Genomic DNA, 57671 nt, shown 5'->3' with positions numbered 1-57671 from the left:
CCGTGAGCACAACCAGCATGGGCGCAACCGCATCGAGTCAAAATTACCCTGAACGCGTTAAGGATCCCGGCACCGGCGCGGCCGTTCTTATCGCCGACGACGATCCCGCCATCCGCCTCGTTTTGAGGCATCGCCTCGAAGCCGACGGCCATCGCGTCGAAGAGGCCGTCGACAGCGTGTCCGCAATCACCGCGCTGCGAAGCAATCGATTCGACGTCGCCCTGCTCGATATCATCATGCCGGGCAACGGCGGTCTCGACGTCCTGTCTGCCGCGCACAGTGAAGGCATCCGGACGCTGATCATCGTGATCACTGCGGCGAGCACGATGAACAACGCGGTCGAGGCGATGAAGCGCGGCGCTCACGATTACCTGACCAAGCCGTTTGCCAATCTCGACCTGGTCGCGGCGGCTATCAAGCGCGCAGTCGAAGTCGGCGCGCAGGCTGCGGATCTCAACCGCCTGAAGGACGAAGTTAATCGGCAACTGGTCGGCGGCGAGATAATCGGGCGCAGCCCTGCGATGCAGGAAGTTTACAAGCTGATCGGACGCGTGGTCACCAATGACGCTACCGTTTTGCTGAGCGGCGAAAGCGGTACCGGCAAGGAGCTGGTCGCGCGCGCGATTCATTTCAAGTCTGCGCGATGGCGCTCGCCGTTCGTCGCCGTCAACTGCTCCGCTATCCCGCACGGCCTGCTCGAGAGCGAGCTGTTCGGGCATGAGCGCGGCTCTTTCACCGGCGCGTCCGAGCGGCGTGCCGGCAAATTCGAGATGGCCGATACCGGCACCATCTTCCTCGACGAAATCGGCGACCTGCCGGTCGAGCTGCAGCCCAAGCTGCTGCGCGTGTTGCAGGAGCGCGAGTTTACCCGCGTCGGCAGCGTCGAGACGCTCAAGGTCAAGGCGCGCGTGATCGCGGCCACCAACCAGAACCTCGAGTCCCTGGTCGCCACGCGAAGATTCCGCGAGGACCTGTATTTTCGTCTGCGCGTGATTCCGATACAGATGCCGGCGCTACGCGAGCGGCGCGACGATATTGCGGAGCTCACCGACTACTTCGTCTCGAAAGCGGTCCAGGAGATGGGCGCGCGCGCCAACACCATCAGCCCCGAGGCGCGGATCAAGCTGGAGTCCGCGGAATGGCCCGGCAACGTGCGCGAACTCGAAAATGCGGTGATGCGCGCGGCGTTGCTCGCGCCTGGCACGACGATCCGCGGCGACGATATCGAGCTGTCGCGTCCGGGCGGAGTCGGCATCGGCGCAACCGCAGCCACCGACGGCGCCGAGCTGGGAGATATTATCTCGACCCGCATCGCGGGATGGTTCGACTCTCCCGGCGGCGAGGAACCGCGCGACCTCTACCATCGGCTGGTTGCGGAAATCGAGCGTCCTCTCGTCGAGCTCGCGCTCAAGCGCGCGGGCGGCAACCAGGTGCGCGCGGCGCGGATGCTCGGGCTCAATCGCAACACGCTGCGCAAGAAAATCACCGACCACAAGATCGTACTGACCAAATTTCCCGGCGGATGACCCGGCTCCCCTCGCACTTCTACGCGATGGTCGATCCGGCCGGTGGACACGACCCGGTCTCGCTGGCAGAAACGCTGCTCGACGCCGGCGCACGGATCATGCAGCTTCGTCTCAAAGACGCGCCGGGCCGCGACTTTCTGGCCGCCGCACGCACTATTGCCGAGATGTGCCGCAAGCGCGGCGCAATGCTCATCGTCAACGACCGAGTCGATATCGCGATCCTTGCCGAGGCGCACGGCGTGCATCTCGGGCAGACCGATCTCCCACTGGAAGCCGCGCGCCGAATCGCCGGCCCCAACGAAAACAAGATAATCGGAATCTCAACTCACAATGTCGAGCAGGCGCGCGCCGCCGAAGATGGCGGCGCAGACTACATCGGCTTCGGCCCGATGTATCCCGGCGGCCTGCGCAACAACGCTGTCGGCGTCGGCCTCGACAATCTCCGCGCAATCCGCGCCGCCGTGAAGATTCCAATCGTCGCAATCGGCGGCATCACCGAAGCCCGCATCCCCGAAGTTCTCGCCGCCGGCGCCGACGCAGTAGCAATCATCACCGACGTACTAAACGCCCCCGACATCGCCGCGAAAGTCCGCTCAATCCTGGCGCTGAGTCGTAATTGATTCCCGCTGTCGAAGGTCCGACCGGGTATTACCGCCGTCCGCGAAGCTGCACCACCACAGCGTCAGTGTCGAGTCTCTCACCGAGGTATCCAAAAACCTCGCCAACCGGATCGATGCTCGATGCTATGACCGCGATCAGTCTGCCGTTTTCTTCGCTGAACTGGAGTTCCGTTCCGGGCTCAATTCGAAGCCGATCCCGGAGCCGTTTTGGAATCGTAACCTGGCCACGCTCACTGACGCGCGATTTCATAGTTTCATACTATCTGACGGTCACATGGGGAGTCGCTGATGAATCTTCAGTCGCTCGAATTACGCCGTGGCCGGGACGGGCTGTGACGGCTGCCTTGCTTGCTCCGATTCGAACGAGCGGCATGAATATGTTACCGCTGCGCCTATCAGGCACATCACGACGAATGCTTCGAAGGCGGGGACGTAGCTGCCGGTTAGATCGTAAATCTTGCCCGCGCCGACCGGGCCGACGCATGCGCCCAGCGTGTTAAAGACGCCGGCAATGCCGCCGATCGAGCCGAAGCGTTTCAGTCCAAGCGACTCCGCTATCAGCATTGGGACCAGCACCAACGGTGCGCCCAAGGACAGTCCGAAAATCAACACGAATGGAATCAGGACGGCGGTTCGGGCCGCGCCGAATATCAACATCATTCCGATGCAGGCGGCGAAAAAATTGGACGTCAGCGCGATTCTTGCGCTCACCCTATCGGCAAATAGTCCCATCCCGAGCTTGCCGAACGCCGCACAGACAAGCACCAGGCTCATGATGCCGGCCGCAAACGATGACGAATAGCCGAGTTCAGTAAGATAGGTGATTAGATGGAGGCCCGCACCTGCTGCGACGGCCGCAAAGAAGAACTGCGCTGCGGAAATCAGCCAGAATGAGCGACAGTGGAACGCTTCTCGCACTTCGAATCCCGGCAATGCGCTGCTGGCTTGCGCGACGGTCAGGCCTTCAGCCTGCGGCGGCCGGGTTCTCACCACGAAGATGATCAGCGGGACAACGATTACGAACATCGGGATCGCCAGCGCGACGTATCCCGCGCGCCATCCGCCATGCACGATCGCGAAGTTACCGACCATCGTCATCGCCGCGCCGCCAAGCGAGGTGCCCGCGAACGCCAGGCCCATCGCAAGCCCGCGCCGCGCACCGAACCAGTTTGCGATCACCAGGGAGCACGGCAGCAACGTCGATGCGCCGATGCCGACGCCCAACAGAATGTATGCACCGAACAGCGGGCCAAACGAATCGACGCGGCTGGCGATGAGAAACGACGCGCCGGTCATAATTACGCCGGCGACCATGACGACTCGCGCCTCGACGCGATCGAGCAGCCATCCGAATAGCGGAGCGGAAAGGCCCGCAGAGATCGGCAGTGCGAAGCCCTGCATCGTGGAGAGCTTGGTGCGCGACCATCCGAAATGCTTCAGCAGATGCGGGAAGAACAGTCCGCCGGTGTTGTAGCCGGATCCGAAAACGAACACGAGCGTAACGAAGAGGCTCGCGACGATGATCCAACCCTGTCGTTCCCGATCCGTCATCAGATGCACCCTCGCTGAAACTTATAGCGACACGCCAGCGGATCGTCGAGTGCGAAAATCGGCGGGGCTATTGCAGCGCTGACATCGGGATGAAGCCTTCGAGGCCGCTCTTCATGCGGATTTGCATGTAGTCGAGCGAGAGGCCAACGACGTGAACATTGTGGCTGGCGTGAACCTCGGCGACCTTCTTGGCCCATCGATTCGGTTTGTCGAGCACGGCAGCGTCGTGCGTGAGCACGAAGACTTTGTCGACTGGCTTCACCAGCTCAACCGCGGACGGCTCGATATAGCCAGTCTGTCCACTTTTCAGATTCACGCGCAGAAAGTAGTGAGTGGAGCCCGTCACCTCGACGAATTTATCACGCGTCAGTTGCTCGATATGCTTGCTGCTCTTTGCGGGCGCGGCGTAAACGGGCGAGTCCTCGAGTACCTTCAGCCGCGCCTGCGCCGGTTCGATTTCCGGTTCGTGGACGCTGTTCTTACTCGACGCGTGGTGCACAGGCGTCATGTGCTTTGGCGGAGGCATCCATGTTCCGCCGGATGGTGACGTCGTCGATGGACTCGTCGAAGACCCGGGAGAACTCACAGGCTCGGCACTGCTTGGCGGATCCGCCGGAACAATCGAAGTCGAGGGAACGTCTTCTTCGCCGCTTCCAGCCGCGAAGGACGGCGCCCACATTGCGAGCGTTGCCACGACGACGGCCACCAGAGCCGTTATCCACGCCGATCGAGAATCACGATGAAACATCTTCCTCTTCCTCCCCTCCTCAACTGCGCATTTATTCTAGCAGGCGCCGCAAACGGTGCATCGCTCGACATCGCACGGCGGGCTCTGATGCTCATGATGCGCCTTCTTTCTTTCGGCGAGCAGAAACCATTTGTGAATGTGATGATCGATAAAGTCCCACGGCAACAGCTCGTCGTCGACATAGTGACGGGTGACGAAGAAATCAGGATCGGGCAGCGACGAATTCTCGCCGGCCTCGACCTCGCGATGAATCTTCAACAACTCGTGCCAGATTGGCCCCGAGCTTTCGCAGCCGGCGGCTTCCAGCCGTTCCAGGATTCCGCTGACGCGGCGATCGCCTCGCGAGACCATCGTCTGGAAATACGCCTCGCGCGGCGATTCGGCGTCGAGTTCGACTTGTCCCAGGCGCGCGAGGCGCTGGCGCAGCATCGCGACCTTGCGCTTGATCGACCGCGCGTCCTGCATCGGGTCCCATTGAAACGGCGTCCACGGCTTGGGCACGAACGGATTGAGCGAGACAGTCACCGAGCCGATACGAGTGCGGCGCGCGCGGGCGCGCTCGAGCACCTTGGCCACCAGGTCCGCAATCGCGAGCACGTCTTCGTCGCGCTCCTCCGGCAAACCGATCATGAAATAGAACTTCAGGTTGCCGACGCCCTCGCCCAGCATCATCTCGGCGGCGTGGAGAATTTCGGCCTCGGTGAGATTCTTGTTGATGACCTTGCGCATCCGCTCGCTACCAGCCTCGGGCGCGACCGTCACGCTCTGATTTCCGCCGCGCGCCAATGCAGATGCGAGCGCGGGCAAAATACAATCGGCCTTCAGCGACGACGGCGACAGCCGACCGCCGCGATCGACGACCGCCGACGCGATTTCCGCGACGCCGGGTACACTCGCCATCTCGGCTCCCACCAAGCCAATAACTTTGCGCTCGCCAAGCCCGCGATCGGCCTCCGCGATCAGCATTTCAGGCGCGCGATAACGAATCGGGCGGTACATGAAACCCGCCGCGCAGAACCGGCATCCCCATTGGCATCCGCGACTCGCCTCGACCAGAAACATATCGCCGAAAACGCTTTCCTCGGTAAGGATCAGCGACGACGTCGTGAAGCGGTTGAGGTCGCGAATCAGCCGGCGATTCACCAGCGCGCTGCCGGGGCCGGAGTATTTCACAGTCGCGAGACGGCCGGCGTCGTCGTAAACGGGTTCGTAATAGTCGGGAAGATACGCACCCTGAACGGATGCGAGCTCGCGCAGTTGATTCGGCGATCCGCGCGTCGCATCCCAGCGCTCGATGAATTCGGGGACCATCTCCTCGCCCTCGCCAATCAGAAACAGATCGATAAAATCGGCGATCGGTTCGGGATTGAGGAAGACGGCGGAGCCGCCGGCGATGATCAGCGGGAAATTACGGCCCGCGCGATCGGCGCGTCGAGCAGGAATGCCGGCCATCCGCATCACGCTCAGGACGTTGAGATAGTCAGTCTCGAAGGAAATCGAAAACGCGAGGATGTCGAAGTCGGAGAGCGGACGGCCGCGCTCGAACGAGACGAGGCGCTCGCCACCGTCGCGGAAATTCTCGCGCTCGTCGGCGTCGGGCAGAAACGCGCGATCCGCGGCGACCGACGGATCGGATTCGAAGATATGGAACACGGCCTGGAAGCCGAGATTCGCCATCCCGAGCCGGTACGTGTTGGGATAAATGACGCAGACGGAAATGTCGCCGCCGGGCTGGCGCGCATAGAGCACTTTTTCGCGCGCGATGCGCTCGAGTGCGCGTTTGCGCGGGTAGTTCGACGACTCCGACATGACCATACAGAGTAACGCCCGGTGGATAGCACGCTCAAGAGGATCGTCGAAGCCGTTGGGACTCAGCGCTTCCACGCCATGTACGCGAAGAACTCAGGAGGTTCACCCTTTAGAATCCCGGAAGGCTCGGCGGCAAGAATCGCGGCGCGCAAATCGCGCTCGAACGCGTCGACGCGGTCGCCGAGCACTCGCCGGCTGCAGAACGACATCGAGTAGAGATTTCCAATCATCGAGTCGACAGTCCATTCGACGTCGAAGGATTCCTCGTAGCTGATGAGATCCCTAAAACGCGAGCGCGCGATGTATGCCTCGTGACGCTCTTCGGGCGGCGGTCCCGGAGATTCCCACGCCAGTCGACGCTCCGGGAGATAGCGCGCCAGCACCGTGTTGATAGCGGCGCGCCATCGCGTTGGCGGCTGCGGAGGAATAGGAGCGCCCTCGCCCACCACCGCGATACCGCCGCCGTCTGTGACGAGATCGTAGAGTGCGTCGAGCGTGGGCGCGCGGTCCATCCAGTGAAATGAATTGCCCATCGTGACGAGGCGGAACTGTCCGAGTGCGGGCGACAAGTCCTTCGAGCCGCCGAAGCGCCATTCGATATTGTTGATGCCGCGTTCGCGTGCGATGCGCGCGCCTTCCGCACGCATCTCGTCGTCAGGATCCATCGCAACGACTTCTTCGAACAGATACGCCAGCGCAATCGCCACAGGACCGGGACCGCAGCCGAGATCCAGTAGCCTGCCTGTGCCGTCGAGTCGAAAATGCTCTTGAAGAATCCTGACCAGAGAGGGCGGATACTTCGGACGGAATCGCGAGTAGTACCAAGCGGTCCCCTCGTAAATGCTCAAGTCGTACTTTTCGATTTCGCTCACGTGCGGGAAATTCGGTCGGGGCGCGTGTAGATGTTGAAGCTGCCGTCGCGCAGGAAGCCGACCAGAGTCGTGCCGATCTCGTCGGCCAGCTCCACTGCCAGCGACGACGGCGCCGACACTGCGGCGAGAATCGGCACGCCTGCAGCAGCGGCCTTCTGCACGATCTCGAAGCTGAGGCGTCCGCTTACCATCATTATATGTCGTGTCAGCGGGACCATCGAGTTCGTCAGCGCGTATCCGATCACTTTGTCGACCGCGTTGTGCCGGCCGACGTCCTCGCGGATTGCGAGCATCGTCCCGTCGAGCGCGAAGATAGCGGCGCCGTGAAGTCCACCGGTCGCGGCAAATACGCGCTGGCCGGCGCGGAGTTTCTCGGGCAGCGAAAGCAGAATCGCTGGTGCGACGTGCGCCGAATCCGAGGGTGGTGCGACGCGGCGGCGAATCGAGTCGACGCTGGTTTTGCCGCATATACCGCAGCTCGAGCTCATCACGAAGTTGCGCTTGAGGCGTGCGCGAAGTCCGTCAGCGGGCACGTTCAGAATGACGTCGATGGCGTTGGGCTCCGGCGCGCCCTTGCGTCCACGGACGCGACGAATCTCGCCGAGTTCCGTCGCGTCGTTTATGAAACCTTCGGCAAAGAGAAACCCGGCCGCGAGTTCCTCGTCATGCCCGGGCGTGCGCATTGTGAGCGTGAAGCGGCGGCCAGCGAGGCGAATCTCCAGCGGCTCTTCGACCGCAAGTTTCTCATCGCGCTCGGCAGTCGTGCCCCCGTGCCATTTGAGAGCTCGATGCTCTCGAACTTCGTCGCGAACAGCTACATCGTCATCGGCCCGGACGTGCGCGGAATCGGTTTTCATCCCTCGCCGACTTCTTCCGAATCGGGGACCGACTCGGTCGCAATGAAGGAAACGGCAAGGCGCACGAGCGGGCTCAGCTCATCGCCGCCCTTTGCCGCGTAGTCGACAATCTCGCGGCGCATCCGAGCCTCCCAGAAATTGCGCAGATGGTTCGCGACGCCTTCCGCAGCCTCCTCGTGATCCGGAAAGCCGGCGAAGTACGCTCCAACATCATTAGCCATCATGATGAGGCGATGAAGATCAGTCGGATGAGTATCCTGAGTAGCTAATCCATTCTCAGCGTGGGGATGTCCGTTGCCGTGAGCCTGCACTGATTCCGCCTCCGGCGATACCTGGACGGCGGTGACTTTGAACTCGGGACAGTTGGTCGCCCAATCGGAATGATCGCTCATCAGATCGTTGGTGCGCGACTCCGGATGATGAAAGGTCGTGTACACGACGCCCGGCTGGACGCGCTCTGTCAGCAGCGCTCGCAAACGCGTCTCGCCACGGCGCGCTTGCACCTGGAGCCAGTCTCCGTCGCGGATGCCGCGAAGTTCGGCGTCGCTCGGATGTATCTCGAGGCGATCTTCTGCATGCATCGCGGCATTCAGCGTGCGTCGCGTCTGTGTACCAACATTATATTGACTGAGTATTCGGCCAGTAGTCAGTATCAGCGGGTATTGAGAATTGGTGCGTTCCTCAGTGGGTACATACTCGGTAATCGTAAAGCGGCCTTTGCCGCGCACAAAGTGATCGGCGTGCATGGTAGGAGTGCCGGCGGGCGCATTGTCGTTGCAGGGCCATTGCACGGAGCCGAGCCGCTCGATCTTTTCATAGCTGACGCCGGAAAAAGTGGGTGTCAGCCGCGCGATCTCGTCCATGATTTCCGACGGATGCGAATACTTCATCGGGTAGCCGAGCGCGGTCGCAAGCTCGCAGGTAATTTCCCAATCTTCCTTGCCGGCGAGCGGCGCGGCAACTTTACGGACCATCGAGATACGACGCTCGCTGTTGGTGAAGGTGCCGTTCTTTTCGAGGAACGAAGAACCGGGCAGAAAGACGTGCGCGTATTTCGCGGTCTCGTTGAAAAACAAATCCTGCACCACCACGCATTCCATCGCCCGCAGCGCCGCCGCGACGTGATGGCCGTTCGGCTCGGACTGCGCGACATCTTCGCCCTGCACATAGAGGCCCTTGAAACTGCCGTCCAGCGCCGCGTCGAACATGTTCGGAATGCGCAGGCCCGGCTCGCGATCGACAGTCACGCCCCACGCCGCATCGAAAAGCGCGCGCACATCTTCGTCGGAAATGTGGCGATAGCCGCTCAACTCATGCGGGAACGAGCCCATATCGCACGAGCCTTGCACGTTATTCTGCCCGCGCAACGGATTCACGCCGACTCCTGGCCGGCCGATGTTGCCGGTCGCCATCGCGAGATTCGCGATACCCAGCACCATCGTACTGCCCTGGCTGTGCTCGGTGACTCCCAAACCGTAGTAAATCGCGCCGTTGGGAGCGCTCGCATAGAGGCGCGCGGCCGCGCGAACCTGGTCGGCGGGCACGCCGGTGATTTTCTCCATCGACTCCGGCGAATTGCGCGAGTCCGCGACGAACCTCTTCCACGCTTCGAACTCGCTCGGATCGCATCGCGCCGCCGCGAACGCTTCGTCAGTGAGGCCTTCTGTCACGATGACATGCGCGAGCGCGTTGATGAGCGCAACGTTGGTGCCGGGTCGGATCTGCAAATGATAGGAGGCCTCCACGTGTGGCAGTCGCACAATTTCGGTGACACGAGGATCGACGACGATCAGCTTGGCACCCTGTCGTAGCCGGCGTTTCATCTGCGCCGCGAACACCGGATGTCCCTCGGTGACGTTGGCGCCGATCACCATAATCACGTCGGCTTGCATCACCGAATCGAAATCCTGCGTGGTCGCGGAGGTGCCGAACGCAGTCTTAAGTCCATAGCCAGTCGGCGAATGACAAACGCGCGCGCAGGTATCGACGTTGTTGTTGCCGAATGCGGCGCGCACCAGTTTCTGCACGAGAAAAGTTTCCTCGTTGGTGCATCGCGAGGACGTAATCGCGCCGACCGCTCCGCGCCCGTTCTTTTCCTGGATGCGCCTGAACTCCGACGCGGCGTATTCGATCGCGTCGCGCCACGAGACCTCGCGCCACGGCTGGTCGATCGATTTGCGAATCATCGGCCGCGTGACGCGATCGGGATGCGTCGTGTAGCCCCACGCAAAGCGGCCCTTGACGCACGAGTGCCCGTGATTGGCCTGCCCGTTGGGATTCGGCACCATCCGCGCGACGAGGTCGCCCTTCATCTCGGCGCGGAACGAGCATCCGACGCCGCAATATCCGCAGGTTGTAATGACGCTGTGATCCGGCTGCCCGAGTTCGACCACGGACTTTTCCGTCAGGGTCGCGGTCGGACATGCCTGCACACACGCGCCACACGAAACGCATTCGGACGCCGAGAACGGACCGTTCTGTCCCGGCGAAATCACCGACGAAAATCCGCGCCCGTCAATCGTCAGTGCGAACGTGCCCTGCACTTCCTCGCACGCGCGGACGCATCGCGAGCACACGATGCATTTCGACGGATCGAAAGTGAAATACGGATTCGATTGATCCTTCTGCGCGTGCAGATGGTTGGCGCCGTCGCCGTTGCGGTAGCGCACCTCGCGCAGGCCGACCGCGCCCGCCATGTCCTGCAGCTCGCAATTACCGTTGGCAGGACAGGTCAGGCAGTCGAGCGGATGATCGGAAATGTACAGCTCCATCACGCCGCGACGCAGACGCGCGAGCGCCGGGCTCTCGGTGCGCACCTTCATCCCGGCGCGCGCCGGAGTCGTGCACGACGCCGGGTAGCCGCGCTGTCCTTCGACTTCGACCAGACACAGCCGGCATGAGCCGAACGGCTCCAGCGAATCCGTCGCGCACAGTTTCGGGATGTGGATTCCGGCCTCCGCCGCCGCACGGATCACCGAGGTGCCTTCAGGCACTGCGACTGTGCGTCCGTCGATCTCGAGCGCGACGGTTTTCGCGCCGGGCCGAAGTGGTGTGGCGAAATCGCTATCGCTGCTCGATCGCATGAGTACTGCCAGCTCCAGTTGTCGAGATAGTCAGATCCGCGCCGATGAAATCAACATCGTTGGCTGCCAGGCCGAAGTCCTCGGGAAAATATTTTAGCGCACTCAAAACGGGCAGTGGCGTCAGGCCGCCGAGCGCACACAGCGAGCCATACTTCATCGTGTCGCACAGATCGCGGAGCACTTCGAGATTCTCGCGCGGACGGCGGCGATTGACGATGTCGTCGATAACTTCGATGCCGCGAGTCGATCCGATACGGCACGGCGTGCATTTGCCGCACGATTCGATTGCGCAGAATTCCATCGCATAGCGGGCCATCCGCGCCATATCGACCGTTTCGTCAAAGACGACGATTCCGCCATGTCCCAGAATCCCGCCGCGCGCCGCGATTGATTCAAAGTCCATCGGCACATCGAGCATAGAGTCTGCAAAGTACGCCCCGAGCGGTCCGCCCACCTGCACTGCACGGACCGGTCTGCCGCTCGCGGTGCCGCCGCCGTATTCGTGGACGATATTGCGAAGTGTCACGCCCATCGACGTTTCGATCAGACCCGGACGTTTGGCGTTGCCGGCAAGTTGAAACGGTATCGTGCCGCGCGAATTGCCGACGCCGAAATCGCGGAAAAATTCGGCGCCGCGCTCGATGATGATCGGCACCGTCGCGAACGAGACGACGTTGTTAATCACCGTCGGCTTGCCAAACAGCCCTTCAATTGCGGGGACGGGAGGTTTGAAGCGCACCATCCCGCGGCGCCCTTCGATACTTTCGAGCATCGCGGTTTCCTCGCCGCAGATGTACGCGCCCGCGCCGAGCCGAATTTCGAGTTCGAACGACTTGCCGGTGCCGAGAATGTTCGCGCCCAAATAGCCATTCGAATAGGCAGTCGCGATCGTTTCAATTAGTGCGCGACGCGCATGCGGATACTCAGATCGCAAATATATGTAGCCTTGTGTCGCGCCGACGGCGAGCGCGGCAATAGTCATTCCTTCGATCAGCACGAACGGGTCGCCTTCCATGATCATGCGATCGGAATAGGTGCCCGAGTCGCCTTCGTCGGCGTTGCAGACGACATACTTCGGCCTCGCGGGTGCGTCGGCCGCAGTCTTCCACTTGATGCCGGTAGGAAACCCCGCGCCGCCACGCCCGCGCAGACCCGACTTCGTGACCTCGGCGACTACGTTGTCAGCACCAAGTTCGATCGCGCGCTTCAGGCCTCGATATCCGCCGTGCTCAATGAAATCGTCGAGTGATCTCGGATCGGTCACGCCCACGCGCGCGAACGTCAGCCGAGTCTGCGATTTGAGCCACGGTATTTCCTCGGCAACGCCGAGACGCAGGCGATGTTCGCGGCCGTCGAGAAAGTTTGTATCGAACAGCGACGCGACATCGTTTGCCGTGACTGGTCCGTATGCAATTCGTCCGGCACTGGTCGCGACCTCGACCATCGGCTCGTGCGAAAACATCCCGCGCGATCCGTTGCGCACGATCTTCACGTCCAACTTACGCGACGCCGTTTCAGTCCGAATCGCATCTACGACAGCGTCTGCACCGAGCGATACCGCGCTCGAGTCACGTGGGACATACACGACGGTGGTCATCGCGGCTGCCTCGATGAGGTGACGTCTGAAAAAATCTGGTCGAAGCGTTTCGGATCGACGCGGCCGTAGAGGTCTTCGCCGACGAGAATTGCCGGAGAGCATGCGCAGTTGCCGAGACAATAAACGGGCTCGAGCGTGAAATCGCCGTCGGCGCCGGTTTGTCCGAACTTGATTCCAAGACGCGACTGAATATGTTCCGCGAGCGCGACCGCACCCATCGCCTGGCACGACTCGGCGCGACATACGCGGATCACTTTTCGGCCCGGCCGCTCGGTGCGGAAATCGTGATAGAAGCTGATGACGCCGTGGACTTCGGCGCGCGAAAGATTCAGGCCTCGCGCGATCGCAGGCACGGCGTCCGGCGGGATGAAACCGACGCGCTCATTTACCGCGTGCAGCACCAGCATCAGCGCGCCGGGTTTCTCAGCCAGGCCAGCGACGATTTCGTCAACCATCCGAGAGTCCCAGGCGGGGGCACCATTCCTTGGGTTAATCGAAGCCACTATTGATCGCTATACCACGAATCGAGGCTCGCGATCTTGATCCCGGCGGTTGCGTATTGCAACCTTGCAATTGCCCCTCCCTTGGAGGTTCAAAATGATCCGCAAATTCAAATTTGAAGACGAGATGCATGAGAGCCTGCAATGCGTTCCGATGGCGGTCCGGCGCAAGCTCGATCACGTCGGTTTGAAAATCGGGCTCGAGCAATGGAAGTCACTCGACCGCGGCGAGCGGCTCGCGATCTGCCATTTTCCGGTCGATTCGGCCGAGGAATGCGATGGGCTGAGCGTTTTTATCCGCGAGGCGATGAAGCGCCGGTTCGGGGTCGAACCGAAAACTCTGACCGACGCGCAAAGAGCGTCTGCCGAACCGCCATCATCGCCGCCGGGTAGAGTCGTCGCGAATGCACGCGCGGCGGGCTTCGATCTGAGTGCCGAGGTTTGGTCGCAGCTGGATCCCGACGAACGATTCGCGCTGCTCAAAATGGGCGACGCGGAGACCCCGAGCCACAACCTGGCCGCGGCGTTGAAGGAATTCAAGGTGCCGCGCGATCGCGCAAGTTAATCACGATCAACTAATCAACCGCGCGCGAAGTGATCGAGGAGCGCCCGCCCTTTCCCCAATTTGAAGCTGTGCTTGAGGGCCGTGGTCACGAAGGTCTTCGCGCCGCGGACCGCGTCCTCGAGTTTTGCGCCGCGCGCGAGATGCGCCGCGATCGCCGCCGAGAATGCGCATCCGGTGCCGTGCGCGCCGCCGCCTGCTATCCGCGGACCCTTGAGCTCCACGAAGGTGCGACCGTCGTAAAAAAAATCCGTCGCGTACTTATCGTCCGCGCGATGCCCACCTTTAATGACGACCGCTTTTGCGCCGAGTTTGATTATCTTCTTCGCCGCTTCACGAATCGCCGCGTCAGAATCCATTCGAATGCGCGTCAGTACCTCAGCCTCGGCGATGTTGGGCGTCACGATGCGCGCGATTGGAATGAGGCGTTTTCGAATCGCGCGCTCCCCTTTTGGACCAATCAACAGCGCGCCGCTGCTCGACACGATCACCGGATCGACTACGGGGGCCGGCAGTTTGAGGCGTTCGATCGCGCGTGCCACTGCCTTGACCACGCCCACATTCGCCAGCGCTCCCGTCTTAAGCGCGCGCGGCGCGAACTCCAAAGCGAGAGTGTCGAGCTGCGCCTCGACCATCTCGGACGATACGGGCTCGACCTCCCCTACTTTCCAACTGTTCTGTGCGATCACCTGAGTGATCACCGAATAGCCATACACGCCAAGCGCCGCGAACGTCTTGAGGTCGGCCTGGAGGCCTGCGCCACCGCCGGGGTCGCTGCCTGCTATCGTCAATGCTACGGGATGTTTCGAATTGCGAGAGGGCAAGAAAAGGCTCTGATGTACTGTCAATCATCATATCTGATAGCGAGGACGCGCGAAAGATTGGGGCTCAGTTGATCAGTTGGGGAACGTCGCGATACTTTGCCGATGAGATGCGACGGTTGCCGCGAGGCTTATGGCAGTAAGAGGCGAATCGGAATTTTTGAATCTTCCGTTCCAGGAAAAGCTGGAGTTCCTGTACGGCCTCCCTGCGCGCCAGAAGCGTGACCTGATCCTCTCCGCGCCCGAGGCCGAGCGCCTCGTCCAATCGTTCTCGCCGGAGACGCTCTTCTACACGCTCAAGGAAATTGGTAGTGCCGACGCCGGCGACCTGCTGAGCCTCGCGATACCCGAGCAGGTCCGGTCGCTGTTCGATCTCGATTGCTGGAATCGCGACCGTCCGAATGTGCATCGCATGCGCGAATGGATCGAGGCGATGGCCGACGGCGGCCGGCGCAAACTGGCCGACGCGCTGATGGGCCTCGACATGGAAATGATGTCGATCCTGCTGCGCGGCTACATCAAGGTGCATCGCATCGACGACGCGGCGTCCTCGCCCGACGCGACCGCGAATCGTTTCGCGCAGTTCGACGAGAACTATCTGATCGAGTTCATTCGCCACGACGCTATTTCGCAGCACATCTCGGATTTCCTCGAAGAGGCGTTCGAGCGCGACTACAACTACTTCGGCGGCCTGATGGAGGAAATCTATTGGGGCGTCGAGGCTGAGCTCGAGGAAGAAGCCTACCAGTTCCGGCGCGCGCGCCTGAGCGACCGCGGCTTCCCCGATTTCTTCGAGGCGCAAAGCGTCTTCGCGTACATCAAACCCGAGCAGTTTCTCACGATTCGCGCCGGCTACGAACCGCCAAGCCGCGCCGATCTGCCAGACGATAACGAAGTGATCGCGCCCGAGATGGCGCCTGCGATTGCCGACGGCGACGTCTCCCTGTTCAACACCGCGCTTACCGCTGGATTCGCCGCACAGGGCAAACGTCAGCTCCGCAGCGAGATGGCGATGGTCAGCAACCAGGTGCTGGTGGCGCGCGCGGTGGATTTCGGCGATCTCGAAGCAGTGCGCGTCGCGGTCGAGATGACGCATCACTATCTCAACCTGGCGCTCGAGCATCTGGCGGGCGGCGACCTGCAAAGCGCGATCGAGCATCTGCGCGACACGCCGCTGAAGCTGCTGTTCCGTCTGGGCGTGAGCTTGACGATCGATCTGCGCACCAGCACCGAGCTGACCTTAAGGAAACTCGGGCTCTCGAGCCTCAAGGTGCGCGAGATTCCCTACCTCGACTCGCCCTATCGCGAGGCGCTCTCAGGTTTCATGGCGCGGCAGCCGCGATACTACAGCGGCCTCGACGGCAACGGTGCCGTCGAGATGCGCGATTTCGCCAGCATGCGCGATTTGCATCTCAGCTACGCGATTCTCGATCAAATCGATTCGGCCGCCGAACTGTTCCGCGCATTGTTCGCAATCGATATCTCTTCGCCGAACTTCCGCGCACAGATGGCTGCGCGCGACGTTCGCCTCAGCCAGCTTGTGCTGACCGGCCTCGCGCGCCTTGCGCTGGACGACCGCCTCACGATCGATCCGATCGAAGGCAACAGGCTGAATGCGATGCGCGCCGCTATCATGACCGGGCAGCCCGGCGTCCTCAGTGACGAATTTCGCGGCAAGCTGAATCACACTCTCACTGAGAGAATGGACGATACGACCCGAAAGCGCACCGCCGGATTTTTGAACTCATGCCTGAACCTGCTCGAGGAAGAATTCGCCAACCTTGGCGGCGAGCGCGAGATCGATCCTCGCTTCATCGAAAGCGTGCTCGTGAAAATCGTATAAGAGGATCACGTGGCCCGCGATTCATCGAAACCGGAATGCAAGCAGGAGGCGGGCGGCGTTTTCGCGCCGGTGATCGACCGCATGCGATGCGAGGCCAAGGAAGATTGCGTCGAGGCTTGCCCTTACGACGTCTTCGAGGTGCACAAACTGAGCGACGACGACAAGCGCGCGATGCCGCTGATTGCGCGGGTGAAGGCATGGGTGCACGGCAATCGCCAGGCGTTCGCGGTTCGCGCCGAAGAATGCCATGCGTGCGGCCTGTGCGTGACCGCATGCCCCGAGCATGCGATTAAGCTGATGCGAGTCGCGAGCGCCTAGCGCGCACCGTCGGCAGCCAGCCTGACGGTGCGATTCGAGCCGTCGCGATTCAGAGTCAACGTCACATCGCCGTTCTTGACGTCCGCGACTTGCCGATTGAAGTCGTCGAGCGCCTTGACGTCGTTCTTCCCGACCTTGACCACGATATCGCCGCGCGCGACGCCCGCCTTCTTCGCCGACGAATCGACTTCTGACACCAAAACGCCGCGCCCGCCCGGCTCACCGAACGCGCTCGCGAGGTCGGGAGTCAGTTGCTCGACGGTCAGGCCCAATGCTCGCGCAGTGTCGGGAATTTTTCCGGCGCCGCCGAGCCCGATACCGGGCGCGGATTCGAAAAGTTTTGCATTCACATAAATCGGTGCGTTCATGTTCATCGCCAGCGCGATCGCATCGCTCGGCCTGCTATCGATGGTGTAGCGTCCGCCGTCCATATAAATCGTCGCGTAGTAAATCTCGTCGCGCATGTCGGCGATCTCGATTCGATCGACACTGTTCCCGGTCTTCCCGATAATCGACCGAATCAAATCGTGCGTGAACGGCCGCTCGGGCTTGATTCCGTGCAGCGCGAGGAGGATCGCAGTCGCCTCGTTCTCGCCAATCATGATTGGCAACACGCGCGACTCGGTATCATCGAGCAGCAGCACATAGTTCGAGCCCGTCTCGTCGTCGAAGCCGACCCGCGCGACCTGCACTCTTACTTCGTCGGGCGAAACTTTCGCGGCTGACTGATTGGGCGATCGCGTGCATGAACAGGCTGCCACGACGGCTGCCAGAAGCAGCAGGCACAGGTGACGCCCGCCAAAAGCCCTCATACTCAAAGATTACGCGCGTCCCGAATTTGAAGCCAAGCGCGCCTCCGAATCCTAACTCTCCTTGTCCGTTGTCCGAGGAACTCTTGCATAACTCGGCGCGGCGCTCTTCCCCTCTCCCGCGGGGAGAGGATTTAAGGTGAGGGACCTTGTTCAGCGCGCATTTTTCGCGCGCGATTCAGAATTCTGCTTCTGCTCCGAAAGCACACGGAGGTAACGCAAATCGGTCCTGGCAAGCAGGTTTTGCATAACGGCGAACCGGACCAGAATCTTGAATCGCGACCGAAAAAATCGTTCGCTGAGTAAGGTCCCTCACCTTAAATCCTCTCCCGTCGGGAGAGGGGAAGAAGTCCAAGCAAGGTTACTCAAAGATTTCTTGTCCGAGAAGAGGTTAGGACCTGCGGAAGTCGCGCGCGACTATATACAGCTCCGACGATCCTGGGCGGCTCGCTTTGGTCCGCCTTACCTCGACGCTTCCGAAATGCGCCTTGAAAGAATCGACGATGTCCTTGAACTGCGCGCCCATGAAGAGCTTTGCGACCATCGACGCGCCCGGCTTCAGCATCGTGGTCGCGAAAGTCAGCGCGCAATCGATCAGCTCTCGCGATCGAGCCTCGTCGCGCGCGGCAATCCCGGTCAGCTTGGGCGCTAGATCACTCGTCACCAGATCAGCGCGTCCGCCAAGCTCGCTCTGCACGCGAGCGGTCACGGCAGGATCGAGGATGTCGCCGACGATCGCGATCGCGCCGGCCGGCGCATTCTTCACCTGCGCGAGATCGACACCCACGACGCGCCCGCTCGCACCGGCCGCGACCACGAGGATCGCCAGCCATCCGCCTGGCGCGCATCCCAGGTCGACGACTCGCGCGCCTTTGCCGACTAGCCGGTTGCGCGCGATTATTTCCTCAATCTTGAACGCCGCCCGCGACGGCAACCCCATCGCGCGCGCCTTGCGATAAAATTTGTCGTGAGGTTCGTAGGTTGCCACAAATTTCATCCGCTCACTTTGCCGCGCGCGCCGGAGTCGCTATCTTGATCTACTCCGCTCCGAAGTTTTAAGGCTGCGACGGTCACTGTGAATCTCGACGAGTTGAATTCTGAACAGCGCGCCGCTGTGCTCGCGCCCGACGGCCCAATTCTCATCCTCGCAGGCGCGGGCTCGGGCAAGACCCGCGCGCTGACCTACCGTATCGCCCACATCCTGGCCGAGCGCAAGGCGTCGCCGTTCGAGATGCTGGCGGTGACGTTCACCAACAAAGCTGCCAACGAGATGCGCGAGCGCGTCGCGACTCTGGTCGGTGACGATTCGCGCCTGCCGTGGGTCAGCACGTTTCATTCCGCGTGCGCGCGAATTCTGCGGCAGGAGTGTCACGCGCTCGGCTACGATCGCAATTTCTCGATTCTCGACGAAAGCGATTCGCAGACCACGATTCGCCGCGTGCTCGAGGACGCCGCGCTGGCCGAATCTCCTCCGCTGGAACTTGCTCGCGCGCGAATCGAGCAGGCCAAGAACGAAGCAATCTCGCCCGAAGAAATGCTCGCGAGTGCACCTCCCGGGCGCGAGACCTCGACTGCGCGGATTTACCAGCTCTACCAGGAGCGGATGCGCACGATGAACGCGATGGACTTCAGCGATTTGCAATTGCAGACCTGGATTCTGTTCCAGCGCTTTCCCGAAATCCTCGAGAAGTGGCAGCGGCGCGCCGCGCATCTGCTGGTCGACGAATACCAGGACACCAATCGCGTGCAGTACCTGATTGTGAAGGCGCTCGCCGCGCGATCGGGAAATCTGTGCGTGGTTGGCGACGAAGATCAATCGATCTATCGATGGCGCGGCGCCGACATCCGCAACATCTTGGATTTCGAGCGCGACTACCCGGCCGCGCAAATCTTCAAGCTCGAGCAGAACTATCGCTCGACGAAAACTATCCTTGCGGCGGCCGGCGGTGTCATCCGCAACAACACCGAGCGCAAAATCAAAAATCTGTGGACCGAAAACGGCGCGGGCGAGCCGGTCACCTATTACACCGGCGTCACCGAGCGCGACGAGGCCGACTTTATCGCGCTCGAAATCGCGCGGCTGACAGGCTCCGGCGGATTCAGGCCTGCCGACGTCGTCGTTTTCTACCGCGTCAATGCTCAGTCGCGCGCGATTGAAGAAGCTCTCGTGCGCAGGAGAATCCCCTACTACGTCGTCGGCGGCGTACGCTTTTACGAACAGCGCGACGTCAAAGATCTGCTCGCATACCTGCGCGTGCTCGCGAATCCCGCCGACGCCGTCAGCCTCGAGCGGATGGTCGGGACGCCGCCGCGAGGAATCGGCGCGAAGTCTTTCGAAGCAATCACCGAACTGGCCGACCGCCAGCACATCACGGCGTTCGAGGCGATGGGCCGCCTCGAAACGTACTCCAAAGTGGCGCTCAGAATTGCCAAGCAGGCCGGGATGCTCTATTCGTGGATGCACGATCTCGCCGCGCGCATTCCGGAGCTGAGCGTGCGCGGGATTGTCGAGGAAGTCGTCGCGCACAGCGGTTTCGAGGCTTACCTCGGCACCCTGGAAGACGCGACCTTCCGCAAGCAGAATCTCGCCGAGATGCTCTCCGCGGCAAGCGCCTTCGACGCCGAGAAATCCGGCGGCGGCTTGCCCGAGTTCCTCGAGCGCGTCGCCCTTGTCAGTGACACCGAGCAGATCGACTCCAGCGGCGGACGCGCCGCGCTGATGACCTTGCACACATCAAAGGGCCTCGAGTACCCAATCGTGTTCATGGCCGGAATGGAAGAAGGCCTCTTCCCGCACAGCCGATCCGCCGATATCGACGAGGAAATCGAAGAGGAGCGCCGCCTCTGCTACGTCGGGATGACGCGCGCGCGCCAGTTGCTCTACCTGACCAACACGCTCTCGCGCGAAATCTACGGCGTGCGCCAGGAGTCGCGTCAGTCGCGATTCATGCGCGAGATTGATTCCAGTTTGATTCGACGTATCGCGCCTGAACGCCACACCGCGCCCGTACGCCCGTTGTCCCCGCGCGAGGCCTACGTCGACTACGGCGACAGCCAACTTCCCGACGACGAACCAGGTCCCGGCGGAGACGCGTTCTCAATCGGAGCCAAGGTAGTGCATCCAACCTTCGGCCGCGGTATCGTTCGCCGCCGCGAGGGACGTGGCGACGGGGCCAAGGCGTGGGTGAATTTCGATCGCGGCGGCATCAAATTGCTGGTACTCAAGTTCGCAAACTTGAGGTTGATTGCAGACTGATCGCATCGGTACAATTCCACCCAACGCGACGGCTCCTGCCGAACCGTTCACGCGGATTTACCGCCAACTCGCCCGGGGTTTCATGAAACGCTTCATCAATATCGCCGCTCGACTATTGCCCGCCGTGATGCTGATTGCGTTGGTCGCAATTCCAGCCGCGCACGGCGCGTGGACCGAAGACGAATTCGAGAAACGTCCGCTGTACGCCTATCCGCTTCCGCGCGGCAAGGACGACATCATCGGCAATCTCATCACGTACCAGATCCAGAAAGGAGACACTCTGCTCGATGTCGGGCGATGGTTCGGCGTGACGGCCAAGGAAATTTCCAACGCGAACGCAGGCATCGATTGGTGGGCGCCGCCTGCCGGCCGAGTGATCGTCCTGCCCGACGAGCACATCCTGCCCAACACGCCGCGCGTCGGCATCGTGATGAACATCCCCGAGATGCGCATCTACTATTATTTTCCGTCGCCGACCGGGCCGATCCACAGCAAGGCCAAAGTGACTCCCGCCAAGTTCGTGCCCGGCAAAAAGCATTCGGGAGGAGTCACGCCGTCGGTGGTCTACTCGTTCCCGGTTGGCCTCGGACGTTTCGATTGGAAAACCCCTGAGGGAGTTTTTACGGTCCGCGGCAAGACGCGCAATCCGACCTGGGTGGTGCCCGATGACATCTACCAGGAGCATCTCGAGCGTGATGGCGAAGCCGAGCACGTCGTCTCCGGCGACGATCCCGACAATCCGCTGGGAAAATATCGCATCGAGCTAACCCTGCCCGAGTACGCTTTTCACGGAACCAACGTGCCGTGGGGCGTCGGCATGGAAGTCAGCCACGGATGCATCCGGCTGTACCCGGAGGACATCGAGCGCTTCTTCAACAAGGTAAAAATCGGCACGCCCGGGATGTTCGTCTATCAGCCAGTGAAGTTCGGATGGCGCGGCGACGCACTCTACGTCGAAGTTCACGAAGATCTCTACGGCAAGTACGCCGGTCTGTGGGCCTACGCGCAGAAGGAAGCCGATCGACAGGGACTGACAGATCAGATCGACATGCAGAAGCTTGAAAAAGCCGTCGAGCAGAAGACCGGCGTCCCGACCTACATCATGCCAGGACCTGCGCCCGGCAGCGCCAGTTAGTCGGGGCGAGTCACTTTATCTTATGTGAAACCCGCCGTGGGTTTCACACTTCCTTGGGCAGGGGTGACCCCTGCACCCGGTATCAATCGCAAAGTTGCGCGCAGCGCACTACTTTGCTCTCGGTCGGGGAAGGGTTAGTTAATCATGCGAGACCCTGATTTATGAAAGGCGGAACAGCACCACCATTCGCGCACGCCGCCGAGTTACCACTCCCTGAGAGCAAAGTAGCGCGCTGCGCGCAACTTTGCTCTCTCACTGGGTGCAGGGTCACCCCTGCCGCCCGCCGCGCAGGCGATTATCTCGAATTATTTTGGGGCGGCGACCGGCTGTTTCACCAGATAAAAGTATCGATGGCCCAGGCCGAACGGGCCCGGCCACTTGAGTCGCCGCACGACCTCCATGCCGGCGATCGGTTCGCTCGCGATCGTGTATTCACCCACTTTCGGCGACGTGATCATCGGGATCCCCGCTTCGAGCTCCATTGCTTCAATTCCGTGCTTGGGATACCGATAAAGATCTTCGCCATTCAGCGCGTAACCGGCGTCGATCGCTGAGCGCGGAACTCCCTTATGCTCGAGTTCGTTGCGCGTCGCGAGCACCACCGCCATCCCACGTTGATACGCGTACGTCCCTCCAAGCGATAGCAGGCCCATCGCCAACGTCATCGCAAATCCTGCCGCCATGACGATCCTGCTACGCGGGAGCGGCGCGATCGCAAGCATTATCGCGCCGGCCGGCACCAACACCAGGTAATAGCGGTCGTTGTAGAACCACAACGGTATCGTCGCAGCCCAGTAAATTATTGCGGCTATCGCGGTCGCGGCAGCTCCGCGGCTGAGAGTCCTGAAACTTTGCGCCGACGCGACGACAAATCCCGCCGCGCCGAAGCTCGCCAGCAACATGAACACATATTGCCAGCCGCCGTCCCATGAAAAACGATTATCCTGCCCGCGCAGTATCAGCACGTTGTGCCATCCGCCGAAGCAACTGTACTCCGGCGTCACTGGCATCCGATTGTCCATCCACATCAGGACGAATGCTGATGCGAAAATTGCCGCGCCACCAATCGCCACCCGACGCCATCGCGGCGTCGCGATCTGTAAAATCGCAAGCGGCGATAACACTGTACCCAGGTAAAGCAGCGGACCGAGCACGCCCGCGCGGAGATAATTCGCAATCGGCACCATGAAAAGGTAGCGGAAATGATTTTCGTTGAGCTGCACTTCCCAAGGCCTCGGACCCAGCACCGTCAGCCAGGCCCCGATTCCCACGCAGATCGCGAGCGCCAGAGCGAACGGCGCCATCTTTTTGATCCAATCCGCTCGACTCCAACGATTCGTTCCCTGCAGCAGCCCGGTGTCGTGGAGAATCATCGCGCCGACACAGCCTGCTATCACCATCGCGGCGAACGGCCGAATCAAAAAACCGATCACCGCCGTCGCCGCCGCTATCCACAGCCACAACTGCTCGCGCCGTCCCTCTGCCTTGGCGAACGCCAGGTGCGCCGCGATCATCGCGGTCAGGAACGGAATCTCCGTCATGAACGAGAAGCTCAGGAAGGTGAAGCATGGATTGCAGATCAGCAGACCGGTCGCCGCGAGCGCCTGCCATCGCGGCGCGCCGCATTTGATCGCGAGCGCATGGAACATCACTCCGCACAGCACCGCCAGCACGACCACAGAGATTTCCAGCGACACCGAGTTGCCGCCGAACGCATGCGCCCACGTCACGCCGTACACCACCTGCGCTATCGGCATCGCCTGCGAGAAGCCGGCGAACCTGATCTCGCCAGTGCGCAGATACCGTCGCACGGCGGAACCGTAAAGCCAGCTGTCCACCACCGGCGCGTCCGTCAGCGGATGCAAAATCCAAAGCGCGAACGCGTACCATCCAACCACCACCGCTGCCGCGGCCCATCCTGCGCGCCTCATCGACTCCTGCCTTGCTCCCGTTTTAACCTATCCCTTATACTCCGAAATCAACTCGACCAACGGGACTGCACCGATTTCAATCGAATCACACACAATGCGACAAGTAGCTTTTCATCGTCCGTCCATCGGACCCGACGAGGAGCGCGAGGTACTCGACACCCTGCGCTCCGGATGGATCACCACCGGCCCCAAGGCCAAGCGTTTCGAGAGCGAATTCGCCGAATACGTCGGCGCCAAACACGCGCTCGCGCTTTCCCATTGCACCGGCGCGCTCCATCTCTCGCTATGGGCGCTCGGCATCGGCCCCGGCGACGAGGTTATCACCACGCCGTTTACCTTCACCGCGACCGCCGAAATTCTCGGCTACCTCGGCGCGCGCCCGGTGTTCGTCGACGTCGATCCCGGCACTTTCAACATCAACCCGGCGCGCATCGAGGAGGCACTCGAGAGCGGCGCTAACAAACGCGTCCGCGCGATTCTGCCGGTGCACTTCGCCGGTCATGCTTGCGACATGGATCGCATCCTCAACATCGCGCACACCTACAATTTGAAAGTCGTTGAGGACGCCGCGCACGCCGCCGGCTCTGCCCGTCACATGGACGGCCGCGGGATGGCGAAGATCGGCACCATCGGCGACCTCACCTGCTTCAGCTTTTATGCCACCAAAAATTTCACCACCGCCGAGGGCGGCATGATAACCACCTCGGACGACGCACTCGCGGAAAAAATCGCGGTCGCCAGTTTGCACGGGATGAACAAGGACGCGTGGAAGCGCTACGACAAGAGCGGCTCCTGGTATTACGAAATCCACGACATGGGCTTCAAGTACAACCTCTCCGACGTACACGCCGCCATCGGATTGGCCCAGCTCAAACGCGCCGACGACTTCATGCGCCGACGCGGCGAAATCGCTCGAGCCTATAACGACGCCTTCCGCGGCGACGACGCCCTCCAGCCCGCATACTCCGAGCCCGGCATCGAGCACGCCTGGCATCTCTACGTGCTGCGCATTCGCCCCGATCGCCTCCGACTCGGCCGCAATCAGTTCGTCGAGATACTACGCGAGCGCGGCGTCGGATGCTCCGTGCACTGCATCCCGCTGCACACGATGCATTACTATCAGCGCATGTACGGCTACCGCGACGGCGATTTCCCCGTCGCCGAAGATATTTTCAGCCGCTGCCTCTCGCTGCCCATCTATGCCGCGATGACTGACGAGGACGTCGCCTACGTGATCGATACTGTTCGCGCCATCGTGCGAGAAAACCGGCGCTGAGTGAGGAGAAACTTTTGCGAACACTGGTAACCGGCGGCGCGGGATTCCTTGGCTCTCATCTTTGCGAGCGCTTGCTCAACGACGGCCACGAAGTCATCTGCCTCGACAATTTTTTCAGCGGCAAGCGCGCCAACATCATGCATCTGCTTGGCAACCGCAATTTCGAATTCATTCGCCACGACGTGGTCGAGCCAATCCTGCTCGAAGTCGATCGCATCTTCAGCCTCGCGTGCCCCGCTTCACCCGTGCATTACCAGTACAACCCGGTGAAGACCACCAAGACCTCCGTGATGGGCACGATTAACATGCTCGGTCTCGCCAAGCGCGTGCACGCGCGCATCCTGCTTACATCCACCAGCGAAGTCTACGGCGATCCAGAGGAGCATCCGCAGACCGAATCGTATTGGGGCAACGTAAATCCGATCGGCGTGCGTTCATGCTACGACGAGGGCAAGCGCGTCGCCGAATGCCTCATGATGGACTATCACCGGCAGAACAACGTCGACACCCGCATCGTGCGCATCTTCAACACCTACGGCCCGCGGATGGCGATCAACGACGGCCGCGTAGTCTCCAACTTCTGCGTCGCCGCGTTGCGAGGTGAAGATCTCGAGATTTACGGCAACGGCAATTCAACCCGCTCATTCGCCTACGTCGACGACATCATCGACGCTCTCGTTCGCATGATGAACCAGGACACGCACCTCGGGCCGGTGAACATCGGCAACCCCGACGAATTCACCATCGCGCAACTCGCCAAGCTCGCCATCGAGCTCGCGGGCAGTTCGTCGAAAGTGGTGATCAAGGGCCCGCGCGTCGACGATCCAGTCCGTCGCAAACCAAACATCGATCTCGCGAAAAAAGTCCTCGGATGGGAGCCGCACGTCGCGCTGCGCCCCGGCCTCGAAAAAACCATCGTGCATTTCCGCGAAGTCCTCGGCATCCCGATCGAGTGACATTCTCGCTGCTTGCGATTCCTGCCAACTGGCGACAAGATAAATGTAGTCCCTTCTGCGCGAACCTGTGCCGCGTCATGAATCGGAAGACTCTAGCCCTCTCCCTGTTTTTCCCGTTCGCATTTGCCGCATGCTCCGCGACGCCCCCTCCGGCTCCCCCGCCTCAGCCGATCGTCTACATGCCGCCCGATCCCAACCCGCCGCCGCCCGACGAATGGAACCTGTTGCCCGATCCGACCACCGGCCAGGTCGACGTCTATCACCAGGGCGGCTACGTCGGCTCCGTCACCGGCGATGAACCGAAGGACGAAGACCCGCCAATACCGCATCCCGTGCAGCACGCAGACTAACTATCTTTCCGAATACTGGGTGCAGGGGTCACCCCTGCTTTCACTTTAATAAATTCCGCGCAATCACAACGCGTTGAATCTGCGATGTACCCTCGTAAATCTGCAACAACTTCGCGTCACGCATCAGCTTCTCCACCGGATACTCCTTCATGTACCCGTAGCCGCCGAAAATCTGCACCGCGTTAGTCGTGATCTCCATTGTTGCGTCGGCGCTGAAGGCCTTCGCGTACGCCGAAATCGTGTTCGCGCCCTCGCCCTTATCGACCAACCACGCCGCCTTGTAGGTCAGCAGTCGCATCGCTTCGATCTGGATTGCCATGTCCGCCATCATGAACTGGATAGCCTGAAAATTCGCAATCGGCTGTCCGAACGCACTGCGCTGCTTCGAGTACTTCAGGCATTCGTCGAGCGCGCGCTGCGCAATCCCGATCGCAATCGCACCAATCTCCGGCCGGCTGTGATCGAACGTCGCCATCGCATACTTGAAGCCCTCGCCCTCGCGCCCGACCAGCGCACTGGCCGGAACTCGCACATCCTCGTAAAAGATTTCGCCGGTGTCGGCCGCGCGCTGCCCGAGCTTGCCATGCATCCGGTTGCGCGTGATTCCCGGGACGCTCGATGGAAACACGAAACACGAGATGCCCTTGTGTTTGAGTCGTTTGTCCGACGTCGCAAACGTGACGTACCAATCTGCGCGCGACCCGTTCGAGATGAAATGCTTGGTGCCGTTGATGACGTACTCGTCGCCCTCGCGCCGATATGTCGTGCTCATGGCGGCGACGTCCGATCCCGCGCCTGGCTCTGTGATCGCGAACGCGCAGAACGTCAGCTTCTTGACCAACTGCCCGAGGTAGATCCGCTTCTGCTCGTCGTTGCCCGCGATCAGAATCGGCAGTGTCGCGAGGTCGTTGGCTCCCACTGCGTTCGAGATTCCCGCGCATCCGTAGTTCAGCTCCTCGACGATCAGGCTGGTGTCGAGCACGCCGAGTCCGGGCCCGCCCAATTCCTTCGGCACGCCGAAGTTCATCAGCCCCGCGGCGAACGCTTTCTCGCACACGTCGACCGGAAAAATTTCCTTTTCGTCGTATTCGCGAGCGCGCGGAATTATTTCCTGCTCTGCAAACTTATGCGCCAGTTGTTTCAGTTCGAGCTGTTCCTCGGTCAAATCAAAACCCAGCATCGTGATTCTCTCCCTAGTCGGTCTTCGCCATTGGTGTTAATCGACCGCACGCCCCAATGAAAGAGCTACTGTCACCCGTCGATTCGCCTTGAAAAACCGCGCGCATGTCGATACGAGGGTAGATGACGTTTGAATCTCAAGGAGACCCACGATGCCGATTACCGTGATTGCAAAACTGAAAGTACAGCCCGGCAAGGACACCGAATTCGAAGCCGCCGCCAAGCAGATGATCGCGACGGTGAAAGAGTCCGAGCCCACTACCCTCACCTCCATCCTGCACAAGAACACCAAGGACCCGACCGAGTTCGTCTACTACGAGGTCTACCAGGATCAGGCCGCGTTCGAGTCGCACGGCAAGACCGATCACATGAAAGCCTTCGGCGGAAAGATCGGCTCCCTGCTCGCAGGCCGCCCCGAGATCGCGATCCTCCAGGAAGTCGCCCGCAAGTAGCATCTGCGCGATCGTTCCCCTTCCCTCGGGTTAGGGAGACTCCAACTCCGGTTCCCCTTCCCGCTCGGGAAGGGGTTAGGGGTTGGGTTTTCCGGTACGAGCGAGCTTTCGAGACTTAAAGTAATAGTTTAGATAACGCCAATGCCCTCGACCATCGCAATCCTCGGCGGCCAGCCACTTCGCACGCGCCCCTTCCCGGCGTGGCCCGTCTTCGATGCCCGCGAACGCGCGCAGCTCGAAGACGTGCTCACCTCGCAAAGCTGGGGTGGCTACCCGAGTCCGAATCGCAAAGCCGCCGAGTTCGCCGCCGCATTCGCCGCATACCAGGGCGCACGCTTCGCCATCCCGACCACGTCCGGAACCAGCGCGCTCGAAGTCGCACTCAAAGCACTCGGCATCGGCGCCGGCGACGAGGTCATCGTCCCGCAATCACCTTCGCCGCAACCCCGTATGCCGCCGTCGCATGCATGGCGCGTCCGATTTTCGCCGACGTCAGCGTCGCCAACGGATGCGTCGATCCTGAATCCGTCAAGCGCCTCATCACGCGCCGCACCAAGGCCATCATTCCCGTCCACTACGGCGCGTCGCTCGCCGACTTCGATGCGCTCGCGGAAATTTCGCGCGCGCATTCCATTCCGATGGTCGAAGACTGCGCCCACGTACCCGGCGCTCAATTCCGCGGTCGCGGCGTCGGCACGCACGGCGCCCTCGGATGCTTCAGTTTTCAGTCCTCCAAACCGATGACCGCGGGCGAAGGCGGAATGATCACCACCAACGACCCCGAACTCGAGCAGCGATGCCAGTCGCTGATCAATTGCGGACGCCGCCGTCCCGGTGACGACTTCGAGGGTCCGCTGATGGGTGCGAACTATCGGATGACGGAATGGCAATGCGGAATTCTGCTCGCGCAGCTCGCGCGATTGCCCGAACAAATCGATCACAAGAGCCGTGCCGCCGGCCGCCTGCGCGAAGGCCTCGGCGCCATCAAAGGACTAAGCCCGATTGCGCGCGATCCACGCGTCATGCGCGAAGTCATCTACGCATTCGTTTTCCTCGTCGACGAATCCGCGCTCGGCGTGTCGCGCAATCGATTCGTCCGCGCACTTCGCGCCGAAGGCATTCCATGCGGCGTCGCCAACGATCCGGTCTATCGATCCGCACTTTTTCCGCGCGAGTCCGCCGCCTATCGCAAAGCCGTTGAACTGGCGGGCGCCAACCCCGACACCGCCACGATCGATTGCCCCGTCGCCGAGCGCCTGTTCGAGCACGCAATCGTCTCGATACCGCACGAATGCCTGCTCGGCGACGACCGCGACCTTGACGATATCATCGCCGCAGCCGTGAAAGTGGCTTCCAGAGCCACCGAGCTCGGCTCGGCCAAGCTCGAAAAGTCGAAGTAGCCATGCCTCCTCTCTACGTCGGAGCCGCCCGCGTGAAACTCGATCCGCCGGCCGGACTCGCGATGCTCGGTTACGGCAACCGTGTCGGCCGCAATACCGGTGTGCATGACGACCTCGCCGCGCAAGCGCTCGTGCTGAGCGACGGCGCTAACAAAGTCGCGATCGCCGGCGTCGACGTGCTCGCAGTCGGCGCCCGAATCGCGGACGACATTCGCGAACGCGTCGCCGCCAAGACCGGCATCCCCGCCGACTCGATCCTCGTTTGCGCGACGCACACGCATTCGGCGCCCGCCTTCAACATCTTCGCGACTCCGCGCGCCGACGCGAAGCCGGCCGAGGGCCGCAACCTCGAATGGGAGCGCGCGCTGCCCGAGAAAATCGCCTCGGCGATCATTCAAGCGAATGAAAATTTGGAGCCAGCGACGCTCCGCGCGGCAGCATCCCAATTCAACCTCGGAATCAATCGCCGCCTGATGCGCCCGCACCGGCAAATCCAACTTGCCGCGAATCGCTCCGGTCCGGCAGATGCGGAAGTCAGCGCGCTCGGTGCCTATCGCGCGAACGGAACTCCGATCGCGTTCTTGATGAACTACCCGTGCCACGGCGTCGTGCTATGCGAGGACAACCTGCTCTACTCGCGCGACTGGCCCGGCTTCGCGATGGATGAAATCGAATCCGCGGCCGCCACAGCCGGCAGCCCGCGCCCAATCTCGATTTTCATCCAGGGCGCGACCGGCAATATCGATCCGCGCAGCCGCGGCAATTTCGAAGTCGCTGAGCATCACGGCCGCGCGATGGGCCGCGGCGCATTCGACGCCCTCCGGCATGCACCATCGATTACCGACGCGCGAATTGCCGCGCGCAGAATCGCGTTGAATCTCAAGCTCAAAGATTTCAGCGCCGACCTCTCCGTCGCACGCGCTTGCGCTGATCAGACTCTGGCTTCACTCGACAACCATCGCGGCGGCGACGGCTATCAGTTGAAGCGCCTGCGCGACCATCATGCGCAATCCCAAGCGGCGCTGGCCGCTCTGGAAGCCCTCGAGGAACAAAATCGCCGCGACCGCCGCGTCGACATGACGCGCCGCGAACTCGCCACCGCGATGACGCTCGTAACCGTCGGCAATCTCGCGATCGTCGGCATCCCCGGCGAACTCTTCGTCGAGCTCGGCCTCGCGATAAGAGCAAATCCGCACTTCGCGCGCACCTTCGTCGCCGGCTACTGCAACGATCTCATCGGGTACATACCGACGCGCGCCGCGTACCCTGAAGGCGGCTACGAAATCGATGCGGCGAGAATTGCCTCCGGCAGCGGCGAGATGATCGTCGACACCGCTCTTTCAGCGCTCGCTGCAATGCGCGACTAGTCGTGCGCGAGATTCAACATCGCGAACTTCTTCGGATGCTCTCCTCCGGCGTGCAAGTCGTCGACGCCCTGCCGACCCACGAGTACGCTACCGCGCACATTCGCGGCGCGATTCACATCCCGGTCGGGCGCATCCTGCGCGACGCTCCAGCATTGCTAGACCGCACGCGCCCGGTCGTCGTCTATTGCCGCGATTCTTTGTGAGACCTCAGCGCGCGAGCTGCGGCGCAGCTCGAATTGCTCGGCTTCACCGACGTCCGCCACTACTTCCGCGGCAAGACCGATTGGATCGTCCGCGGATTGCCCACCGATCCGCCGGCTCCGCTCTCAGAGCGGATGCGCGCGCTTCGCTACTTCGTAAACAATCTCGTGCCCGGCCTGCGCTCTTTCTGGATTCACTATTTGGACCGCGTGCGCGTCGACGAGTTCATGCGCGACGACCTCGTCCGCCTCGGCCCTGAAGACTCGGTCCCGCCCACGCCTCTCGATTCGCCAAAGCCGCGCGCCGTTGTGCTGAACTCAGACGGAGTACTGCTCGGCACCATCGAACTATCAGACCCCGCGCCGCGCGCTCTCGACGCAATGAATCCGAACCCGCAAACAATCCGCCCCGACATGACCCCGAAACTCGCCACCCATCTGCTGAAATCGAATCCGTATCTGATGGTCACCACCGCGAAGGGTAGATATCTCGGACGCTACATCCCCAATGACTGAAGCTACCGCTCAATCACGCCATCGCTCGAAATGTCCAGATGGTACGCGACCTCGCGCGCAAGCTCCTCCGGCCGTCCGCGGTAGTACTCGACCTGCGGTACGCCCGCGATTGCCGCGATGACGTCATCGACGGCTATCTTCTTGAAACCGTGCCGCTCGAAGAGTTCGCCTGAATCGGTACTGAACAAATACAGATGACGCGCGCCGCGCGTATGCGCCGCCTTGCGCGCCGCCGCGATCAACGCGGCGCCGATCCCACGCTCGCGCATAGATTCATCCACGTACAGCGATCGGATCAGCGCCGCGTCGATCTTCGACTCGACGCCGATCACTCCGACCGATTCATCGCCGATGTACGCAACGATGTAACACGCGGCCGGCCATTCGATTCCGACGGTTATCATGCCGGCCCGCGTGAGCATCTCGCGCACGCGCACCAGGTCGCGCGTCTGCTCGATTACCAGTTCGCCTGCGCGATGCTTTCGTATCGCCATGTCACCGTCCGAGAGCTACTTTTTCGGCGGCGGGAAGAGCTGCACGCCGGCTTCATCGACCACCGTGATTGCTTTCACCGGACAGGAACGCGCCGCCGAGACAATTATCGAGTCGTCCGCTCCCGCCGGGTTGACGACTTCGGACTTGCCTGCGTCGTCGAGTTGAAACACGGCCGGCGCGGTTTCCACGCAGTCGCCGCTGCCGATGCAGCGGGTTTTGTTTACCGTAATCGAAAGTTTCGCCATCGCTACCTCCCGGGGTCCTGCTTGAACAATAGAATCCATAACGAGCGTGCGCAATTGAATCCGCGCGCAGCGCGGCTAATACTCATTCGCGATGAGCCAGATTGCAGGCACCGGCATCGACGTCATCGAGGTCGATCGCATCGAGCGCGCTCTCACGCGGCCCGCGACCGGCGAGCGTTTTCGCGCCCGTGTTTTCACCCCCGGCGAAATCAAGTACTGCGAGTCGCGCGGGCTTCCCCGCTACCAGAGCTACGCTGCGCGCTTCGCCGCCAAGGAAGCGACGATGAAGGCGCTCGGCACCGGATGGAACCGCAACGTCGGATGGAGCGAAATCGAAGTTGTGCGCGAGCGCGGCAAAGCCCCAACTATCGCGCTATCAGGCAAGGCCGCCGCCTTCGCGCAGCGCAAACAGATCACGCGCTTCCACCTGAGCATCAGCCATACCGCCGCCCAGGCAATAGCGCACGTAATCGCCGAAACCTGACTCTGCTTTCAAAAACGCTTAGGCCACTTCATCGCACCGTGAAGGACGCGCAATACCGTCACCGTGTCACCTCGATGAAGGTACGCGACGACGTAAGGCAGTCCCGCGATTACTAACTCGCGCGTGCCTTCGACGCGACCTGGTCGTCCCATACCGGGATGTTCTTCCAGCATTTCTACTTGTCGAACGGTTTCTGCGAGGATTCGAAACGCGGATTCAGCGTTGTCGCGCCCAACATACTCCTCGATCGATCCGAGGTCGTTATCGGCGTCTCGAGTCCAGTCTAGCCGCACGCTTACGCTCCAACCTCTTCACCACCTCGTCGTGCTCCAGGACCTCGCCCGCTTCGACTTGCTTGAGCGCATGCTTGACCTCGCCAACGAACCATTCTTCGTAATCGAGGTACCGCTCAACGGCCTGATTTATGACCCATGCCCGCGAACGGCTCATCGCATTGGCAAGACCGTCGACGCGCTTCAGCGTGCGGCTCTCCATGCGGACTGTAGTTGTCTTCTCGATGCCCATATTCAGAGAGAATACATCCGGCTACATCCGATCGGCAACCACCCTTGAGATCGAAGGTGGGGCAAAGAGCTTATTACTTCGCTGGAGATGCGGCGGCTTGCGGTGGTGGAGGCTGGGGGGCCTTCGCCATGTACAGCGGCGCGGGACGATTGAGTTGCTCGAAGCTGAAATCGCTCAGCGAATAGACCGCCTTGCTCCCGCTGGACGTCGCGTAGTACTCGGTCCGCTGTGCCGGTTCGCCGGGGATTGGCGGGGCCGTCGGCTTGACGCTGATCTTCGCGAGCTTGACCATGCCGAGCTGCTTGCCGTCTTTGCCTATCAGCGTGATTTCGACCGCAGGGTTGTCCAGTCCGAACGGCTGCGCACTCGGCATCGGATCGGCGACGATCGATTCGCCCTTTAGATCGCGGAACTGATTGAGCAGCCGCTCGACGACTGGAATATCGGCCTCCGTCGTCTTGCCGCCGGCTACGACGTCCCAATTGCCGACCGGTACGCGCTTGAGCGTAAACTCGCCGTCGCTGGTTTTGACCTTGACCGTCTCAACCGACTCGGGATCGACCTTGACGATAGTCTTGTTGCGAAAATCCAGCGGCGACTTGTCCAGGCTCGTCATCACATATTCCGCGACGGCGTAAACCGGTGCGCGTTCTCCGCGGCGCACGTAAATTCCGCTCTTGCCTTCGCCGGCCTGCTTGAATCCGAACAGCATCGATTGCTGCTCGCCGTTCTTGAGCACCACGGTCGCAGTCAGGTGCGGCTTCTCGAGCCCGTATTGCGCGACGTTGGTGGGTGCGTCCGACACGAAGTCGGTCGCGCGCGCATTGACCAGAGTGCCGAGCGCCATCCGGACCGCGGTGTCATCGGCCGGCGAGGCCGAAGGCTTGACGATCTTCCAGTTGTCGCCGTCGCGATCGATTTCAACCGTCTGCCCATTGTCGCGCGCGATTATCAGCTTCTGAACGTCGTCGAGCTTGAACGTCATCAGGTCGCGCACGCGCAAATCGTTGACCGACTTGTTCATCCCGGCTGAGAACGCGCCTTCCGTCAGCAGCACTGCCGGACTATTCGAGAGCCGAACGTAAGCGTTGAAACCAATCGGAGTCGACTTGCCAACCTCGATCGATGGAACTGTTTTCTTGTCGAAGGTCGTGACCGTCACAGTCGTCGTCGGAGGCTTGAGCCCGAATGGCGCGAGGTCCGCCGGCTTGTCGTCGACGGTGCGAACCAGAACGCCGTCGGCAATCGCGCGCGCCAGGTTATTGGCCTGCGCCTGATCGGCGTCGGCGCCCACGGGCTTCACCAGCCGCCACGGCTTACCCTTGTCGCGCTCGAGCACGATGTCCCGATCGGAGTACTTGAGTTCAATTTTCGCGATGTCGTCCGGCTTGACGTCGATCAGTTTCGGCTTCTCTTCATTGACCGAGTAATGACCGACGACGAAGGCGTAGCCGCCGACAATCGCGAACAGGATCAGAACGATAATAGTGTTGCGCAAGCGCATCGGAGATTAGGTCAAAGCCGGAGAGCGCCTCAGTTGCGTCGTTCCCACCACACGACGATTCCGGCTATCAGCAGCAGCTCGGGCAGCAGTAGCACTGCGAATGCGAACACGATCGAGAACTGCCCCTCAGTCAGGCGGAAGCGCGACGCGCGAATCGATCGCGGCCGAATCGAGATCGAGTTCTCCTCGCCGGTCAGCCAGTCGGCGCTGTTGACGAAAAAATCGCGGTTGAAAAACGTGGTCACATTCTGATTGTCGGCAAACTCCGAGCTTCCGTACACCACAATGCGCGCATCACCTTTGCCGAAGCCCAGCTGTTCGAGGTTGCCATCCACCGCCATCACCACCGTGATCGGCCCGCGCGTATCCTTGGCAGTCAGCTCAGCCTTCTGTTGTCGGAACAGCGTGTCGAGATCAACCTCCGCCCATGACGTATCGCTGGTGTTCGCGATCGGCGTGACTGTCAGCCCCGGCTTGAGATTGGGTTCGGCGGTTAGCGATCGCGACATCGGGAACACGGTGCGCTGCTTGAAGTCCTTGGTGATCGGATGATCGCCGTAATTCTGCACGATCGGATTCAGCCCGAGCGCAGGACCCTCGAACAGCCGCACCACCTGGTCCACCACGATGTCGTTGCCGACCTTGACGCCCCACTCACCCGCCAGCTTCACCATCGCATCTTCGTCGATCGGATTGTCGGGACGCTGCGGCCGGAACATCGCAATCATGCGTCCGCCATGCTTCAGGTAGTCGTTCAACGCATCGACCTCATGCTGGCCGAGCGGCTTGATCGGTCCCGCGACCACGACCAGGTTGGCATCATCAGGAACCTTGGGCAGTTGCGCGAGCTCGAGCTTGCGAACCTCGTAGCCCTCGCCTTCCAAATCTTTTTTGATAGTGCCGTAGCCGTTCTGGGTCTCGGCATCGTCGGGATCGGCCTCGCCATGCCCGTCGAGGAACTCGATCACCTTCTTGGTGCTCCTGGTCGCGCGGATGATTGCGTTGGTCAGCGACTCCTCGGTGAGGTCGGTAACGTTGGTGCCCTCGCCGCTGTCGGGGCCGCCATACTGCAGATGCGTTGTGCCCATCACCGACACTTTGAAGCGCTCGGCGAGCTCAGGATGCTTATCGGGATCGACCAGCTCGTAAGTGAGCTTGGGCGAGTAGTACGCGAAGGTTTCGTAGAGTTCGCGCGCGGCTGGATTCTCGCCGCCCTGGAAGAAGCCGTACAACTTGAGCGGCTTCTGCAAACCCTTGACCACGTTTATCGACTGGCTCGAAAGGCTGTAAACCTTCTCGCTGGTGAGATCGAGCCGCGTGTGATGGAGCGACGAAATATAGTTGACCGCGACTAGCAGCCCGATGAAGGCGATCGAGTAGATGGCGGCGTTGGCGCCGTAACGCGCCGAACGTCCGGTCGTGATCGATGAAAGCTCGGATCGGCTCGAAGTGATCCACAGGACGATCGCGAAGATGCCGCCGGCCAGGTTGACCCATACGAACAGCCGAAAGCCGCTCGAAATAAAATAGTCGACCAGCCCGAACGTGAGCAGGACCAGACCGAGAATTCCGTAAAGCGCCGCCGATCGCCGCATCCGCCCCCTACCTTACCGCCAGCGCGCCGACTCGACCGATCGTTGGGTCAAGAACAGCGCCACGAAGATGAGACTCAGGAAATATACGATGTCGCGCGTGTCGATGATGCCGGTGACCATCTGCGCGAAATGGTCCGGCAGCGATAGATAGCGCAGCAAATCGGAGAATGACGACCCGCCCGCCTGCGCCGGCCATGAAATCACGAACAGCAACAGCAGCAGGCCGAAGCAGCTGATCGCCGCGATAATCTGATTCTGTGTCAGCGAGCTGGTGAACAGTCCGATCGATACGAACGAAATCGCCAGGAACGCGAGCCCGAGGTAGCCCGAGAACATCACGCCAATTTCCGGATTGCCGAAGGCGATAAGGATCAGCGGGAACATTCCGGCGAGCCCAATCATGATCAGCATGAACGCCGCCGCCGCGATAAACTTGCCTGCGACGATCTCGCCGGTGCGGATCGGCGCAGTCAGCAGCAGCTCGTAAGTGCCGGTACGCTTCTCCTCGGCAAAACTTCGCATCGTGATCGCGGGCACCAGAATGACGAGCACGATCGCAAGATTGTGCAGCATCGGCTCGATCACGCGTTCGTTAAGATTGAGTTTCTGCAAAACTTCAGGATTCTGCATCGCCGCATATGCGGTCAGCGTCACTTCGAAGTACCGAAGTAGCGCAAAGAAAAAGAAGCCACCCAGCAGCAGGAACACCGTCATCACGACGTATGCGACCGGCTGCAGGAAGTATCCAGAGAGCTCCTTGCCTGCGATTGTCAGCGAATTTTTCATTCGAGCGGCACGGGTCGCCTAGGTATGCCCCGCTCCAACCTCCTCCAGCTTTTCTTCCGCCGTCGCGCCGTCCTCGTGATGCTCTTTGGTGATCGCGGTCAGGAAAATATCTTCGAGCGACGTACCGGCCGGGAGCTTCTTCAGATACTCCTCGAGCACGACGCGGCCGTCGGCGATGATCACGACCTTGTCGCAGATCTGCGAGACCTCGGGCAGGATGTGGGTCGAGAGCACGACGGTTCTGTTCCCGGCGAGATGGTGAATCAGGCCGCGAATTTCGTGAATCTGGCGCGGGTCGAGACCGATGGTTGGTTCGTCAAGCACCAGCACCGGTGGATCGTGAATCAACGCCTGCGCCAGCCCGACGCGCTGTCGATAGCCCTTGGAGAGCTGTCCGCAAATCCGATGCGCCATGTCAGTGAGTCCGCAGACTTCGAGCACATGCTCGAGCGCCGGTTCGATCTTTGCCCGCGGGACATCGCGGAGTTTCGCAACGAATCGCAGATAGGCCTCGACGCGCATGTCGGGATACAGCGGCGGGTTCTCAGGCAGGTAGCCGATTTTGCGGCGCGCCTCGAGCGATTGCGAAAAAATATCGAGCCCATCAATCAGGACGGTACCCGCACTCGCCGGCATGTAGCCGGTGATGATGCGCATTGTAGTGGTCTTACCGGCGCCGTTCGGACCCAGAAAGCCGAGGATAGAACCGCTCTCGGCTTTGAACGATACGTCTTTAACCGCGACAAAGTTGCCGTAGGCTTTAGTTAGGTTTTTAACCTCGATCATTCAGGTCGTCCGATTCCAGAGCCACCGGCGTCGCTAACAGTCAATCAGTCAAATGAATTGACGATGCGACCCACACAGTAATTCGATCAACAACAAGGCAACCGTCTAATTAAACACGCCAAGCGAAACTGTCAATACGATGATATGACGTCGCGCATTAAATTTCGATTTGCTTTTTCGGACACTGTTGCTTTGCGGAGCGTATCGGATAGTTTCGATTGATGGCCGCAGATCGCAAGCAACTGATTCTGGTAGACGGATCGGGTTACATCTTTCGCGCGTTTCACGCGCTGCCGCCCATGAATACGTCGCACGGGCTGCCGACCCAGGCGGTCTACGGTTTCATTCGGATGCTGCTGAAGCTGCTGAAGGACGTGCGGCCGTCGCATATCGCGATCGTTTTCGATTCGCCGAAGAGAACTTTTCGCGACGACCTGTTCGCCGATTACAAGGCGAATCGCAGCGAGGCGCCGAACGATCTCATCGTGCAGATTCCGTACATCCATCGCGCCGTCGAGGCTTTCAGGATCAAGTCGCTGATGATCGAGGGCTTCGAGGCTGACGACGTGATCGGCACGCTCGCCAAGCGCGCGGCCAAAGAAGATTTCGTCGTCACGCTCATCACCGCGGACAAGGACTTCATGCAGTTGGTCGGTCCGCACGTGACGCTATGGGACACGATGCGTGACAAGCGCGTCGGCGCGCGCGAGGTGCGCGAGCGCTTCGGCGTCGAGCCGTCGGCGCTGGTGGACATTCAGGCGCTGACGGGCGACACGATTGACAATATCAAAGGCGTGCCGGGGGTCGGTGAGAAGACGGCGTCGGCGCTGATTCAAAAATTCGGTGGGATCAAGCAACTCTACGAGAATCTCGACCGTATCGAGGAGTCTGGCATCCGCGGCGGGAAGAAAGTCGCGGGACTGCTGGCTGAGCATCGCGCGGCGGTGGACCTCGCAAGAAGATTGGTGCGTATCGAGACCGACATGGAACTCAAAATAGAGCCCGACGAGTTCGCATGGCATGGCGTCGACGAGAAGTTGGCCGCCGATCTGATGCGCGAGCTGGAGTTCAATTCGATCATTCGCGAGATATCGCCGTCGCAGGCAGAGCTTCCCGGCCTTGAATCGAATGCGACTCCCGTCGCGACCGTCAGTGGAAAAGACCTCGGTGAGGCTCTGAAGACGTTGGCCGGCGCGCCGCAAATTGCGGTTGATCTCACCGCATCCGACACTGGCAGAGCGACGTTGCAACTCGCGAGCGCCGAGCAAACCGTTGTCATCGAGCATGACGAGATCGCGAGTGCGGCAGCCCTCCTCAGCTCCCAGAGCCCGCCCAAATCGTGCCACGATCTCAAGAATCAAATCGAAGCCTTCGCGCGCCATGGAATCGCGCTGGCGGGCGTCGATTTCGACACGATGCTGGCGGCCTTTCTGATCAATTCCGGACAGGGTGAGCCTTCCCTCACCCAGCTTTATCACGAGTATCTCGCGCCGCTTGGCGCGAGCACTCCGCCCGGCACGAATGCGGACCTAATAAGAAATCTTCGCGAGGCGCTCGCGACGCGTCTGGAAGCCGACGGGCTCAGCTCGATGTACAACGAAATCGAGATGCCGATCGCACCGATCCTGGCCGAGATGGAAACCGCGGGTATCGGGATCGACGGCGATGCGCTCAAAATCATCTCGAAAGAATTCGCCGAAGAGATAAGTCGCCTCGAACGCGAATGCTACGAGCTGGCCGGCCGCGAGTTTAATCTCAACTCGCCCATCCAGCTGCGCGAGGTTCTGTTTACTCATTTGAAACTATCGGCCAAGGGCCTGAAAAAAACCAAGAGCGGATTTTCCACCGACGTCGATACGCTCGAGAAGCTGGCGGCGGTGCATCCGATGCCGCGCAAGTTGATCGAATACCGCACCATTTCGAAATTGAAATCCACCTACGCCGACTCACTGTCCGAAGTGATTCACTCGGGCACTGGGCGAATCCACACGACCTGGCATCAGGCGTTGGTACCCACAGGACGCGTGAGCTCAAGCGATCCGAATCTGCAGAACATCCCGACCCGCAGCGTCGAGGGCCGCAGGATTCGCCGCGCCTTCGTGCCCAAACCGGGATTCATCTTCGTGTCTGCCGACTATTCGCAAATTGATTTGCGCGTGATGGCGTATCTGTCGGGCGACAAGACTCTTGTCGACGCGTTCACGACTGGCGAGGACATTCACATCCGCACCGCGACCGAAGTGCTGGGAATCACGCCGGACAAGGTCAATGCGGAGGCGCGCCGGCTGGCCAAGGTGATAAACTTTGGGATTATCTATGGGATGGGATCGCAGCGGCTGGCCGGCGAACTCGGGATTGCGCTAGCGGAGGCCTCGGACTACATCAAGCGCTACTTCGAACGGCTGCCCGGCGTGCGCGCATGGCTCGACGACACGGTTCGCATTGCGCGCACAACAGGCTACGTAACTACGATGTATGGGCGCCGCCGCTACCTGCCCGAGCTGAACGCGCAGCCGGGTGGTGCGAGAGCGCAAGCAGAGCGAATCGCCATCAATACTCCCATCCAAGGCACGGCGGCAGACCTGATAAAACTCGCTATGATACGGCTTGACAGGGTGCTTAAGGAGCGTGGCCTCGCCGCGCGGATGATTCTCCAAGTGCATGATGAACTACTGCTGGAAGCGCCACAGGGCGAGTGGCAAGAGGTTGCGGCGCTGGCAAAACGCGAAATGGAGGGGGTGGCCGAGCTCAAAATTCCGCTCAAAGTCGAGTTGAAATCCGGTCCAAACTGGGCCGAGATGAGCAGCGCGGCATGAATATTTCCCTGAATTTAGTCGCCCTCATTAGCGTCTACTCAAGTTGAGAACACCAGGCCGTCAGGACGGCGACGAAGCCGAGCTTATCGAACGCTCCCGCAAGGGCGATTCGGAAGCATTCGGCGTGTTGGTGGAGCGGTACCAGCGTAGAGTGGTCGGAGTCGCGCTGGCGGTGGTGCACAATCAGGATGATGCGATTGAACTGGCGCAAGAGACTTTCGTTCGCGCCTATGAAAACCTCGCAAAATTCGAGTCTCGCTCGAGCTTCTCAACCTGGCTCTATCGAATCGCGGCCAACCTCGCGATCGATTTCTGGCGCCGCGAGGGACGTCACGTAGTTCTGCATGGAGAAGACGCCGAAAACGAGATCGGCAAGCTGCCGACCACTACTGGAGATTCATTCAAGGAAGTCAGCCGCAGTGAACTCTCGGCGCGCCTAAAGCAAGCGCTGGAGGAGTTGACGCCGGAACATCGTGCAGTGATACTTCTACGCGAAGTCGAAGGGATGTCGTACGACGAAATTAGCGACGTTTTGCAGTGCCCTAGAGGAACAGTAATGAGCAGGTTGCACTATGCACGCACGCACCTGCGTAACATCTTGAAGGATCTGGGTGGGAACTGAGCGAAGCATATGGCTGAATGCGGTGAAATAAGCATGATGCTCGGCGCGTTCGAGGACTCGGAACTCGAACCCAACGAGATGCAGGAAGTCGCATATCATCTGGCGCGATGCGAGTCCTGCACGGGCGTCCTCGCCGATTATTCGAAGCTTGGACGAGACCTGAGATCCATCACGGAAGTGCCTTCGCTGGCCGGTTTCTCGAGCGCGGTAGTAGCTCGCGTCGATCGTTTGCCGCAGCCGGTGATGACCAGAATCGAGCGTTTCATCAGGCGTCAGTTGGAGTCGGTCGGCTCCGGGTTCGCGTGGGGCGGCGCTGTCGTGGTAGCCGCGATCGTCACCATAATTCTGATGACGCCGTACGCCCGGGAACTCGCCAATCGAGAGACCTTGCCGACCGTGGTCGCCAGTTCGGATCACAACGCCGCGCCGGCGCCCGCACCCGCTCAGGTGGCGGACGCGACGGCCAACGAGCCTACAATGGCGGACAACGATTCTCACGCCGACATCTCTCGCCTCGAGTCAGAGAACCATTCTGTCGCAGTTTGGAGCGAGCCGCGCAGGGACACCACGGTCATCTGGTTGCCGGATCAGCCCTAGGTCGCCATGTCGGTGCGTCCCGGTACCCTCACTTTCCTCATCATAGTGATCTCGGCCTTCGGACAGGCTGGCGTTACCAACGCCCAAATGGCGTCGAAGCAGGTGAACGTTTACGTCGACTCGGTGATGGCCGCCGACACCAACGAGGGCACCGACCCGCGGCTCGCCCCGATGGGCCAGAAGCTGCGCGGCCTGTTTGGCTTTTCGACTTACAGCCTGATCGGTCATAACGAGGGCGAGACCGACTGCGGCAAGATGATCGCGTTCACTCTTCCGGGCGGCAAGATTCTCCACGTGCAACCGCGCGCCATCGACGGCGACATGATCGCGATGGAAATCGTGCTGTTCGACGGCACGCGCCCGATGATGACTACCGACCTCAAGCTCAAAAACAACGGGACATTGATCGTCGGGGGTCCGCGTTACGAGCAAGGGATGATGATCATTTCGATCGGTGCGAGCACCGGCGGAAGTACGCCGATGCAGGCTCAGGCCACTCCCCCAGGCGAAGCGACCTCTCGTTAGAACTTCACAACGGATCGAAATACGGCGCCACGCGGCGATTGAAGTGGAACTCGCGCGCGAGTGCAATCCACTTGCGGTCGACCCCGTGCAAAGGCTCGGGCAGACTGTCGAGCGGGAAGAAAGCGGCGGCCAGCGCCTCGAGCGGATTCGGCTTCAACTCGCCGCCGACAATTCGACAATAGAAAAGCATCGAGTAGATATGGCGGGCGGGTGAGCCGTACTTCTTGTTGTCGATTACCGCGATCAGACGCTCGGGCTCGACGATAAGGCCGGTCTCCTCGCGCGCTTCCTTCGCGACGTTCTCTGCGGGCGATATGCCGACATCGCAGAAGCCGGTGGGATACCACCACTTCCCGGTCGGCCGCTGCATCATGAGGATTTCGTCGCAGTCGTTGAACGCGATCACGCCGCATCCCACGGCCGCCGTGACGTATCCTTCGTAGCCGGCGATCACTTGTTCGCGCCATCGGCGGCGCAACGCTTCCGCATCGTCATCGTTCGCACCGGCGACCACCGCATGCATCCGCGCCGCCTCTTTGAGCAATTCCTCGTAGCGCTCGGAATCGTAGCCGTCGGGCTTGAAGGCGAGCCCGGTCCGCGCGATTGCGGTTATGCGTTCGATAAAGCGCGCCAGTTCAGCGAGCAGATCAGAGTCCGGCATTTACGTCACTTTGTAGCGAAGCGTTCAGCGCCATTCCAGCCAGCCGTTGCCGAGGATTGTGGATCGAATATCCTTCGCACTGGCGCGTCCGGGATTCTTCGCTGCGCTCAGAATGACACAAAGAAAAGAGTCGAGCACGGAGAACGAACAGCACCCTTGTCATTCTGAGCGAAGCGAAGAATCCCGGATCTTTCTCGACGCTGGTTCACACTCCCTCAACCCCGACGTTGAAGCGACGCTCGCAAGCAAGTCGTTTTATGTCATTGTCAGCGCAGGGCGCGAATCATTATGAAGCTGATTTTAAGCCGCAAGGGATTTGATTCTGCGAATGGCGGATGCCCAAGCCCAATCCTGGACGGTCAACTTTGCTCGCTTCCGATTCCGGATGCTGGCGCACCGACTCGATACGCCGAAATTTCCTCATTCAACGGCTCGTCGATTGTGCGGATTGTCGAAGACCTGACGCGCGGTCGAGTACAGCAGAGTGATGGCGCGCATCTCGATCCGGATTTGCGCCGCGATGCGATCCCACGCAGCGCGGGATGGCGTTCGATCTTCGGGCAAGCCGCAGCCGCGCAGAGTCATCTCGCGAGGCAGGAAGTCGGACGCGGCGATCTGTTTTTGTTCTTCGGATGCTTCCGGCAAGCCGAGAAGGTTGGAGGTGGGTTCCGCTTCGTCCGCGATGCACCGAAACTTCACGTTATCTTCGGATGGCTGCAGGTCGCGAGCGTGTCGCGCGCGACTAGCGAGCTTGCGATTGAAATCCCGTGGGCAGAAGGACATCCGCATCTCGCGGCGCCCGAGCGATACAAAAACAACACGCTCTATTTCGCGAGCGACCGCCTCTCGTCGATTGGCCTCAAAACGAGAGGCGCCGGAACCTTCGACCGGATTAGGCCCGAGTTGATACTCACAAAGACCGACTCGAATTGTTCCGTGTGGCAGCTGCCGCGATGGTTCCATCCAAACGGCCGCCCTGCCCTTTCCTATCACTCGAAGCCGACGCGCTGGACGGACTGTGACGACTCGATGCGGTTGCAATCAGTCGGTCGCGGCCAGGAGTTCGTGCTGGACGTCGACGAGTATCCTGAAGCGCGCGGCTGGTTGCGATCGATCTTTCGGGCCGCGAATAGCTAGCCTCGCGGCGCTGAGTTGCAGACCGACCAAGCTGCGTCGGCGAGCGCTGGGACTCGTTCTTTGCTGGCGGCGAACAGGGGATCGTCGGTCTGGCCGAGCACGAAGCGGGCGTAGCTGCCTTCCATGATGATTGCGAGCTTGAACAGCGCGAACGCCTGGTAGAATGGGAAGTCGCGCATCGCAAGGCCGGTGCGGCGCTCGTATCGATCGATCATCTCGCGCCGCGTGAGCCATCCTGGCGCGGCCTGCATGCTGGCGATCACGCCGCCCGACGCGTCAGTCGGGTCGGGCCAGTAGGTCAGCATCCAACCGAAATCCGCCAGCGGGTCGCCAATCGTCGACATCTCCCAATCGAGCACCGCGATCGCGCGCGTGCTTTTCGGATCGAACATCACGTTGTCGAGCTTGTAGTCGCCGTGGACAATCGTCGGCGCCGGCGACTGGGGAATTCGCGCGCGCAACCACTCCTTGACGTTTTCCATGACGGGCAGCGGACGGGTATGCGGAATCGTGCGCTCGAGCTGATCGGTCCATCGCCTGAGTTGGCGTTCGAGGTAGCCGTCGGGCCGCCCGAAACCCTCGAGGCCGGCCGCGCGCCAATCGACCTGCTGCAGCGCGACGAGCACATCCACCATCTGCTCGCTTACCTGCCGGCGCAGATCGGGGGTCTGCGCGAAGTGCTTGTTGTCGGCGCGCACGACGTCGCCACGCAGGTACTCCATCAGGTAAAACTGGGCGCCGATGTATGACGAATCGTCGCATACGGCGTACACGCGCGGCACCGGCACCGGGGTGTCCTGCAAGGCTTTGATCACGCGATATTCGCGCATCATGTCGTGCGCGGTCGGCAGCAGCGGCCCGCGCGGCGGCCGTCGCAGGGCCCATGACTTGCCATCGAAATGAATCAGGTGAACCTCGTTGGAATGGCCGAACGAGATATTTTCGGATCGAAGCGCGCCGGTATCGCCGAGCTTGCGTTCATCGAGGAACCGCTTGAGGCCGGCGAGATCAACGGTGGCTGACGGTCCGGTTTTTTCTTGGGTTGAAGTACTCATCGAGCGTACTGTTTTCGCAAACGCGGGTCGCGGTCAAGCGCCGACGCGTCTTGCGACAGCGAAGTGCGCACCTATACAACGAAATGCAGTGAACGCGGCGCCAAAGTTGAACGAAGGTCCGAGCACCGGCCAGATGGCCGCGATATTCCGGCTCGCGCGGCCCCATCAGTGGATCAAGAACGCGTTGGTGCTGGCGGCCCTGGTATTCGGCCAGCGGCTGTTCGTGTTGCACGACGTGGTGCTGGCGGTGGTCGCGTTCGTCGCGTTCTGCGCGCTTTCGAGCGCCGGTTACGTTCTGAACGACATTGCCGACCGCGAAGCCGATCGGCTGAATCCCGAAAAATGCGACCGTCCGTTGGCCCGCGGCGATCTGTCGGTTGCGACCGCGACCCGGGCCGCCCTGACTCTCGGCGCGATCGCGATCGTGCTGAGTATCATACTGGGCCGGACGTTCCTTGGAATCGCCGTGGTCTACGCCGCGCTTCAATTTTTCTATTCAATGTGGGCGAAGCACCAGGTGATCGTCGACATTATTGCGGTTGCGATTGGATTCGTGCTGCGCGCGTTCGCCGGCGGCGTCGCGATCAACGTCGAAGTATCCCCGTGGCTGGTGTTCATCACCTTCGTGTTGGCGTTGTTCCTGGTGTTGGCGCGCCGACGCCACGAGCTGATAGCGCTGGGCGACGACGCGATCGCGCATCGCAGCGCGCTTTCGGAATACAGCGTCCGACTGGTCGATCAGATGATCTCGATCGTCGCGGGCGCGGCGCTCGTCAGTTACATGATCTACACGGCATCGGCCGAAGTCGAGGCAAAGCTCGGAACCAGGCATCTCTATCTGACGGTGCCGTTCGTCGCATTCGGAATCCTGCGCTATCTCTACCTGATCGATGAGCGCAACGAAGGCGGGGACCCGGCGCGGGCGTTGATCCATGATCGGCCGCTGCTGCTCGCGGTCGCGCTGTGGATACTCACCGATATCGCGTTGCTGTACTTCTAGAAGCGCCGGGCCCGCGCGGTTTCAGTAATTCGGCAGAACTCCGGTGGGCGAGCCGACCAGGCCGCGCGTCTGGAATGGATTGCGTCCGAACGGACTGCGTCCGACTGAGCCGAGGCCGCCCAGGGTCAACTGGAACTGGACCTGCACTTCATTGGGATTGGTCGAGTCGGTAATTCCAAGGTCCGCCGCCCAACAATCGCACGGTGATTTCAGCCGCACGCCGTACTCGGTCGACAGATTCCGGTCGGCAGCGAGATCGTAGCTAGGCGCAATGTAGAAACCGAGCCTATCGAATACCTCCGTATAAGCTCGTCCCGATACGAGTTGGGCGGCGTTTTTGTTGGTCGCCTGAATGACGGTGGAGGTCCGGCTCGCATAGTTGTACGCGAACTCGATAAACGAGCCCTGCAATGCTTTGCCCAGGTAAATCGACGACCCTTTGGTGCTCCAGGGCGGTTGAATATCCAGCGTCGCGTTGGCCTGCGTAATCCCGGAATGCGCGCGCGGATTGTAGTCGAGCTGCGAACTCAGGGTTGCGATCTGGGTTGCATAGAGGCTCAGCAGCCCCTCGATATCCGATACATGCGAGCCGCCGGTTGCGACCTCATGCGAGGTGTCGTAGGCCTGCTGTACCGTTAACGAGGCCAGTTGCTGGGAATGCTCGCCGTTGCGGACGATATTTCCGCCGGGTGGCACCAAAGAATCCGCCAGCGGTTCTTCATGGAATGGTCCGACATTCGTACCGCCGGTATCGGTTATCGCTTCGGTTTCGGTCGGGGTTGCGTCGGTGGTCGTCTCCTCCGGAGCTTGTTCTTTAATCTTGGCGAACAGCCGCGTCGTGAATCCGTAAGTGATGAGACTGCGCGAATTCAACCGATCGGTCTGATCGAACAAAGGCTGATTGCCCTGGTAGACGCGCGGCACATACTCATAGTTGGCAAACGGCTCGATAGTGTTCTTGAGCTTCTCAATCGATCTAAATTGGAAGTCGTACACGCGATCCACGAGGGTAGAGATGCCGGTTTTGGCATAGGGGACGATTCGCGCGCTGGTGCCCGAGCTGTTGAAGGGACTCAAGGTGACGCAATTGTTGAAAGTAAGCTCAACCCCGCCGCCGCCTGGGCAAGTCGAGTTTCTCGCATTGATTGGGGGCTTGGTTCCGACCGGGATGATATTAATATTCCGTCCAGCCGTGTCATATAAAACGCCCTGCGAACCCACCATCCCGTAACCAGTCAGGTAATCGCCCAGGCGCCAGGGCAGCGTAATCCGGGGATTGGCGGAGAAGCGCCCGCCGTCGATCCCCTGGTACCGGTAGAAGTTGACCGCCTCCGCATCGTAGTCCGAGAACATCAGGTTGTTGAACAATTCCTGGCGTCCGGTGACCGTTAGATCCGGCAGTCGCTGCAAAGCGAACTGCTGCGGCTGAATCAGATCCTGGTTCCAGTTGCCCTGTAGCTGCGCGTAGGCGTTTTCGAATTGATAGAGCATCCCGAAGTTCGATGCCGCATTCGACATCGAGCCGAAATTTGACTGGCCCAGCCCGCTTTGGAAGCCGCGCGATAAGGTCCACACATCCATCTCGCGCAGATACAGGCTATCGCTTACGGAGACCGTGTCGCCGTAGGCGATAAGGTTGTCGGTGAGATGCTGCCGCGCCATCGCGATAATCCCGAAGCGATTTACCGGGATATGCGGATCGGCGATCTGCGGATCGATGATATCGTCCAGGCGATTCGCGTCCGACCGTAGCGCCTCGTTGTAGAACGCGCCATCGGCCCACAGGTAGTCGTCTTTGCCGTTTACCAGCCGATACTCGCCCAGGCCACCGACTCGCTGCGAGGTCTCGATATCGAACGCGCCGGTCGCGTCCGAGCTTTTGTTGATCGCGATATAATATGGCTGAAGCCACTGAAAACCGCGCAGGCCAGACTGACCCTCGCGCCCGCTCAGGAAGCCGCTGTGCCGATCCGAATCGGCCGGAAAAATTGCGTACGGCATCGGAATCACCGGGTAACCGGCGACGTTGAAGGTGGCATTTTGGGCAGTACCGGTCTGCCCGACGTTCACCTTCATCTCCTTCGCGTTAATCGACCAGTCGGGCGTGCCCTTCTCGCATCCGCAGGTCGTGAAATATCCGTCCTTCACCTCGTAGGTCTGCCCTTCGAGCTTTGTGACCTGCTTGCCTTCAAGATGATAGATATTTTGCTTCGCCAGTATCTTGGCGTTGTAGAGCACCATCGTCTCATTGGTCATGTCGATGGTGCCTTCGGTCGCCCACATCTCGACCTCGGGATCGATCAGGTGCACGTGCCCAATCGCGCGCGCCTTGCGGTCGCGACGCATGATATCGATCTGATCTGCCTTCAATACTGTGCCGCCCTGGGTCATGACGGCGTCGCCCTTCACCACGAAGGTGTCGGTCTTCGAGTCGTAGATGGTTTCCTGGCCGGTGACATTGACCGGTTCTCCGTGCTCGACCCGCACTGGAGCCGGAATTGAAGATCTTCTCTTGGTAGCCGCGGTGGTTGGAGCGACGGCGGGAGGGGGATCGTCGGCGCGGGCAATAGCCGGCGAGAGCAGCGCGGCCCACATTATCGCGAGCGCGATCGCCAGACTTCTAAGCGCCGGCTTCAGGAAACAAACCACTCCGCCCCTCACGGCTCAAAAAGTACGGATAAACTTCGCCGATAAGATACACGGATCCCGTAACAAGCGCCACGTCGTCCGACGCCAATTCAGAGAACACGCGGTCGATCGCGCGGAGCGGATCGCGCTCGACGCGTGCCGGGCAATGCGCCCCGAAATGCGCGAGCAGCTCTTCAGGTTCGAGCGGGCTCTTGGGTTTGGCGCGGGTCAAAGTGACGTCGCGCACGCGTGGACCGAGCATCGCCGCCATCCGCGTCCATTCTTTTGCGGACTGACATCCGAATATCAGCCGTGGCTTCACATCGGGACCCAGCTCGACGCTCATCGTCTCGAGCAGCGCGGCAATGCTCATCTCGTTATGCGCGCAATCGAGGATAACCAGCGGCCGCTTCGATACGATGTCGAAACGGCCCGGCCACTGAATTTCGCGGAGCCCGGTCCGAATTGCGTCTTCGTCGATTCGCCAGCCCTGCGTGCGCAAAGCTTCGAGGGTAGCAACCGCGATCGCGGCATTCTCATGCTGAAAGGGTCCCGCCAACCCAATCTCGAGATCGCGCAACTCGAGCCCAAGGCCGTGATAGTCCAATCGATGCGCCGGCGCGTGCGACTTGTACGAAAAATCGCGATCGATCAAGCGGACCGCGCTACGACGCTGCGCGGCTATCGAGGTCAAGGTGAGACGCGATTCCTCGTCTCGCGCACCAATCACGACTGGCACGTCGTTCTTGATAATCCCGCCCTTCTCGCCCGCAATCGCCGCGATGGTGTAGCCGAGATATTCCATGTGATCAAAACCGATCGGGGTAATCACGCTCAAAATCGGCGTCACGACGTTGGTGGAATCAAGCCGCCCCCCGAGGCCGGTCTCAACTATCGCAATATCGACGTGCTCCTCGGCGAAGTACAGGAACATCATCGCAACGGTGAACTCGAAAAACGTGAGCGCAAGGCCGGCGCGATCGTAAATCGCGCGCAGGCGCTCGATATAGTCGAGCATCAGCGCCGCCGGAATCTCAGCCCCCGAAATCCGCGTCCGCTCCGCGAGATTAACCAGGTGCGGCTTGGTGTAGAGCCCCGTCTTATAACGGGCGCGCCGCAGACAACTGTCGAGCATCGCGGCGACGGAGCCCTTCCCCTTGGTCCCCGCAATGTGCACGGCGCGCAGTTTGCGATGCGGATTGCCGATAACTTCGAGCGCAGCCTCCATCCGCTCGAGTTTGTAGATCTCGCCGCGAGCCTCCAGCGAGTAGAGCCAGTCGATCGTCTTGCTGAGCTGGTCCATATCCAGCCGGAGTTTATCGGCAATCAACGGTACGCGGAAGATTCCGCGAAGTGTCCGTGTCCTAGCTCGCGAGATCGGCTATAGAGAGTGGGCGTTTGAGGAGGAGTCGATGAGCGAAGGCAAGCGGTTCGATCAGGAACAGATGCGCGGCGCCAGATTTCGCGGATGCGGTCTGGCGCAGGCCGAATTTGAAGACGTGGACCTGGCGGATTCCAAATTTACTAACGTGAATTTGCGAGGCTCGTCTTTTACCGACGTAAACCTTCAAGGCTCGAAGCTTACCAACGTGAATCTCGCCGATGTCAGCATCGAAGATGCGAACATCAGCGGCCTGACGATCCTCGGTTGGAATATCGCGGACCTGATCAAAGAGGCGGAGCAAAAGAAGAGTTCAAGCTAGGAGACTCCTCTGCGCTTGCCTTTCGATCCGCCCTGCCCCGCGCCGCGATTTCCGCGCGGTCTCGTTAGCATCGTGAGGATTCGCGACAGCGTGAAGCGCATCTGGTGACGCGGGACGATAGCGTCGAGCATCCCGTGCGCCAGTAAAAACTCGGCGCGCTGAAAATTTTCCGGTAGCTCCTGACCGCTGGTCTGCGCCGTCACGCGACGTCCCGCGAAACCGATCAGCGCGCCGGGCTCTGAAATATTCAAGTCGCCGAGCATCGCGAACGAGGCTGCGACGCCGCCCGTGGTCGGATCGCACAGCACGGAAATATACGGTAGGCGCGCGTCGCGAAATCGCGCGATCGCGGACGATACTTTCGCCATCTGCATCAGCGACAGCGGGCCCTCCTGCATTCGCGCACCGCCCGACGCGACGAATATGATCACCGGCAGCTTGCGCTCGCATGCGATGTCGAACAGGCGCGCGAGCTTCTCGCCCACCACCACGCCCATGCTGCCGCCCATGAATTCGAAATCCATCACGCCGATGGCCACCGGCCGATTCTCGATTTTGCCGATTCCAACCACCACCGCGTCGTTGCGGCCGCTGTTGGCGCGCGCCTGCTCCATCCGCTTGGGATAAGGCCGCGAATCGACGAAGCCGAGTGGATCGCCAATCGCCATCTCGGCCATCAACTCGCGCCACGTCCCGCGATCGACGCTGATCGACAGCCGCTGCGGCACCGTCACGCGAAAATGGTAACCGCACTTGGGGCATACGTTCAGATTGCGTTCGACTTCCTTGCGGAACGCCATCTCCTTGCACGACGGGCATTTCGACCAGATGTCGTCGGAGGGTGCCTGCGTCGCGACCGGCGTCTGTTCGCGTTCAGCCATCTGAATTCTCCGCCGCGGGCGCGCTCTCGATGCGTCGCGCTGATTTCATCGCATCCTTCATCGCACCGACCAGTCCGCCCACCGCTTCCGGCACGTCGCCGGACTTCGTGTGCTGTTCGATCAACAACGAAATCGCGCTGCCGACAACGACCGCATCGGCCATCGTCGCGACTTCGGCAGCCTGTACAGGCGTCGAGATACCGAACCCGACGCCGATCGGCAGATCGGTCACGCTGCGAATCTCGCGCATGTGCTCCGCAATCCCCGTGTCGAGATGCGCGCGCGCGCCGGTCACACCAGTCACAGAGACATAGTAGAGAAAGCCGCTGGCAGAGCGGGCGATCGCGCGGCTCCTGTCGATAGGCGTCGTCGGCGCGAGGAGGTAGATCAGGTCCAGACCGTTAGCGCGCGCCGGCTTCTTGAGCTCTCCGGACTCTTCAGGCGGCAAATCGACCACCAGCAAAGCGTCGATTCCCGCGCGCGCGGCGTCGGCGCACAAACGCTCACATCCGTAGTGAAAGATCGGGTTGTAGTAGCCGAACAGGATCAGCGGAATCTGGGTCTGCGCGCGAAGCTCGCTCACCATCGAGAGTATCGCCGCCAACGACGCACCCGCGCCGAGCCCGCGCGCCAGCGAGCGCTGGTTGGCGGGGCCGTCAGCCATCGGATCGGAAAACGGCACGCCCAGCTCGATCAGGTCGGCGCCGCGAGCCTCGACTTCGAGCACCAGCTTCCGCGTCGTATCCATATCGGGATCGCCAGCGACGATGAACGGGATCAGCGCTGCCTCGCCGCGCGCGCGCAGCTCGCGAAATTTTCGTTTGATTCTGTGCTCCGTTGCCATCGTCCTACACCGTCACCCTGAACGCCTTCGCTACCGTCTGCATATCCTTGTCGCCGCGTCCCGACAGATTCACGATCATGATTTGTTCCTTCGACATTTGCGGCGCCAGCTTGATCGCGTGCGCCACCGCATGCGAGCTCTCGAGCGCCGGAATAATCCCCTCGGTCTCAGACAGCATCTTCAAAGCGTCGAGCGCCTCGGCATCAGTCACCGACGTGTACTCGGCGCGGCCGACGTCGTTGAGCCACGAATGCTCGGGGCCGACGCCCGGATAGTCGAGGCCCGCGGCAATCGAATGCGTCTCGCGAACCTGTCCGAGCTCATCTTGCAGCAGGTAGGTCTTGTTGCCGTGCAGCACGCCGACGCTGCCCGCCGTGATCGTGGCCGCATGATGCGGTCCGCTGATGCCGAGGCCGGCGGCCTCGACCCCAATCATCTTCACGCCGGCATCTTTGATAAATGGGTAGAAAAGTCCGATCGCGTTCGAGCCGCCGTTGACGCATGCGACCAGCACGTCGGGCAGGCGCCCTTCGTGCTTAAGAATCTGGCGGCGCGCCTCGCGCCCGATGACGGCCTGGAAGTCGCGCACGATCATCGGGTACGGATGCGGTCCTGCCGTCGTGCCAATCAGGTAGTAAGTGTTGCGCACCGTCGCGATCCAATCGCGCAGCGCCTCGTTCATCGCGTCCTTCAGGCTCTTGCTGCCGCTCTCGACGGGGGTGACCTTGGCGCCGAGCAGCTTCATCCGAAAGACGTTGAGCGATTGCCGCTCGACATCCACCGAACCCATGAAGACTTCGCACTCGCGCCGAAACAGCGCCGCCATCGTGGCCGTCGCGACGCCATGCTGCCCCGCTCCGGTCTCGGCGGTGATGCGCGACTTGTTCATGCGCACCGCCAGCAGAGCCTGCCCGAGCGTGTTGTTCACCTTGTGCGCGCCGGTATGACAAAGATCTTCGCGCTTCAAATAAATTTTCGCGCCACCGAGTTTCGACGTGAGATTCTCGCACAGGTAGAGCGGCGTCGGACGTCCCACGAACTCGCGCGAGCGATCCTCGAGCTCGGCGCGAAACTTCGGATCGCGACGCGCCTCCTTGTATGCGCGCTCGAGTTCGAACAGCGCGGGCATCAGGGTTTCCGCGACGTACTTGCCGCCGAACTGGCCGAAATGGCCGCGGCTATCGGGAACGTTTTGCATTGTTGACGAAGCTCCTAATTTTATCGTGGTCCTTCACACCCGGCGACGATTCGACACCGCTCGCACAATCGACTGCGTAAGGTTCGAGCGTGGCGACCTCACCAACGTTGTCGGGATTCAATCCGCCGGCGATAAACGCGCGGCTCAAGTCCACGGCACGAAGCTGATCTAGTGAAATACGATTTCCGGTACCGCCAAACAGTTTCGCGTCGAAGGAGTCGTACAAAACGTAATCGCCGCGATGCGGCCTTACGCCGGAACCCTCCACCGCCTTTAACCGTCGCGCGACGATCGATGGAACCGGCCAGCCCGCGAGCGCCGCGTCATCCTCGTCGCCTGAAAACTGGATCATATCGAGCGACACAGCGCGCAGGCGCTCATCTATATAAGCGCGCGCCGCGTTGACGAACACTCCGACCACCACGGCGCGCGCGCCAATCGCCTCGCGAATCTCGCGAGCGCGATCGACGTCGACAAAGCGCGGAGTCTTCGCATAGAAGTTCAGTCCGATCATATCGGCGCCGGCCTCGATCGCTGCGCGCGCATCTTCGACAATCGTAATGCCGCAAATTTTGACTCGAACTGTCATAGCGCCTCTATCAGCTCGCCAAGTTTCGCGCCTGGCTGTCCGCCTCGCAGCAGACTCTCGCCTATCAGAAATGCGCGCGCACCCGCCGCGTCAAGACGCCGAATATCCTCAGGCGAATCGATTCCACTTTCTGTAACTATCACCGCGTCGCCTTTGTAACCCGCGAGCAGGCGCTCGGTCACTGCGATATCGGTAACGAAAGTATGCAGGTCGCGATTATTGATACCGACAAGCTGCGCACCAATCTTCGCGGCGAGCGCAAACTCCGCGGCATCGTGCGACTCGACGAGCGTTGCCATCCCAAGCTCGCGCGCGAGCGCCGCCAGCGAACGCAGCTCGCCTTCTTTCAGCATCGCGGCGATCAGCAGAATACAATCCGCGCCGGCCGAGCGCGCTTCGTAAACCTGGTATGGCTCGAAAATGAAGTCCTTGCGCAGGAGAGGAACGTTGACCGCGGCGCGAACGGTGCGCAGATCGTCAAGCGTGCCTTTGAAATGTGCGTCGGTCAGAACCGAGATTGCAGCGGCGCCGCCGGCGGCGTAATCGCGCGCTACGCTGGCCGGATCGAGTCTCGGCATAATGTCGCCTTTGCTCGGAGAGGCGCGTTTGATCTCCGCAATTATCGCGGGACGCCGAGTGCGCAGCGCAGCGATAAAATCGCGCGGCTTGGGCGCCCTCCCCGCTTCGGCGACGATCGCCATCGGCGAAACTATCGTGCGTCGGGCGCGCACTTCGACGCGTTTGGCCGCGTATATCTTGTCGAGGATTGAGCTCATTGGATTCCGTTGCTGGCGCGCCGCATTTTTTCGAGGACTTCAAGCGCGCGGCTTTTGGCGATAATTTCCTGTGCCGCATCGACGCCTTCTTTAAGCGACGCGGCCTTGCCGCCGACGTAAATTGCGCCGCCGCCGTTCAGCGCGAGCACATCTTGCGCCGGCCCTGAACCGCCATCAAGTGCGCCGCGCAGAACTCGCACCGCATCGTTGAGATTTTTGATCACCAGCGCGCGATGGTCGCCTCGAGAAATTCCGAAAGTCAGCGGCGAGACTTGATACTCCGTCAGCTCGCCATCGCGCAGTTCCACGATTTTGGTCGGGCCGCTGATTGCGATTTCATCGATTCCGTCGCCGCCATGCACGACCATCGCGCGCCTGGTTCCGAGAGCCTTGAGCGCGTTCGCCATCGGCCGGAGCAAATTCTCTTCGGCGACGCCCAATAGATGGAAGCGAGGACGCGCCGGGTTGCCGAGCGACCCCATCAAATTGAAAATGGTGCGGATTCGGAGCTCGCGCCTGAGCGGCGCAATCTTCTTGAACGCGGGATGATACACCTGCGCGAAGATGTGGCAGCATCCCGCTTCATCGAGGCATCGCTTCAGGCCGTCGGGATCGCAATCGATCTTCACGCCCATCGCCTCGAGCACGTCGGCCGTCCCTACTGTGCCACTGATCGCGCGATTGCCGTGCTTGGCGACCGGCACGCCCGCCGCGGCCGCGATCAACGCGGCGCCGGTCGAAATGTTGAAGGTACTGGCGCCATCGCCGCCGGTGCCGCAGGTATCGAGCACCTCGCCATCGCGAAGATTCAGCGGACGCGCGCGTGCGAGCATCGCCCGCACCGCGCCTGCTAGCTCGTCGGCCTCGGCGCCCTTGATTTTCAGTGCGATGAGGAACGCGCCGACGACGGCGTCGGGCGCGCCGCCGTCCATGATCTCGCCGATCGCGAGTTCAGCCTCAGCGTCGGTGAGCGAGCGCCCGTCGATGAGCGCCTGCAGGGGTTCGTGGAGTCCGCTCATTGTGCGGTTCCGTTTTTGTCGAGGCCGTCGAGAAAATTTTGCAGCAGATGCTTGCCCTCGAAGGTCAGAATCGATTCGGGATGAAACTGGACGCCTTCGACTGCGTGCTGTTTGTGGCGCAGTCCCATGATTTCGTTTTCCGCCGTGCGCGCGCTGACTTCCAGCGTCGGCGGAACCGACGCGGCGTCAACCAGTAGCGAATGATAACGCATCGCGTCGAACGGACTCGGGATGCCCGCGAAGATCGTCTTGCCGTCGTGGATTATCGGCGAGGTCTTGCCGTGCATCAGGCGATCCGCGCGCACCACCTTGCCGCCGAACGCTTCGCCGATACATTGCAGGCCAAGGCATACACCGAGTATCGGAACCTCGCCCGCCATCTCGCGCAGCAGAGTCAGCGAGATGCCGGCCTCGGTGGGAGTGCACGGCCCGGGCGAGATGACGACGGCACTGGGATGAAGCGCGCGAACCCCGGCGACGTCGATCGCGTCGTTGCGTTTTACCGTGACGTCGGCGCCGAGCTCACCGAGGTACTGCACGATGTTGTAGGTAAACGAGTCGTAGTTGTCGATCATCAGCAGTCTTTTATTGCTCGCCATGCGACCTACCTCTTCGCCGCGGTTTCGAAATCGCGCGCGGCCTGGAGCGCCCGCACCATCGCGCGAGCCTTGTTGACCGACTCCTCGAACTCGGCGCCAGGGTCCGAGTCGGCGACGACGCCGCCGCCTGCTTGTATATACACACGGTCCTTCTTGATCAGCAGCGTGCGCAGCGCGATCGCGGTGTCGGTGTTGCCGGTGTAGCTGAAGTAGCCGACCGCGCCGGCGTAGACGCCGCGGCGTACCGACTCGAGCTCGTCGATAATTTCCATCGCGCGGATTTTCGGGGCGCCGGAGACCGTGCCCTGCGGAAAGGTGGCGGCGAATGCGTCGAACGCGTCGCATCCGTCGCGCAGGACGCCGGTAACGTTCGACACGATATGCATCACGTGCGAATAGCGCTCGACCACCATCAGCTCGGTTACTTTCACCGAGCCGATTTCGGATACGCGGCCGACGTCGTTGCGCCCGAGGTCGACCAGCATCACGTGCTCGGCGCGTTCCTTGGGGTCGGCGAGCAACTCGGCTTCGAGTTCGCGATCCTCGGCCTCGGTGACGCCGCGGCGGCGGGTGCCGGCGATCGGCCGCAGCGTTATTTCGCGACCCTCGACGCGCACCATCACCTCGGGCGACGCACCGACCAGCGTCTGATCGCCGAGGCGCAGGTAGAACATGTAGGGCGACGGGTTGATCGTGCGCAGGCTGCGGTAAATGTTGAACGGATGCGCGGTCAGGGGAGCCTCGAAGCGCTGCGAGGGGACCACCTGAATGACGTCGCCGGCCGCGATGTATTCCTTCGCCGCGGAAACCATAGCCATGTAGCCCTCGCGCGTCATGTTCGAGGTGATGGACGCGTCGTTGATGGCGACGTTGCGCGCGCCTTCGAGGAACGGCGGCACCGCGGGACGTTTTAGGCGCTCGATTATCTCGTCGATTTTGATGCGCGCGCTTTGATACGCCATTTTGGTCGAGGCGAACTCTTCGACCGGGACGTTGGCGATAATTTTGAGCGTCTGCCGGACGTTGTCGAAGCACAGCACCGTGTCGGTGAACATCAGGTGGAAATC

Annotated in this window: 56 protein-coding genes and 1 pseudogene; 23 read left to right on the top strand and 34 right to left on the bottom strand. The window is 61.1% G+C overall.

Translation table 11 applies throughout. From position 1 onward, the window contains the following. Positions 1 to 2 precede the first annotated feature (2 nt). Positions 3 to 1526: a sigma-54-dependent transcriptional regulator gene (locus tag WB650_RS13110; RefSeq protein WP_423960765.1), complete on the top strand. Its 1524-nt coding sequence runs from the start codon at positions 3 to 5 to the stop codon at positions 1524 to 1526. Then, positions 1523 to 2146 (top strand): thiamine phosphate synthase, encoded by a 624-nt coding sequence (gene thiE, locus WB650_RS13105; RefSeq protein WP_422300842.1) that lies wholly within the window; start codon positions 1523 to 1525, stop codon positions 2144 to 2146. Before WB650_RS13110 ends, thiE begins: the two co-directional genes overlap by 4 nt. 28 nt (positions 2147 to 2174) lie before the next feature. On the opposite strand, the gene WB650_RS13100 is transcribed toward thiE, so the two are convergent. The 9 genes from WB650_RS13100 to WB650_RS13060 form a co-directional block, all read right to left on the bottom strand. Continuing rightward, on the bottom strand, positions 2175 to 2396 hold the full coding sequence (locus WB650_RS13100) for an AbrB/MazE/SpoVT family DNA-binding domain-containing protein (protein WP_422300843.1): 222 nt from the start codon (positions 2394 to 2396) through the stop codon (positions 2175 to 2177). Between the two features lie 59 nt (positions 2397 to 2455). Beyond that, positions 2456 to 3697, bottom strand: coding sequence for an MFS transporter (locus tag WB650_RS13095; RefSeq protein ID WP_422300844.1), 1242 nt, complete (start codon positions 3695 to 3697; stop codon positions 2456 to 2458). Positions 3698 to 3764: 67 nt separating this feature from the next. Next, positions 3765 to 4445 carry an SH3 domain-containing protein gene (locus WB650_RS13090; protein ID WP_422300845.1) on the bottom strand — a complete coding sequence of 227 codons (681 nt, stop codon included), beginning with the start codon at positions 4443 to 4445 and terminating at the stop codon, positions 3765 to 3767. 36 nt (positions 4446 to 4481) lie between these two features. Next, positions 4482 to 6329 carry a radical SAM protein gene (locus WB650_RS13085; protein ID WP_422300846.1) on the bottom strand — a complete coding sequence of 616 codons (1848 nt, stop codon included), beginning with the start codon at positions 6327 to 6329 and terminating at the stop codon, positions 4482 to 4484. Beyond that, positions 6317 to 7126, bottom strand: a complete 810-nt coding sequence (locus WB650_RS13080) for a class I SAM-dependent methyltransferase (protein ID WP_422300847.1) — start codon at positions 7124 to 7126, stop codon at positions 6317 to 6319. The genes WB650_RS13085 and WB650_RS13080 overlap by 13 nt, the downstream gene beginning before the upstream one ends. Beyond that, positions 7123 to 7983, bottom strand: a complete 861-nt coding sequence (gene fdhD / locus WB650_RS13075) for a formate dehydrogenase accessory sulfurtransferase FdhD (RefSeq protein ID WP_422300848.1) — start codon at positions 7981 to 7983, stop codon at positions 7123 to 7125. The genes WB650_RS13080 and fdhD overlap by 4 nt, the downstream gene beginning before the upstream one ends. Then, positions 7980 to 11066: a formate dehydrogenase subunit alpha gene (gene fdhF, locus WB650_RS13070; protein ID WP_422300849.1), complete on the bottom strand. Its 3087-nt coding sequence runs from the start codon at positions 11064 to 11066 to the stop codon at positions 7980 to 7982. Before fdhF ends, fdhD begins: the two co-directional genes overlap by 4 nt. Next, complete coding sequence (locus WB650_RS13065; protein WP_422300850.1) at positions 11047 to 12663, bottom strand: formate dehydrogenase beta subunit; 1617 nt, start codon at positions 12661 to 12663, stop codon at positions 11047 to 11049. The genes fdhF and WB650_RS13065 overlap by 20 nt, the downstream gene beginning before the upstream one ends. After that, positions 12660 to 13166 (bottom strand): formate dehydrogenase subunit gamma, encoded by a 507-nt coding sequence (locus WB650_RS13060; protein WP_422300851.1) that lies wholly within the window; start codon positions 13164 to 13166, stop codon positions 12660 to 12662. The genes WB650_RS13065 and WB650_RS13060 overlap by 4 nt, the downstream gene beginning before the upstream one ends. A 94-nt stretch (positions 13167 to 13260) precedes the next feature. Between WB650_RS13060 and WB650_RS13055 the strand changes: the two genes are divergently transcribed. After that, complete coding sequence (locus tag WB650_RS13055; RefSeq protein ID WP_423960759.1) at positions 13261 to 13728, top strand: nitrate reductase associated protein; 468 nt, start codon at positions 13261 to 13263, stop codon at positions 13726 to 13728. 14 nt (positions 13729 to 13742) lie between these two features. Here the strand turns inward: WB650_RS13055 and thiD are convergent, their stop codons facing one another. Next, positions 13743 to 14516 (bottom strand): bifunctional hydroxymethylpyrimidine kinase/phosphomethylpyrimidine kinase, encoded by a 774-nt coding sequence (thiD, locus tag WB650_RS13050; RefSeq protein ID WP_422301371.1) that lies wholly within the window; start codon positions 14514 to 14516, stop codon positions 13743 to 13745. Between the two features lie 163 nt (positions 14517 to 14679). On the opposite strand from thiD, the gene WB650_RS13045 reads away from it, so the two are divergent. Both WB650_RS13045 and WB650_RS13040 read left to right on the top strand, forming a co-directional pair. Continuing rightward, entirely contained in the window at positions 14680 to 16389 is a 1710-nt protein-coding gene (locus WB650_RS13045) for a DUF6178 family protein (RefSeq protein ID WP_423960757.1), read from the top strand. Between the two features lie 9 nt (positions 16390 to 16398). Then, complete coding sequence (locus WB650_RS13040; RefSeq protein ID WP_422302858.1) at positions 16399 to 16707, top strand: 4Fe-4S dicluster domain-containing protein; 309 nt, start codon at positions 16399 to 16401, stop codon at positions 16705 to 16707. Here WB650_RS13040 and WB650_RS13035 read toward each other — a convergent pair. Continuing rightward, entirely contained in the window at positions 16704 to 17519 is an 816-nt protein-coding gene (locus WB650_RS13035; protein ID WP_422302856.1) for a bifunctional nuclease domain-containing protein, read from the bottom strand. The genes WB650_RS13040 and WB650_RS13035 overlap by 4 nt on opposite strands. A 388-nt stretch (positions 17520 to 17907) precedes the next feature. Beyond that, positions 17908 to 18504, bottom strand: coding sequence for an SAM-dependent methyltransferase (locus tag WB650_RS13030; protein ID WP_423960755.1), 597 nt, complete (start codon positions 18502 to 18504; stop codon positions 17908 to 17910). 102 nt (positions 18505 to 18606) lie between these two features. Here WB650_RS13030 and WB650_RS13025 point away from each other — a divergent pair, with 102 nt between their 5' ends. Both WB650_RS13025 and WB650_RS13020 read left to right on the top strand, forming a co-directional pair. Then, positions 18607 to 20772, top strand: coding sequence for an ATP-dependent helicase (locus tag WB650_RS13025; RefSeq protein WP_423960754.1), 2166 nt, complete (start codon positions 18607 to 18609; stop codon positions 20770 to 20772). Next, the gene (locus WB650_RS13020) at positions 20762 to 21907 is read left to right on the top strand and encodes a L,D-transpeptidase family protein (RefSeq protein WP_423960752.1); all 1146 of its coding nucleotides are present in this window, start codon (positions 20762 to 20764) and stop codon (positions 21905 to 21907) included. The genes WB650_RS13025 and WB650_RS13020 overlap by 11 nt, the downstream gene beginning before the upstream one ends. 305 nt (positions 21908 to 22212) lie before the next feature. On the opposite strand, the gene WB650_RS13015 is transcribed toward WB650_RS13020, so the two are convergent. Then, positions 22213 to 23838 carry an ArnT family glycosyltransferase gene (locus WB650_RS13015; RefSeq protein WP_423960751.1) on the bottom strand — a complete coding sequence of 542 codons (1626 nt, stop codon included), beginning with the start codon at positions 23836 to 23838 and terminating at the stop codon, positions 22213 to 22215. A gap of 94 nt (positions 23839 to 23932) precedes the next feature. Here WB650_RS13015 and WB650_RS13010 point away from each other — a divergent pair, with 94 nt between their 5' ends. The 3 genes from WB650_RS13010 to WB650_RS13000 all read left to right on the top strand — a co-directional run bounded on the left by WB650_RS13010 (position 23933) and on the right by WB650_RS13000 (position 26420). Next, entirely contained in the window at positions 23933 to 25114 is a 1182-nt protein-coding gene (locus tag WB650_RS13010; protein WP_422304047.1) for a DegT/DnrJ/EryC1/StrS family aminotransferase, read from the top strand. 14 nt (positions 25115 to 25128) lie between these two features. After that, entirely contained in the window at positions 25129 to 26070 is a 942-nt protein-coding gene (locus WB650_RS13005; RefSeq protein WP_422304048.1) for a UDP-glucuronic acid decarboxylase family protein, read from the top strand. Between the two features lie 77 nt (positions 26071 to 26147). Continuing rightward, the gene (locus tag WB650_RS13000; protein ID WP_422304049.1) at positions 26148 to 26420 is read left to right on the top strand and encodes a hypothetical protein; all 273 of its coding nucleotides are present in this window, start codon (positions 26148 to 26150) and stop codon (positions 26418 to 26420) included. Between the two features lie 40 nt (positions 26421 to 26460). Here the strand turns inward: WB650_RS13000 and WB650_RS12995 are convergent, their stop codons facing one another. Beyond that, a complete protein-coding gene (locus tag WB650_RS12995; RefSeq protein WP_422304050.1) occupies positions 26461 to 27600 on the bottom strand; it encodes an acyl-CoA dehydrogenase family protein in 1140 nt (379 codons plus the stop codon). Positions 27601 to 27751: 151 nt separating this feature from the next. Between WB650_RS12995 and WB650_RS12990 the strand changes: the two genes are divergently transcribed. The 5 genes and pseudogenes from WB650_RS12990 (at position 27752) to WB650_RS12970 (ending at position 31534) form a co-directional block, all read left to right on the top strand. Continuing rightward, positions 27752 to 28051, top strand: coding sequence for a putative quinol monooxygenase (locus WB650_RS12990; RefSeq protein ID WP_423960748.1), 300 nt, complete (start codon positions 27752 to 27754; stop codon positions 28049 to 28051). A 141-nt stretch (positions 28052 to 28192) separates the two neighbouring features. After that, positions 28193 to 29451, top strand: a pseudogene (locus WB650_RS12985) (DegT/DnrJ/EryC1/StrS family aminotransferase). A 2-nt stretch (positions 29452 to 29453) separates the two neighbouring features. Then, the gene (locus WB650_RS12980; RefSeq protein WP_422302636.1) at positions 29454 to 30818 is read left to right on the top strand and encodes a neutral/alkaline non-lysosomal ceramidase N-terminal domain-containing protein; all 1365 of its coding nucleotides are present in this window, start codon (positions 29454 to 29456) and stop codon (positions 30816 to 30818) included. Positions 30819 to 30820: 2 nt separating this feature from the next. Next, positions 30821 to 31021 (top strand): rhodanese-like domain-containing protein, encoded by a 201-nt coding sequence (locus WB650_RS12975; RefSeq protein ID WP_423960746.1) that lies wholly within the window; start codon positions 30821 to 30823, stop codon positions 31019 to 31021. A 33-nt stretch (positions 31022 to 31054) separates the two neighbouring features. Continuing rightward, entirely contained in the window at positions 31055 to 31534 is a 480-nt protein-coding gene (locus WB650_RS12970; protein ID WP_423960744.1) for a hypothetical protein, read from the top strand. A gap of 2 nt (positions 31535 to 31536) precedes the next feature. On the opposite strand, the gene WB650_RS12965 is transcribed toward WB650_RS12970, so the two are convergent. Next, positions 31537 to 32028: a GNAT family N-acetyltransferase gene (locus WB650_RS12965; protein ID WP_423960743.1), complete on the bottom strand. Its 492-nt coding sequence runs from the start codon at positions 32026 to 32028 to the stop codon at positions 31537 to 31539. Between the two features lie 15 nt (positions 32029 to 32043). Further along, a complete protein-coding gene (locus tag WB650_RS12960; RefSeq protein WP_422302631.1) occupies positions 32044 to 32274 on the bottom strand; it encodes a ferredoxin in 231 nt (76 codons plus the stop codon). Positions 32275 to 32365: 91 nt separating this feature from the next. Here WB650_RS12960 and acpS point away from each other — a divergent pair, with 91 nt between their 5' ends. Next, a complete protein-coding gene (gene acpS / locus WB650_RS12955; protein WP_422302630.1) occupies positions 32366 to 32758 on the top strand; it encodes a holo-ACP synthase in 393 nt (130 codons plus the stop codon). Positions 32759 to 32766: 8 nt separating this feature from the next. Here acpS and WB650_RS12950 read toward each other — a convergent pair whose 3' ends face one another. The 6 genes from WB650_RS12950 to WB650_RS12925 form a co-directional block, all read right to left on the bottom strand. Continuing rightward, the gene (locus tag WB650_RS12950) at positions 32767 to 33051 is read right to left on the bottom strand and encodes a type II toxin-antitoxin system RelE/ParE family toxin (protein ID WP_422302628.1); all 285 of its coding nucleotides are present in this window, start codon (positions 33049 to 33051) and stop codon (positions 32767 to 32769) included. Next, positions 33020 to 33283 (bottom strand): CopG family ribbon-helix-helix protein, encoded by a 264-nt coding sequence (locus WB650_RS12945; protein WP_422302626.1) that lies wholly within the window; start codon positions 33281 to 33283, stop codon positions 33020 to 33022. The genes WB650_RS12950 and WB650_RS12945 overlap by 32 nt, the downstream gene beginning before the upstream one ends. A gap of 73 nt (positions 33284 to 33356) precedes the next feature. After that, positions 33357 to 34787, bottom strand: a complete 1431-nt coding sequence (locus WB650_RS12940; protein ID WP_422302624.1) for a DUF4340 domain-containing protein — start codon at positions 34785 to 34787, stop codon at positions 33357 to 33359. 29 nt (positions 34788 to 34816) lie between these two features. Next, positions 34817 to 36382 carry a GldG family protein gene (locus WB650_RS12935; protein WP_423960741.1) on the bottom strand — a complete coding sequence of 522 codons (1566 nt, stop codon included), beginning with the start codon at positions 36380 to 36382 and terminating at the stop codon, positions 34817 to 34819. Between the two features lie 12 nt (positions 36383 to 36394). Continuing rightward, on the bottom strand, positions 36395 to 37168 hold the full coding sequence (locus WB650_RS12930; RefSeq protein WP_422305202.1) for an ABC transporter permease subunit: 774 nt from the start codon (positions 37166 to 37168) through the stop codon (positions 36395 to 36397). 18 nt (positions 37169 to 37186) lie between these two features. Further along, positions 37187 to 37954, bottom strand: a complete 768-nt coding sequence (locus WB650_RS12925) for an ABC transporter ATP-binding protein (RefSeq protein WP_422305204.1) — start codon at positions 37952 to 37954, stop codon at positions 37187 to 37189. Positions 37955 to 38175: 221 nt separating this feature from the next. On the opposite strand from WB650_RS12925, the gene polA reads away from it, so the two are divergent. From polA to WB650_RS12905, 4 genes are read left to right on the top strand one after another with little or no spacing between them, the layout of a single operon-like run. Beyond that, complete coding sequence (gene polA / locus WB650_RS12920; RefSeq protein WP_422305206.1) at positions 38176 to 40770, top strand: DNA polymerase I; 2595 nt, start codon at positions 38176 to 38178, stop codon at positions 40768 to 40770. Between the two features lie 43 nt (positions 40771 to 40813). Then, positions 40814 to 41392 carry an RNA polymerase sigma factor gene (locus WB650_RS12915; protein WP_423960738.1) on the top strand — a complete coding sequence of 193 codons (579 nt, stop codon included), beginning with the start codon at positions 40814 to 40816 and terminating at the stop codon, positions 41390 to 41392. A 9-nt stretch (positions 41393 to 41401) separates the two neighbouring features. Beyond that, positions 41402 to 41989 (top strand): zf-HC2 domain-containing protein, encoded by a 588-nt coding sequence (locus WB650_RS12910; protein WP_422305210.1) that lies wholly within the window; start codon positions 41402 to 41404, stop codon positions 41987 to 41989. 6 nt (positions 41990 to 41995) lie between these two features. Then, complete coding sequence (locus WB650_RS12905; protein WP_422305212.1) at positions 41996 to 42514, top strand: hypothetical protein; 519 nt, start codon at positions 41996 to 41998, stop codon at positions 42512 to 42514. Positions 42515 to 42518: 4 nt separating this feature from the next. On the opposite strand, the gene WB650_RS12900 is transcribed toward WB650_RS12905, so the two are convergent. Then, positions 42519 to 43175, bottom strand: coding sequence for an NUDIX hydrolase N-terminal domain-containing protein (locus WB650_RS12900; protein ID WP_423960735.1), 657 nt, complete (start codon positions 43173 to 43175; stop codon positions 42519 to 42521). A gap of 288 nt (positions 43176 to 43463) precedes the next feature. On the opposite strand from WB650_RS12900, the gene WB650_RS12895 reads away from it, so the two are divergent. Continuing rightward, a complete protein-coding gene (locus WB650_RS12895) occupies positions 43464 to 44312 on the top strand; it encodes a hypothetical protein (protein WP_422301682.1) in 849 nt (282 codons plus the stop codon). Here WB650_RS12895 and WB650_RS12890 read toward each other — a convergent pair. Next, positions 44309 to 45367: a phosphotransferase family protein gene (locus tag WB650_RS12890; RefSeq protein WP_423960733.1), complete on the bottom strand. Its 1059-nt coding sequence runs from the start codon at positions 45365 to 45367 to the stop codon at positions 44309 to 44311. The genes WB650_RS12895 and WB650_RS12890 overlap by 4 nt on opposite strands. 88 nt (positions 45368 to 45455) lie before the next feature. Between WB650_RS12890 and WB650_RS12885 the strand changes: the two genes are divergently transcribed. Then, positions 45456 to 46367 (top strand): decaprenyl-phosphate phosphoribosyltransferase, encoded by a 912-nt coding sequence (locus WB650_RS12885; protein WP_423960732.1) that lies wholly within the window; start codon positions 45456 to 45458, stop codon positions 46365 to 46367. A gap of 21 nt (positions 46368 to 46388) precedes the next feature. On the opposite strand, the gene WB650_RS12880 is transcribed toward WB650_RS12885, so the two are convergent. Both WB650_RS12880 and WB650_RS12875 read right to left on the bottom strand, forming a co-directional pair. After that, positions 46389 to 49028 carry an LPS-assembly protein LptD gene (locus tag WB650_RS12880; protein ID WP_423960730.1) on the bottom strand — a complete coding sequence of 880 codons (2640 nt, stop codon included), beginning with the start codon at positions 49026 to 49028 and terminating at the stop codon, positions 46389 to 46391. Beyond that, positions 48988 to 50298, bottom strand: a complete 1311-nt coding sequence (locus WB650_RS12875; RefSeq protein WP_422302863.1) for a bifunctional folylpolyglutamate synthase/dihydrofolate synthase — start codon at positions 50296 to 50298, stop codon at positions 48988 to 48990. Before WB650_RS12875 ends, WB650_RS12880 begins: the two co-directional genes overlap by 41 nt. A 109-nt stretch (positions 50299 to 50407) precedes the next feature. Between WB650_RS12875 and WB650_RS12870 the strand changes: the two genes are divergently transcribed. Beyond that, complete coding sequence (locus tag WB650_RS12870) at positions 50408 to 50698, top strand: pentapeptide repeat-containing protein (protein WP_422302865.1); 291 nt, start codon at positions 50408 to 50410, stop codon at positions 50696 to 50698. Here the strand turns inward: WB650_RS12870 and accD are convergent. From accD to WB650_RS12830, 8 genes are all read right to left on the bottom strand, one after another. Next, on the bottom strand, positions 50695 to 51579 hold the full coding sequence (gene accD, locus WB650_RS12865; protein WP_422302867.1) for an acetyl-CoA carboxylase, carboxyltransferase subunit beta: 885 nt from the start codon (positions 51577 to 51579) through the stop codon (positions 50695 to 50697). The two genes, WB650_RS12870 and accD, sit on opposite strands and share 4 nt — an antisense overlap. After that, the gene (trpA, locus tag WB650_RS12860) at positions 51572 to 52423 is read right to left on the bottom strand and encodes a tryptophan synthase subunit alpha (protein ID WP_422302869.1); all 852 of its coding nucleotides are present in this window, start codon (positions 52421 to 52423) and stop codon (positions 51572 to 51574) included. Before trpA ends, accD begins: the two co-directional genes overlap by 8 nt. Before the next feature lie 4 nt (positions 52424 to 52427). Next, on the bottom strand, positions 52428 to 53621 hold the full coding sequence (gene trpB, locus WB650_RS12855) for a tryptophan synthase subunit beta (protein ID WP_422302871.1): 1194 nt from the start codon (positions 53619 to 53621) through the stop codon (positions 52428 to 52430). Next, positions 53602 to 54210: a phosphoribosylanthranilate isomerase gene (locus tag WB650_RS12850; RefSeq protein ID WP_422302873.1), complete on the bottom strand. Its 609-nt coding sequence runs from the start codon at positions 54208 to 54210 to the stop codon at positions 53602 to 53604. The genes trpB and WB650_RS12850 overlap by 20 nt, the downstream gene beginning before the upstream one ends. Continuing rightward, positions 54207 to 54986 (bottom strand): indole-3-glycerol phosphate synthase TrpC, encoded by a 780-nt coding sequence (gene trpC / locus WB650_RS12845; RefSeq protein ID WP_422302875.1) that lies wholly within the window; start codon positions 54984 to 54986, stop codon positions 54207 to 54209. Before trpC ends, WB650_RS12850 begins: the two co-directional genes overlap by 4 nt. Continuing rightward, positions 54983 to 56005 (bottom strand): anthranilate phosphoribosyltransferase, encoded by a 1023-nt coding sequence (gene trpD, locus WB650_RS12840; protein ID WP_422302877.1) that lies wholly within the window; start codon positions 56003 to 56005, stop codon positions 54983 to 54985. Before trpD ends, trpC begins: the two co-directional genes overlap by 4 nt. Further along, complete coding sequence (locus WB650_RS12835) at positions 56002 to 56604, bottom strand: anthranilate synthase component II (protein WP_422302879.1); 603 nt, start codon at positions 56602 to 56604, stop codon at positions 56002 to 56004. The genes trpD and WB650_RS12835 overlap by 4 nt, the downstream gene beginning before the upstream one ends. Positions 56605 to 56609: 5 nt before the next feature. Further along, a partial coding sequence (locus WB650_RS12830; RefSeq protein ID WP_423960726.1) for an anthranilate synthase component I family protein occupies positions 56610 to 57671 on the bottom strand: 1062 nt, incomplete at its 5' end.

This window comes from Binatus sp. (SeqCode) (assembly GCF_049584895.1).
Taxonomy (GTDB): domain Bacteria; phylum Desulfobacterota; class Binatia; order Binatales; family Binataceae; genus Binatus.
The sequence above is the reverse complement of the archived record's forward strand: the minus strand, read 5'-3'. Positions and strand labels throughout refer to the sequence as shown.

Coding starts and splice junctions, on each gene's coding strand:
- WB650_RS12835 (WP_422302879.1), bottom strand. CDS start 56,604: ATGGCGAGCAATAAAAGACTGCTGATGATCGACAACTACGACTCGTTT.
- fdhD (WP_422300848.1), bottom strand. CDS start 7,983: ATGAAAACCGATTCCGCGCACGTCCGGGCCGATGACGATGTAGCTGTT.
- WB650_RS13035 (WP_422302856.1), bottom strand. CDS start 17,519: ATGAGGGCTTTTGGCGGGCGTCACCTGTGCCTGCTGCTTCTGGCAGCC.
- WB650_RS12995 (WP_422304050.1), bottom strand. CDS start 27,600: ATGCTGGGTTTTGATTTGACCGAGGAACAGCTCGAACTGAAACAACTG.
- WB650_RS13100 (WP_422300843.1), bottom strand. CDS start 2,396: ATGAAATCGCGCGTCAGTGAGCGTGGCCAGGTTACGATTCCAAAACGG.
- trpB (WP_422302871.1), bottom strand. CDS start 53,621: ATGCAAAACGTTCCCGATAGCCGCGGCCATTTCGGCCAGTTCGGCGGC.
- polA (WP_422305206.1), top strand. CDS start 38,176: ATGGCCGCAGATCGCAAGCAACTGATTCTGGTAGACGGATCGGGTTAC.
- WB650_RS12850 (WP_422302873.1), bottom strand. CDS start 54,210: ATGACAGTTCGAGTCAAAATTTGCGGCATTACGATTGTCGAAGATGCG.
- trpA (WP_422302869.1), bottom strand. CDS start 52,423: ATGGCAACGGAGCACAGAATCAAACGAAAATTTCGCGAGCTGCGCGCG.
- thiE (WP_422300842.1), top strand. CDS start 1,523: ATGACCCGGCTCCCCTCGCACTTCTACGCGATGGTCGATCCGGCCGGT.
- WB650_RS13015 (WP_423960751.1), bottom strand. CDS start 23,838: ATGAGGCGCGCAGGATGGGCCGCGGCAGCGGTGGTGGTTGGATGGTAC.
- WB650_RS13000 (WP_422304049.1), top strand. CDS start 26,148: ATGAATCGGAAGACTCTAGCCCTCTCCCTGTTTTTCCCGTTCGCATTT.
- WB650_RS12940 (WP_422302624.1), bottom strand. CDS start 34,787: ATGCGCTTGCGCAACACTATTATCGTTCTGATCCTGTTCGCGATTGTC.
- WB650_RS12870 (WP_422302865.1), top strand. CDS start 50,408: ATGAGCGAAGGCAAGCGGTTCGATCAGGAACAGATGCGCGGCGCCAGA.
- WB650_RS12945 (WP_422302626.1), bottom strand. CDS start 33,283: ATGGGCATCGAGAAGACAACTACAGTCCGCATGGAGAGCCGCACGCTG.
- WB650_RS12900 (WP_423960735.1), bottom strand. CDS start 43,175: ATGCCGGACTCTGATCTGCTCGCTGAACTGGCGCGCTTTATCGAACGC.
- acpS (WP_422302630.1), top strand. CDS start 32,366: ATGAGCCAGATTGCAGGCACCGGCATCGACGTCATCGAGGTCGATCGC.
- WB650_RS13095 (WP_422300844.1), bottom strand. CDS start 3,697: ATGACGGATCGGGAACGACAGGGTTGGATCATCGTCGCGAGCCTCTTC.
- WB650_RS12990 (WP_423960748.1), top strand. CDS start 27,752: ATGCCGATTACCGTGATTGCAAAACTGAAAGTACAGCCCGGCAAGGAC.
- WB650_RS13065 (WP_422300850.1), bottom strand. CDS start 12,663: ATGACCACCGTCGTGTATGTCCCACGTGACTCGAGCGCGGTATCGCTC.
- WB650_RS12875 (WP_422302863.1), bottom strand. CDS start 50,298: ATGGACCAGCTCAGCAAGACGATCGACTGGCTCTACTCGCTGGAGGCT.
- WB650_RS12910 (WP_422305210.1), top strand. CDS start 41,402: ATGGCTGAATGCGGTGAAATAAGCATGATGCTCGGCGCGTTCGAGGAC.
- WB650_RS13010 (WP_422304047.1), top strand. CDS start 23,933: ATGCGACAAGTAGCTTTTCATCGTCCGTCCATCGGACCCGACGAGGAG.
- accD (WP_422302867.1), bottom strand. CDS start 51,579: ATGGCTGAACGCGAACAGACGCCGGTCGCGACGCAGGCACCCTCCGAC.
- WB650_RS12930 (WP_422305202.1), bottom strand. CDS start 37,168: ATGAAAAATTCGCTGACAATCGCAGGCAAGGAGCTCTCTGGATACTTC.
- WB650_RS12960 (WP_422302631.1), bottom strand. CDS start 32,274: ATGGCGAAACTTTCGATTACGGTAAACAAAACCCGCTGCATCGGCAGC.
- WB650_RS12925 (WP_422305204.1), bottom strand. CDS start 37,954: ATGATCGAGGTTAAAAACCTAACTAAAGCCTACGGCAACTTTGTCGCG.
- WB650_RS13045 (WP_423960757.1), top strand. CDS start 14,680: ATGGCAGTAAGAGGCGAATCGGAATTTTTGAATCTTCCGTTCCAGGAA.
- WB650_RS13090 (WP_422300845.1), bottom strand. CDS start 4,445: ATGTTTCATCGTGATTCTCGATCGGCGTGGATAACGGCTCTGGTGGCC.
- fdhF (WP_422300849.1), bottom strand. CDS start 11,066: ATGCGATCGAGCAGCGATAGCGATTTCGCCACACCACTTCGGCCCGGC.
- WB650_RS12895 (WP_422301682.1), top strand. CDS start 43,464: ATGAAGCTGATTTTAAGCCGCAAGGGATTTGATTCTGCGAATGGCGGA.
- WB650_RS12905 (WP_422305212.1), top strand. CDS start 41,996: ATGTCGGTGCGTCCCGGTACCCTCACTTTCCTCATCATAGTGATCTCG.
- WB650_RS12890 (WP_423960733.1), bottom strand. CDS start 45,367: ATGAGTACTTCAACCCAAGAAAAAACCGGACCGTCAGCCACCGTTGAT.
- trpD (WP_422302877.1), bottom strand. CDS start 56,005: ATGAGCGGACTCCACGAACCCCTGCAGGCGCTCATCGACGGGCGCTCG.
- WB650_RS13055 (WP_423960759.1), top strand. CDS start 13,261: ATGATCCGCAAATTCAAATTTGAAGACGAGATGCATGAGAGCCTGCAA.
- trpC (WP_422302875.1), bottom strand. CDS start 54,986: ATGAGCTCAATCCTCGACAAGATATACGCGGCCAAACGCGTCGAAGTG.
- WB650_RS12980 (WP_422302636.1), top strand. CDS start 29,454: ATGCCTCCTCTCTACGTCGGAGCCGCCCGCGTGAAACTCGATCCGCCG.
- WB650_RS12935 (WP_423960741.1), bottom strand. CDS start 36,382: ATGCGGCGATCGGCGGCGCTTTACGGAATTCTCGGTCTGGTCCTGCTC.
- WB650_RS12965 (WP_423960743.1), bottom strand. CDS start 32,028: ATGGCGATACGAAAGCATCGCGCAGGCGAACTGGTAATCGAGCAGACG.